General features: G+C 43.0%; 54 protein-coding genes, 2 pseudogenes, 1 riboswitch and 1 other annotated feature (2 of these 58 cut by a window edge). Of the genes and pseudogenes, 24 read left to right on the forward strand and 32 right to left on the reverse strand.

Annotated features, from left to right (window positions below; all coding sequences use genetic code 11):
- From purB to mnmA, 3 genes are all read right to left on the reverse strand, one after another.
- Positions 1-244, reverse strand: partial view of an adenylosuccinate lyase gene (gene purB / locus OCU56_RS04900; RefSeq protein ID WP_261874416.1) — the 5' end (the start) only. It extends 1,127 nt beyond the left edge of the window; 244 of the gene's 1,371 nt are visible here — the first part of the coding sequence; the start codon lies at positions 242-244; the stop codon falls past the left edge of the window.
- Positions 245-386: 142 nt separating this feature from the next.
- The gene (gene hflD, locus OCU56_RS04905) at positions 387-1,004 is read right to left on the reverse strand and encodes a high frequency lysogenization protein HflD (RefSeq protein WP_261874417.1); all 618 of its coding nucleotides are present in this window, start codon (positions 1,002-1,004) and stop codon (positions 387-389) included.
- Positions 1,005-1,021: 17 nt separating this feature from the next.
- A complete protein-coding gene (gene mnmA / locus OCU56_RS04910) occupies positions 1,022-2,152 on the reverse strand; it encodes a tRNA 2-thiouridine(34) synthase MnmA (RefSeq protein WP_261874418.1) in 1,131 nt (376 codons plus the stop codon).
- A 164-nt stretch (positions 2,153-2,316) separates the two neighbouring features.
- On the opposite strand from mnmA, the gene OCU56_RS04915 reads away from it, so the two are divergent.
- Complete coding sequence (locus tag OCU56_RS04915; RefSeq protein ID WP_390904855.1) at positions 2,317-2,580, forward strand: hypothetical protein; 264 nt, start codon at positions 2,317-2,319, stop codon at positions 2,578-2,580.
- A gap of 111 nt (positions 2,581-2,691) precedes the next feature.
- Here the strand turns inward: OCU56_RS04915 and OCU56_RS04920 are convergent, their stop codons facing one another.
- Positions 2,692-3,372 (reverse strand): pseudouridine synthase, encoded by a 681-nt coding sequence (locus OCU56_RS04920; RefSeq protein ID WP_261874420.1) that lies wholly within the window; start codon positions 3,370-3,372, stop codon positions 2,692-2,694.
- Positions 3,373-3,677: 305 nt separating this feature from the next.
- On the opposite strand from OCU56_RS04920, the gene OCU56_RS04925 reads away from it, so the two are divergent.
- Complete coding sequence (locus OCU56_RS04925) at positions 3,678-5,906, forward strand: NADP-dependent isocitrate dehydrogenase (protein WP_261874421.1); 2,229 nt, start codon at positions 3,678-3,680, stop codon at positions 5,904-5,906.
- Between the two features lie 505 nt (positions 5,907-6,411).
- Here the strand turns inward: OCU56_RS04925 and OCU56_RS04930 are convergent.
- Complete coding sequence (locus OCU56_RS04930) at positions 6,412-7,182, reverse strand: glutathione S-transferase family protein (protein ID WP_261874422.1); 771 nt, start codon at positions 7,180-7,182, stop codon at positions 6,412-6,414.
- Between the two features lie 48 nt (positions 7,183-7,230).
- A pseudogene (locus tag OCU56_RS04935) lies at positions 7,231-7,495 on the reverse strand (DUF3861 family protein).
- Positions 7,496-7,635: 140 nt separating this feature from the next.
- On the opposite strand from OCU56_RS04935, the pseudogene OCU56_RS04940 reads away from it, so the two are divergent.
- Positions 7,636-7,938: pseudogene (locus tag OCU56_RS04940) on the forward strand (MarR family winged helix-turn-helix transcriptional regulator); the annotation flags it as partial.
- Between the two features lie 263 nt (positions 7,939-8,201).
- Here OCU56_RS04940 and ltrA read toward each other — a convergent pair.
- Entirely contained in the window at positions 8,202-9,674 is a 1,473-nt protein-coding gene (gene ltrA / locus OCU56_RS04945) for a group II intron reverse transcriptase/maturase (protein WP_261873931.1), read from the reverse strand.
- A gap of 234 nt (positions 9,675-9,908) precedes the next feature.
- Positions 9,909-10,052, reverse strand: a complete 144-nt coding sequence (locus OCU56_RS04950) for a hypothetical protein (protein WP_261873930.1) — start codon at positions 10,050-10,052, stop codon at positions 9,909-9,911.
- Positions 10,053-10,387: 335 nt separating this feature from the next.
- On the opposite strand from OCU56_RS04950, the gene OCU56_RS04955 reads away from it, so the two are divergent.
- Positions 10,388-12,613: an AAA family ATPase gene (locus OCU56_RS04955; RefSeq protein ID WP_261874423.1), complete on the forward strand. Its 2,226-nt coding sequence runs from the start codon at positions 10,388-10,390 to the stop codon at positions 12,611-12,613.
- Between the two features lie 450 nt (positions 12,614-13,063).
- On the opposite strand, the gene OCU56_RS04960 is transcribed toward OCU56_RS04955, so the two are convergent.
- Positions 13,064-14,488: a basic amino acid/polyamine antiporter gene (locus tag OCU56_RS04960; protein WP_261874424.1), complete on the reverse strand. Its 1,425-nt coding sequence runs from the start codon at positions 14,486-14,488 to the stop codon at positions 13,064-13,066.
- Positions 14,489-14,779: 291 nt separating this feature from the next.
- On the opposite strand from OCU56_RS04960, the gene OCU56_RS04965 reads away from it, so the two are divergent.
- A complete protein-coding gene (locus OCU56_RS04965) occupies positions 14,780-15,583 on the forward strand; it encodes an esterase/lipase family protein (RefSeq protein ID WP_261874425.1) in 804 nt (267 codons plus the stop codon).
- Positions 15,584-15,668: 85 nt separating this feature from the next.
- On the opposite strand, the gene OCU56_RS04970 is transcribed toward OCU56_RS04965, so the two are convergent.
- Positions 15,669-16,325 (reverse strand): NAD(P)H-dependent oxidoreductase, encoded by a 657-nt coding sequence (locus OCU56_RS04970; protein WP_261874426.1) that lies wholly within the window; start codon positions 16,323-16,325, stop codon positions 15,669-15,671.
- A gap of 297 nt (positions 16,326-16,622) precedes the next feature.
- Here OCU56_RS04970 and OCU56_RS04975 point away from each other — a divergent pair, with 297 nt between their 5' ends.
- Positions 16,623-16,853, forward strand: coding sequence for a glutaredoxin family protein (locus OCU56_RS04975; RefSeq protein ID WP_261874427.1), 231 nt, complete (start codon positions 16,623-16,625; stop codon positions 16,851-16,853).
- Positions 16,854-17,081: 228 nt separating this feature from the next.
- Here the strand turns inward: OCU56_RS04975 and cspD are convergent, their stop codons facing one another.
- Entirely contained in the window at positions 17,082-17,303 is a 222-nt protein-coding gene (gene cspD, locus OCU56_RS04980; RefSeq protein ID WP_261874428.1) for a cold shock domain-containing protein CspD, read from the reverse strand.
- Between the two features lie 442 nt (positions 17,304-17,745).
- On the opposite strand from cspD, the gene clpS reads away from it, so the two are divergent.
- Both clpS and clpA read left to right on the forward strand, forming a co-directional pair.
- A complete protein-coding gene (gene clpS, locus OCU56_RS04985) occupies positions 17,746-18,066 on the forward strand; it encodes an ATP-dependent Clp protease adapter ClpS (RefSeq protein WP_261874429.1) in 321 nt (106 codons plus the stop codon).
- A gap of 56 nt (positions 18,067-18,122) precedes the next feature.
- Positions 18,123-20,393, forward strand: coding sequence for an ATP-dependent Clp protease ATP-binding subunit ClpA (clpA, locus tag OCU56_RS04990; RefSeq protein ID WP_261874430.1), 2,271 nt, complete (start codon positions 18,123-18,125; stop codon positions 20,391-20,393).
- Positions 20,394-20,622: 229 nt separating this feature from the next.
- Here clpA and infA read toward each other — a convergent pair whose 3' ends face one another.
- From infA to aat, 3 genes are all read right to left on the reverse strand, one after another.
- Positions 20,623-20,841: a translation initiation factor IF-1 gene (gene infA / locus OCU56_RS04995; protein ID WP_001040192.1), complete on the reverse strand. Its 219-nt coding sequence runs from the start codon at positions 20,839-20,841 to the stop codon at positions 20,623-20,625.
- 70 nt (positions 20,842-20,911) lie between these two features.
- Complete coding sequence (locus OCU56_RS05000) at positions 20,912-21,610, reverse strand: arginyltransferase (protein ID WP_261874431.1); 699 nt, start codon at positions 21,608-21,610, stop codon at positions 20,912-20,914.
- A 52-nt stretch (positions 21,611-21,662) separates the two neighbouring features.
- The gene (aat, locus tag OCU56_RS05005) at positions 21,663-22,370 is read right to left on the reverse strand and encodes a leucyl/phenylalanyl-tRNA--protein transferase (protein ID WP_261874432.1); all 708 of its coding nucleotides are present in this window, start codon (positions 22,368-22,370) and stop codon (positions 21,663-21,665) included.
- A 6-nt stretch (positions 22,371-22,376) separates the two neighbouring features.
- On the opposite strand from aat, the gene OCU56_RS05010 reads away from it, so the two are divergent.
- Both OCU56_RS05010 and aroA read left to right on the forward strand, forming a co-directional pair.
- Positions 22,377-22,832: an outer membrane lipoprotein gene (locus tag OCU56_RS05010; protein ID WP_261874433.1), complete on the forward strand. Its 456-nt coding sequence runs from the start codon at positions 22,377-22,379 to the stop codon at positions 22,830-22,832.
- A 117-nt stretch (positions 22,833-22,949) separates the two neighbouring features.
- Positions 22,950-24,227 carry a 3-phosphoshikimate 1-carboxyvinyltransferase gene (gene aroA / locus OCU56_RS05015; protein ID WP_261874434.1) on the forward strand — a complete coding sequence of 426 codons (1,278 nt, stop codon included), beginning with the start codon at positions 22,950-22,952 and terminating at the stop codon, positions 24,225-24,227.
- A 190-nt stretch (positions 24,228-24,417) separates the two neighbouring features.
- On the opposite strand, the gene OCU56_RS05020 is transcribed toward aroA, so the two are convergent.
- Both OCU56_RS05020 and OCU56_RS05025 read right to left on the reverse strand, forming a co-directional pair.
- Positions 24,418-25,224: a glucosaminidase domain-containing protein gene (locus tag OCU56_RS05020; RefSeq protein ID WP_261874435.1), complete on the reverse strand. Its 807-nt coding sequence runs from the start codon at positions 25,222-25,224 to the stop codon at positions 24,418-24,420.
- 168 nt (positions 25,225-25,392) lie between these two features.
- On the reverse strand, positions 25,393-25,638 hold the full coding sequence (locus OCU56_RS05025) for a YciN family protein (protein WP_261874436.1): 246 nt from the start codon (positions 25,636-25,638) through the stop codon (positions 25,393-25,395).
- Between the two features lie 243 nt (positions 25,639-25,881).
- Between OCU56_RS05025 and topA the strand changes: the two genes are divergently transcribed.
- Both topA and OCU56_RS05035 read left to right on the forward strand, forming a co-directional pair.
- On the forward strand, positions 25,882-28,518 hold the full coding sequence (topA, locus tag OCU56_RS05030) for a type I DNA topoisomerase (RefSeq protein WP_261874437.1): 2,637 nt from the start codon (positions 25,882-25,884) through the stop codon (positions 28,516-28,518).
- Positions 28,519-28,700: 182 nt separating this feature from the next.
- A complete protein-coding gene (locus OCU56_RS05035; RefSeq protein ID WP_261874438.1) occupies positions 28,701-30,005 on the forward strand; it encodes an inosine/guanosine kinase in 1,305 nt (434 codons plus the stop codon).
- A 397-nt stretch (positions 30,006-30,402) separates the two neighbouring features.
- Here the strand turns inward: OCU56_RS05035 and OCU56_RS05040 are convergent, their stop codons facing one another.
- Positions 30,403-30,819, reverse strand: a complete 417-nt coding sequence (locus tag OCU56_RS05040; protein WP_261874439.1) for an H-NS family histone-like protein — start codon at positions 30,817-30,819, stop codon at positions 30,403-30,405.
- A gap of 462 nt (positions 30,820-31,281) precedes the next feature.
- A riboswitch (Lysine riboswitch) is annotated at positions 31,282-31,466 on the forward strand.
- A 90-nt stretch (positions 31,467-31,556) separates the two neighbouring features.
- On the opposite strand from OCU56_RS05040, the gene OCU56_RS05045 reads away from it, so the two are divergent.
- From OCU56_RS05045 to hisIE, 9 genes are all read left to right on the forward strand, one after another.
- Positions 31,557-33,149 carry a Na+/H+ antiporter NhaC family protein gene (locus OCU56_RS05045; protein WP_261874440.1) on the forward strand — a complete coding sequence of 531 codons (1,593 nt, stop codon included), beginning with the start codon at positions 31,557-31,559 and terminating at the stop codon, positions 33,147-33,149.
- 132 nt (positions 33,150-33,281) lie between these two features.
- Positions 33,282-33,410 (forward strand) — a sequence feature (His leader region).
- A 49-nt stretch (positions 33,411-33,459) separates the two neighbouring features.
- Positions 33,460-34,356, forward strand: a complete 897-nt coding sequence (gene hisG / locus OCU56_RS05050; RefSeq protein ID WP_261874441.1) for an ATP phosphoribosyltransferase — start codon at positions 33,460-33,462, stop codon at positions 34,354-34,356.
- A 3-nt stretch (positions 34,357-34,359) separates the two neighbouring features.
- Positions 34,360-35,655 carry a histidinol dehydrogenase gene (hisD, locus tag OCU56_RS05055; RefSeq protein WP_261874442.1) on the forward strand — a complete coding sequence of 432 codons (1,296 nt, stop codon included), beginning with the start codon at positions 34,360-34,362 and terminating at the stop codon, positions 35,653-35,655.
- 31 nt (positions 35,656-35,686) lie between these two features.
- Positions 35,687-36,739 (forward strand): histidinol-phosphate transaminase, encoded by a 1,053-nt coding sequence (hisC, locus tag OCU56_RS05060; RefSeq protein ID WP_261874443.1) that lies wholly within the window; start codon positions 35,687-35,689, stop codon positions 36,737-36,739.
- A gap of 26 nt (positions 36,740-36,765) precedes the next feature.
- Positions 36,766-37,839, forward strand: a complete 1,074-nt coding sequence (gene hisB, locus OCU56_RS05065) for a bifunctional histidinol-phosphatase/imidazoleglycerol-phosphate dehydratase HisB (RefSeq protein ID WP_261874444.1) — start codon at positions 36,766-36,768, stop codon at positions 37,837-37,839.
- Between the two features lie 3 nt (positions 37,840-37,842).
- Positions 37,843-38,469, forward strand: coding sequence for an imidazole glycerol phosphate synthase subunit HisH (hisH, locus tag OCU56_RS05070; RefSeq protein ID WP_261874445.1), 627 nt, complete (start codon positions 37,843-37,845; stop codon positions 38,467-38,469).
- Between the two features lie 30 nt (positions 38,470-38,499).
- A complete protein-coding gene (gene hisA / locus OCU56_RS05075; RefSeq protein WP_261874446.1) occupies positions 38,500-39,237 on the forward strand; it encodes a 1-(5-phosphoribosyl)-5-[(5-phosphoribosylamino)methylideneamino]imidazole-4-carboxamide isomerase in 738 nt (245 codons plus the stop codon).
- 37 nt (positions 39,238-39,274) lie between these two features.
- Complete coding sequence (hisF, locus tag OCU56_RS05080; protein WP_261874447.1) at positions 39,275-40,048, forward strand: imidazole glycerol phosphate synthase subunit HisF; 774 nt, start codon at positions 39,275-39,277, stop codon at positions 40,046-40,048.
- Positions 40,045-40,680: a bifunctional phosphoribosyl-AMP cyclohydrolase/phosphoribosyl-ATP diphosphatase HisIE gene (gene hisIE, locus OCU56_RS05085; RefSeq protein WP_261874448.1), complete on the forward strand. Its 636-nt coding sequence runs from the start codon at positions 40,045-40,047 to the stop codon at positions 40,678-40,680. Before hisF ends, hisIE begins: the two co-directional genes overlap by 4 nt.
- Positions 40,681-40,751: 71 nt before the next feature.
- On the opposite strand, the gene OCU56_RS05090 is transcribed toward hisIE, so the two are convergent.
- From OCU56_RS05090 to OCU56_RS05115, 6 genes are all read right to left on the reverse strand, one after another.
- On the reverse strand, positions 40,752-41,558 hold the full coding sequence (locus tag OCU56_RS05090; RefSeq protein ID WP_261874449.1) for a RecX family transcriptional regulator: 807 nt from the start codon (positions 41,556-41,558) through the stop codon (positions 40,752-40,754).
- A 205-nt stretch (positions 41,559-41,763) separates the two neighbouring features.
- Positions 41,764-42,252 (reverse strand): hypothetical protein, encoded by a 489-nt coding sequence (locus tag OCU56_RS05095; RefSeq protein WP_261874450.1) that lies wholly within the window; start codon positions 42,250-42,252, stop codon positions 41,764-41,766.
- 89 nt (positions 42,253-42,341) lie between these two features.
- A complete protein-coding gene (locus OCU56_RS05100) occupies positions 42,342-42,836 on the reverse strand; it encodes a YchJ family protein (RefSeq protein ID WP_261874451.1) in 495 nt (164 codons plus the stop codon).
- 96 nt (positions 42,837-42,932) lie between these two features.
- Positions 42,933-43,637: an EAL and HDOD domain-containing protein gene (locus OCU56_RS05105; RefSeq protein WP_261874452.1), complete on the reverse strand. Its 705-nt coding sequence runs from the start codon at positions 43,635-43,637 to the stop codon at positions 42,933-42,935.
- A gap of 109 nt (positions 43,638-43,746) precedes the next feature.
- Entirely contained in the window at positions 43,747-44,466 is a 720-nt protein-coding gene (gene lpxH, locus OCU56_RS05110; RefSeq protein ID WP_261874453.1) for a UDP-2,3-diacylglucosamine diphosphatase, read from the reverse strand.
- 61 nt (positions 44,467-44,527) lie between these two features.
- Positions 44,528-45,022, reverse strand: a complete 495-nt coding sequence (locus OCU56_RS05115; protein ID WP_261874454.1) for a peptidylprolyl isomerase — start codon at positions 45,020-45,022, stop codon at positions 44,528-44,530.
- Positions 45,023-45,180: 158 nt separating this feature from the next.
- Here OCU56_RS05115 and cysS point away from each other — a divergent pair, with 158 nt between their 5' ends.
- A complete protein-coding gene (cysS, locus tag OCU56_RS05120) occupies positions 45,181-46,560 on the forward strand; it encodes a cysteine--tRNA ligase (RefSeq protein WP_261874455.1) in 1,380 nt (459 codons plus the stop codon).
- Positions 46,561-46,642: 82 nt separating this feature from the next.
- Positions 46,643-47,221, forward strand: coding sequence for a thymidine kinase (locus OCU56_RS05125; protein WP_261874456.1), 579 nt, complete (start codon positions 46,643-46,645; stop codon positions 47,219-47,221).
- A 130-nt stretch (positions 47,222-47,351) separates the two neighbouring features.
- On the opposite strand, the gene OCU56_RS05130 is transcribed toward OCU56_RS05125, so the two are convergent.
- From OCU56_RS05130 to cmoB, 4 genes are all read right to left on the reverse strand, one after another.
- On the reverse strand, positions 47,352-48,323 hold the full coding sequence (locus tag OCU56_RS05130) for an alpha-L-glutamate ligase-like protein (protein ID WP_261874457.1): 972 nt from the start codon (positions 48,321-48,323) through the stop codon (positions 47,352-47,354).
- A gap of 4 nt (positions 48,324-48,327) precedes the next feature.
- A complete protein-coding gene (locus tag OCU56_RS05135; RefSeq protein ID WP_261874458.1) occupies positions 48,328-49,833 on the reverse strand; it encodes an inactive transglutaminase family protein in 1,506 nt (501 codons plus the stop codon).
- Positions 49,834-49,863: 30 nt separating this feature from the next.
- On the reverse strand, positions 49,864-50,616 hold the full coding sequence (locus tag OCU56_RS05140; RefSeq protein ID WP_261874459.1) for a putative ATP-dependent zinc protease: 753 nt from the start codon (positions 50,614-50,616) through the stop codon (positions 49,864-49,866).
- Between the two features lie 131 nt (positions 50,617-50,747).
- Positions 50,748-51,722, reverse strand: coding sequence for a tRNA 5-methoxyuridine(34)/uridine 5-oxyacetic acid(34) synthase CmoB (gene cmoB / locus OCU56_RS05145; RefSeq protein WP_261874460.1), 975 nt, complete (start codon positions 51,720-51,722; stop codon positions 50,748-50,750).
- Positions 51,723-52,024: 302 nt separating this feature from the next.
- On the opposite strand from cmoB, the gene OCU56_RS05150 reads away from it, so the two are divergent.
- Positions 52,025-52,930 carry a manganese-dependent inorganic pyrophosphatase gene (locus tag OCU56_RS05150; protein WP_261874461.1) on the forward strand — a complete coding sequence of 302 codons (906 nt, stop codon included), beginning with the start codon at positions 52,025-52,027 and terminating at the stop codon, positions 52,928-52,930.
- Between the two features lie 267 nt (positions 52,931-53,197).
- Here the strand turns inward: OCU56_RS05150 and OCU56_RS05155 are convergent, their stop codons facing one another.
- The 5 genes in view from OCU56_RS05155 to OCU56_RS05175 are tightly spaced (each overlapping or abutting the next) and all read right to left on the reverse strand, a layout consistent with a single transcriptional unit that may run on beyond the window.
- Positions 53,198-53,986, reverse strand: a complete 789-nt coding sequence (locus OCU56_RS05155; RefSeq protein WP_261874462.1) for a peptide ABC transporter ATP-binding protein — start codon at positions 53,984-53,986, stop codon at positions 53,198-53,200.
- On the reverse strand, positions 53,983-54,978 hold the full coding sequence (locus OCU56_RS05160) for a peptide ABC transporter ATP-binding protein (protein WP_261874463.1): 996 nt from the start codon (positions 54,976-54,978) through the stop codon (positions 53,983-53,985). The genes OCU56_RS05155 and OCU56_RS05160 overlap by 4 nt, the downstream gene beginning before the upstream one ends.
- On the reverse strand, positions 54,978-55,865 hold the full coding sequence (locus tag OCU56_RS05165) for an ABC transporter permease subunit (protein WP_261874464.1): 888 nt from the start codon (positions 55,863-55,865) through the stop codon (positions 54,978-54,980). The genes OCU56_RS05160 and OCU56_RS05165 overlap by 1 nt, the downstream gene beginning before the upstream one ends.
- Positions 55,852-56,814, reverse strand: a complete 963-nt coding sequence (locus OCU56_RS05170) for an ABC transporter permease (RefSeq protein ID WP_261874465.1) — start codon at positions 56,812-56,814, stop codon at positions 55,852-55,854. The genes OCU56_RS05165 and OCU56_RS05170 overlap by 14 nt, the downstream gene beginning before the upstream one ends.
- On the reverse strand, positions 56,814-57,671 hold the 3' portion of the coding sequence (locus tag OCU56_RS05175) for an ABC transporter substrate-binding protein (RefSeq protein ID WP_261874775.1). 780 nt of this gene lie beyond the right edge of the window; only the last 858 of its 1,638 coding nucleotides appear in the window; its start codon lies off the right edge, out of view; its stop codon occupies positions 56,814-56,816. Before OCU56_RS05175 ends, OCU56_RS05170 begins: the two co-directional genes overlap by 1 nt.

Genomic DNA, 57,671 nt, shown 5'->3' on the forward strand with positions numbered 1-57,671 from the left:
TGCGTTGTGCATCTTCAGCGCTGAAATTAGCGGCTAGATTATCAAGAAATTGGTTTGCTTCAGCGCTAAACGCAGGAACTTCTGCGATTGCGTCAGTGGCAGCAAGCTTTTGTAGCCAGCGGACTTCAACGATAGTGCGGTACTTTAGCAAGCCATACTCACTAAAGATGCTACGTAGTGCAGTTGTTTTACTTCCGTAACGGCCGTCTACTGGTGAAACAGCAGTCAGTGCTGACAGTTCCATGTTGTTCTCCTGAGTTGAGTTTCTTAAATTTTGTGAGGTTTATACCAGTAACAAGAAGAATTGTCACTACTATTGCGCAAACGATTGCGTTAATTTAGTCTGACGCAAAAAAAATCGCTCGCAACAAGGGGCGAGCGATAGATTAAATTCGTGCTAAAAGGATTTCAGCTTGGGCGATCATCTTCTTGCGCCCAAACACTAAATGACGGCGCTTACCACCAACCTGACGCCACAAAACGGCGCTGCGAATACCGGAAAGGAGCAAGGCTCTCACTTTGCTTTGAACTGCGGGTTGCTGCAACATCGCGGGATTACCGGTCACTTGAATACGCGGTCCAATAGGACTAATTACATCTAAATAGACACTGGCGAGGTTAGTGATCATTTGTTCGTCAAAAAGGTCAAAGTGTTCTGTTTGGCGTTCTATTTGCTGAATTCGATTGCCCAATTGCCCCATGGCATCTTGACGTTGACTCAATTTACGCTCTAGGGCCATAAGGCTGATAATATAGCGAGTGAGCTCATTGCCGGTGGCGGAACTATCAAGGCCTTTTGTTAAGCACTCTAGTCCTAACTTTAGATCTCGTTCATGGCCAAATACGCCAATGGTATCGGCTGGGCTAGTATTGACGATAGCAGCAATAGAGGTTTCAAAAGCAGCAGAATGACAATGCCCGTCTTTTGCCACCTGTTGGACTAAAGCGACAGCTTGGCAGATGCCAGCAAAGGCGATGGTACGGTCATAGTTTGTATGTGCCACTTAAGAACTCCTTTATCTTATACTTTGATTCGTTTTTCGATGATACCGCCACCGAGACAGATGTCGTCTTTATAAAAGACCGCAGATTGCCCTGGAGTGACCGCCACTTGTGGTTGTTCGAAAATCACTTTGATGTTGTCGTCATCCACAGGAATAATGGTACATGGAATATCGCTTTGGCGATATCTTGTTTTTACCGTACAACTCATAGGTTGGCGAATTGGCGTACGATCAACCCAGTGTAATTGCGAAGCCATTAACCCTTCAGATTTTAATAAAGGATGGTCCGCTCCTTGTACAGCAATTAACACATTGCGTTTCAGATCTTTCTCTGCAACATACCATGGGTCTTCATTACCACCACCGCCTTTTTGGCCGCCAATGTGTAGACCTTTACGCTGGCCAAGAGTGTGGTACATCAACCCCATATGTTCACCAATTTCTTGGCCTTCAGGTGTTTCGATTTTACCCGGTTGAGCCGGTAAATAGCGAGAAAGAAAGTCGGTAAACTTGCGTTCGCCAATAAAACAAATACCGGTAGAGTCTTTCTTCTTAGCCGTGATCAGTTGTTGCTCTTCAGCAATTCTGCGCACTTCTGGTTTTTCAATATCCCCTACAGGGAATAAACTGCGTGCCACTTGCTCATGGCTTAGAGTATATAGGAAGTAGCTTTGATCTTTATTGCCATCCAATCCACGTAGCATATGCGGTTTATCACCGGCTTCAATTTCAGCTGGCGTTGGGAATGTACGGCGCACATAGTGGCCCATGGCAATGTAATCGGCATCTAAGACTTCATCGGCGAATTCTAAGAAGGCTTTAAATTTTATTTCTTTGTTACAAAGAATATCAGGGTTTGGTGTGCGCCCTGATTTATATTCTTGCAAAAAGTATTCAAAAACATTGTCCCAGTACTCGGCAGCAAAGTTAATGGTGTGCAGGTGAATGCCTAACTTATCACAGACCGCTTGTGCGTCAGCAAGATCTTCCGCTGCAGTACAATACTCTTCGTTATCATCTTCTTCCCAGTTCTTCATAAACAGGCCTTCCACTTGGTAGCCTTGTTGTTGAAGTAAATATGCAGAGACGGAAGAATCTACACCACCGGACATGCCGACGATGACTTTCTTTTGGCTGTTGTCAGACATTCTAAAATACCACTAGATAAACACGGTCGCAGATTCTAACAGAAACAAAGCCACTGTGACAGTTCGCAAGCGTAATTGCACTTTTAAATTGAATGAAAAATGTAACGATTATCTGTCATACTAGAGGCGATTATTTTCTTACCTTGATGAAAGGCGTAATGAATATGCAAGACCAACAAGAAGTACAAGATCAGCTGCTAGAAATTGTTGAAAACCAGATTGAATCAGGTAACCCTAAAAAAGTAAAAGAGACCTTGATGCGTTTGATGATGACCGGCAATAGCCGTGATGATGCTATCGCTATGATGGGGTGTGCGGTGGCCATTGAAATGTTTGATGTGGTCAATAATGGTGCTAAGTTCAATGAGAAGCGTTATGCAGAGCATCTTGAACGTTTACCGGATCTCGGATTTATGGAAGGGGAGTAATCCCTCATTATTTTCCCCTTCCTTTCATTGTATGGTCACCCTCAGAGTAGCGCTTGTTAATTGACCTCTGTTCATGAGCGTTCAGGGTGAGCATTCCTCTGTCTAATACGGTCAGTTGGCGAATTTCCACTGACCGTTTGCCAGATCCCCAAGGCTGTACTGACCGATGGAGTAACGGATCAGACGCAGCGTAGGGAAACCAATATTGGCTGTCATGCGTCGAACTTGTCGGTTGCGTCCTTCGATAATGGTAATGGAGAGCCAAGTGGTGGGGATGGCGGCGCGAAATCTTACCGGAGGATTGCGCGGCCATACTTGAGGTTCTGGCATAATCTGCACCGTTGCTGGCAAAGTGTTGCCATCTTTAAGTTGCACCCCATGGCGAAGTTTATCTAAATCCTCTTCCGTTGGCGCACCTTCCACTTGCACCCAGTAGGTTTTGGGCGACTTAGAATTTGGCTGGGTGAGTTTTGCTTGCAAAATACCGTCATTAGTCAGCAGTAACAGTCCTTCACTGTCACGGTCGAGGCGTCCTGCCGCATACACCTCTTTAACATCAATAAAATCGGCTAAGGTTTGTCGTCCGTCGCCATCGGTAAACTGGCTTAATACATCAAAGGGTTTATTAAATAACACGATTTTACGGTCGGCCAATGAAACGCGCTTTACCCTTGGGGACGTTTTTTTGCGTTGGTCACTTTTACCCTTAGTATGGCGGTACTTTGACTTAGGCTTTGCCGAATTACCAGAAGGAGAGGGCGTGGTCTTAGAACGGCGATTATCGCTAGACATGTTAACTACCTTGCAATTTTGTAAACAAATTGTGTGAGTTGATTCTCACTAAACAACATTTGATTTATGATACGCGCAGCAAACGCGCTAAGGCAATGATAACACGATTGCGATCACTACTATTTATTTGATAGTTTAGAGATAACGTCTTGTATGATTAATGGCGTTGTAGGTTAATTACAGCCTAAATAGATACAAACCAAGACACTGCATTGTTACTGATTCGCATGATGCGAATGCAATATTCTTGACGGACACCAGGTTGATAACAGCCAGTGAACAAATAATAACGATAGGGAAATTTCATGTCTGCACAAAAGCCCACCATTATTTACACCATCACCGATGAAGCACCCGCATTGGCAACGTACTCATTCTTGCCAATGGTACAAGCATTTACTGCATCTTCAGATATCGCAGTAGAAACTCGTGATATTTCATTGGCAGGGCGTATTATTGCCAACTTTGCGGAATATTTAAAGCCAGAGCAGCGCATTGGTGACGCTCTGTCTGAGTTAGGTGAATTGGCGAAAACACCTGAAGCCAACATTATTAAATTGCCAAATATCTCCGCATCCATCCCTCAATTAAAAGCGGTCATTAAAGAACTTCAAGAAAAAGGCTATGCGTTACCAAACTATCCTGAAGAAGCAACAACGGATGAAGAAAAAGCCATTCAGTCTATTTATGACAAAATTAAAGGCAGTGCCGTAAATCCTGTATTGCGTGAAGGCAACTCGGACCGTCGAGCGCCTGCTTCTGTGAAAAACTATGCGAAGAAAAACCCACATTCAATGGGGGCATGGTCTAAAGAATCTAAGTCTCACGTGGCCAGTATGGGCGGCGATGACTTTTTTGGTAGCGAGAAATCCGTCACTCTCGATGGTGCAACGGAAGTGCGCATTGAGCTTCGTGCTGACGATGGCACGGTAAGCCCTCTTAAAGCTCCTTTTGCTTTGCAAGATAAAGAAATTATTGATAGCTCGGTATTGAGCAAAAAAGCATTGCTGTCATTCTTCGAAAAAGAAATTGAATTGGCGAAGCAACAAGACGTATTGCTGTCATTGCACCTGAAAGCCACCATGATGAAGGTATCGGATCCGGTTATCTTTGGTTATGCGGTTAAGGTGTACTACAAAGAGGTCTTTGATAAGCACGGCTCATTATTTGAAGAGCTAGGTGTGGATGTGAATAATGGCCTAGGTGATGTATACGCCAAGATTGATGCCTTACCCGAGGCACAAAAAGCACAGGTTATTGCTGATCTTAATGCCGTATATGAAACGCGCCCAGAGTTGGCTATGGTGGATTCAGACCGTGGCATTACCAACCTGCATGTCCCTTCAGATGTGATTGTCGATGCGTCTATGCCTGCCATGATCCGTACTTCAGGTCAAATGTGGGGTCCTGATGGTAAGCCTAAAGATACCAAAGCGATGATTCCTGACCGTTGTTATGCAGGTGTGTATCAAGCGGTTATCGATTTCTGTAAAGAGAACGGTGCGTTTGATCCTACCACTATGGGTAGCGTGCCAAACGTGGGCCTTATGGCGCAGAAAGCGGAAGAGTACGGCTCTCACGATAAAACCTTTGTCTTATCTCAAGGGGGAAGTGTGTGTGTGGTGGATGCCAATGACAATGTGCTTCTTGAGCAAACTGTTGAAGAAGGGGATATTTTCCGCATGTGTCAGGTGAAAGACGCACCTATCCAAGATTGGGTTAAATTGGCGGTAAACCGCGCTCGTCTTTCAAATACTCCTGCCATTTTCTGGTTAGATTCTAACCGTGCTCACGATAGAGAATTAATTAAAAAGGTCGACCAGTACCTACCTGAACATGATACTGAAGGTTTAGATATTCGTGTATTGTCACCGGTTGAAGCAACGTTAGTGACTTTAGAGCGCATTGCACAAGGTGCGGACACCATTTCGGTAACGGGTAACGTTTTACGTGATTATCTGACGGATCTATTCCCAATTTTAGAGTTGGGCACGTCGGCAAAAATGCTGTCGATTGTTCCTTTAATGAACGGCGGTGGCTTGTTTGAAACTGGCGCGGGTGGCTCTGCGCCAAAACACGTACAACAAGTGGAAAAAGAGAACCACTTACGTTGGGATTCATTAGGTGAGTTCTTAGCTTTGGCAGCATCACTAGAGCACTTGAGCGAAATGACTGGCAATGAGAAAGCCCGCGTATTGGCTCAAACTTTAGATGCTGCAACCGGGCAGTTCTTGGATGAAAATAAATCGCCATCACGTCGCGTGGGTGAACTGGATAACCGTGGTAGTCATTATTACCTAGCACGTTTTTGGGCCGAAGCCCTAGCTCAGCAAAATCAGAGCTCGGAACTGGCTAGCCAGTTCGCTCCAGTGGCTGCAGATTTGGCTGCTAATGAAAATCGCATTGTGACTGAGTTGAATGAAGCGCAAGGGGTAGCAGGGGTAATGGGTGGCTATTACTTACCAGTAGATGCTTTAGCTAAGCAATTGATGCGTCCTAGTGCAACATTAAATCAGATTATTGATAACGCATAACTGGTTTGTATAAATAAAAAACTGAGCTTTGAAGTGGGCTGATAAGTTATGGAGGATCTGAGTGATACTCAGATCCTCTTTTTTATATTTAAAGCTCAATAAGTTAAAGGTTTAGATATTTACCTAAAACCGTAGCATGATGTTATACCAATCGTACTAAATAACTGGTCATTCTAGCTTGTTAAAATACTCGATAACTGCGTTAGAATTTTTGATTGTAGAATAACTACTTATCGAAAAATTCTGCCTTGTTTTCGAGCATTTTTCCTGCGCTATTTCTGAACACTTACTTAGTGTGATTGGTATTAAATAAAACTTTAAAAACAACCACTTACTCTATGATCTAAAAAGCTATCTATCATTATTAGAATGATTGATAAATAGTTGGGTTTATGGACAAAGCCTTCCATTAGCAACCTATGGCTTCAGGTTTATTTTATGCAGATTTTTTGCGTGATATGTAAAGCACGGTAAACGCAAGACACACTTTTGTCCCCATTCCGCGTTACGATTTCTTTGGCATCCAAGCAATAACGCCATTTTTGAAGCTTGGACGTTGGATTATGGCATTCTTCCACTTCTCTAGATTTGGGTAGTTTTCAAATGGGTATTTAGCCGCTTTAAGGATTACCAACTGAGGGATCCAGGTGATGTCAGCCAGTGAAAAGCGGTCTCCTACTAACCAATCGTTGTCCTTTAAGCGTTCATTCATTTTGCTGAAGCAATCATCAATAACAGTTGTTGCCTTAGACAGATCTTCATCAGCAAATCCTTCATCTGAATTGAAACGTTCATGGAATTCAAGCAACTTGAGGTCTGCAGTCTGGTTTTGACGATATTCATCCATCTGTTCGGCAGATCTTTTCATGTTTCCACTTAAACGTCCTAAAGTGCCATACATGTAAGTTTTGATCGAAAGGTGATTATCCCTAGCAAGATACATCCAGAAATACATCTCTTGCTCGTCACTTTCAGTTTCAGGTCGCAGAGAACCAGGAGAGTACTTTTTATCCAAATAATCAATGATATCAGCAGAATCAATGATGACAATACCATCATCAACTAGGGTAGGGACTACACCGTTAGGGTTAATGCCAAAGTACTCTTTGGTCAAGTTCTCACCCTTCATTAAGTTGAGTAGGTGACTCGTCCAATCCAGTCCTTTCTCTTCAAGTGCAATTCTTACTCGCATCGCACAGTTAGACATACCTGCATGATAAAGGTGCAATCCCTTAAAGCTCTCAACTGACTTATTTGTTGGTTTGATAATTCCCATCTTTCGTGCCTAGCCAATGTTGAATAATTTAATTTAACAGTATGATAGTTATTTGTTTTTCATGGTTTTTTTTAAATTCACCATAAAATCATTTGAAATGAGGCATGAAGTCGACAAACAGAGAGTGCTTTCGGTTCTGCATCATCACAGGTCCCAAAAGACGCAGCGCGACACTAACCTGGGTTGAATGTTGCTCGTCTAGTCCGATGTCCTGCTTAAGTTTTTCAACAATATCGAACATATTCTCACGGTCTTGTATTTCAAACTCCAGAGTTCTTGGTTTTGCTTCATCGGTTGAGTTTACATTTTCAATAGTTACACGATAGGTGTTGTTTTTTTAAGTAGCGATTTCATTTGTATCTCCGCTCTTGATATCTTGTTAAGTAGGTTGATAATATCAACCATAGTTATCTTGATTGATAATGTCAACTACATTTTTGCAGGAGATTTAATGTGTCTAATTCTAGATCCTTAGAAAGCGTGTTTCATTTGGTTCATATGTTGAAGCGAGAGATGTATAAACAGATTGGCAGTCTGGACTTGAACATTGCGCCTATGCATATACGGGTATTGAAGATTATGGGTAAGAAACCCGTATGCACAGCGATTGATATTGCTCACTTTCTGGATCGGGATAAAGCTCAGGTAACACGTCTTCTCAACTCTCTTATCGATATGGAACTGATTAAAAAAGTACCCAGTCTTGAAGATAAACGCAGTCAGCGTTTGCTTATTTCTGAAAAAGGAGCGGACATACCAGCGATAACTACAAGTATCGCAAACTCAGCAGCGTAACTCGTTGCTGAGTTATAGCACTAAGTAGAAAAGGGGCATTTCTGAGTTACGAATTGTCCGCTGGGAAGTTTTTGGACATAAACGTGCTAGCGATTTTCGCGGTAGCACGTCTTTGTCGGGTGGACGACACTTGTTACCAAGTGCCGTCTCCCTAAGAACCGTACGTGCAACTTTCACTGCATACGGCTCAAGCCTCCACTAAGGCATCATTGATACCCAGCAACTTATAACGCAGTCGGGACAGGCTCTTTCCAAGAGTTACGAGCTAGCCTTTTGGGTTTTCTCTTAGCCAAGTATTCTTGGTACTGAGGGTCAAAAGGGGTCGCTGCATTCCTGATTTTTACGTGTCGCTCTATAGGCACTTTAGCTATTTGGAACAAATTTAAGTGACAGTCCATGTTCATAATTTTCTGCCAACCGTGAAATTGCCACTGGCCTTTACGATTAAGAAAATACTTATGAACAACCCAGTCTTTGGACTTGGTTGGATGACGCCTAACTGCCCAGTGCCATAGCGCTTGGAATAGTTTGTGGCCGACATACCCGAATACTTGTTTAGCAACACAATGGCGATAGTAGTTCGCCCATCCTCTAAGTTTCGGATTTATCAACTTGATAAGATCGTTAACAGGGATGGTTGCGTGCTTTTTAATAAGTTCACGTAGATTTCTCAAGAATAACAGCGTGTTGGATTTGCTCGGTTTAATGAGTAATTTCCCTTTGTACTTCCTGTGATTGAAGCCCAGAAAGTCAAAGCCATCATCAATATGAGTGATCTTCGTTTTCTCTTCGGAGAGGGTTAACCCTCTTTCTGCCAAAAAGTCAGCAATCAACGGTTTGATGTCGTTCACTAGCACTTCCTTTGAAGAGCAAGTGACCACGAAATCATCCGCGTAACCGATAAAGTTGGCTCTAGCCCCCTGTTTCAGGGCTGTAGATTTTATTTGTTGTTCTATCCCCGCGAGAGTCATTAGCATCAAGGTTGGAGAAATTATTCCACCTTGAGGTGTACCTTCATCGGTATCGTAGAACAGTCCCTTATCCACATAGCCAGATTTTAACCATTGCTCTAACATACGTTTATCTACCGTGATATTGTTCATAAGCCATTGATGCCCGATTTTGTCGAAGCAAGCTTTAATATCTCCCTCAAGGACCCATTTCGCTGATTGCTTTAGAGCCAAACATTTGAAGCACTGACTGACGGCGTCAGCCGTGCTGCGATTTGGCCTAAAACCATAGCTATTGAGGTCGGCAAACGTTTCGGACACAGGCTCTAGTGCTAGAAGGTGGAGGGCTTGTTGCGCTCTATCAATCATGCATGGAATACCCAATGGCCTGAGCTTGCCGTTCTTTTTGGGAATGTAGATACGTTTGAGTGGTTTTGCAGAGTAAGCCTTGCGACTCAGTTGATTGACTGCTTTCATACGGCGTGCATCTGTGTTCCAGGTGACACCGTCTATTCCAGGCGTTTTACTGCCTTTATTCTGAGAGACTCGCTTAACCGCAACAAGTTTGGCTGAGCGAGAATGAGTCAAGAGCCACTGTAAGGACTTCACCTTACCGTATTTCTTTTCTCTCGTTGCTTTTGCGATACGCATTTGAAGCTTCAATACGTGTGCTTCAACGGATTTCCAATCGATGGACTGCCATTGAGCGCCGTCAGAAGATGCACTAATCTCTTTCGAGATCATCATTTGCTTTTCTCCTTGAATAAAGTTCTTCAAATTATCTCGCAATGGGAGACCAGTCGGAAGTGGGCTCACTTTTGTGATCAGACACAGGTCTGTATCTACATCATTACAATGTAGCTTTCGCTTTTTCCGACCTCCTATACCTGCATCACTATCGGCCACAAAGGCTTTCCCAAAGGGAGTGATTCAGGCTTACCCTGTTCCGTATGTTACGTAAAATGTCAGTTTAGATGCCCACTATAGTGCGGAGAGTACAGCGACCACGAAAGAGTACTGTCCAACCTCTTTCCAACTCTCATTGCCTTTTGGCCACAGCGTATTAACCACTTCCGCTGCTTCATCACATAACGCACCTTGAATGGATTCACATACGTTCATCATACTGACTACCTAGCACTTACCCGAATTGTGGTTTTCAGGAGGAACGTCCTCTTACGATTCTTTTCCCACTCGGCCAGACGGCCAAGTTTCGTTACATTGTCCGAGCCGCTGCTTTATTCAGGCTCGTAGGTTCATCTGGTGATACAGACGGTTCACTCATAAAGCGGTGAACAACGCTTCATACGACTTCAGGTCGCACGGACAGAAATGTTTTAGTAGTCGTCGGCAATTCGACAAAAACGCATAACTTGATGTATCGGAAACTGTCTAAAGATCCAAAATGTCACACAATGAAACTGGTACAATATCCCTATCATATTAGTCGGGATAACTTGATGTTTAAGAGCATAAAATCAATAAAGAACTTCGGTATCTTCAAAAACACCAAAATGAATGGTGGTCAACCATTTCTACAGTTTAACCTGATATATGGGTTTAACTATTCGGGAAAGACGACGCTCTCACGTATCTTCAGAGCTATGCAGCAAGGATACGTTCATGAAGACTTTGCTACAGCAAATTTTACGGTTGAACGTTATGAACAGGCGTCTGTATCAACTGCTGCGTTAATGCCTATAGCAAACCTCCGTGTCTTTAATTCTGATTACATCAAAGACAACGTTAATTTTGTAGATTCAAGCGTGAACCCAGTGCTCATAGTCGGTGAACGAAATATTGAATTGGAGGATGAGCTTGAACAGCTTGAAGAAGTTTTAATCCCCGCAGAACAAGAAGCGTGGGAGCTACTAAAAGGTTTGGCTGAAAACAAAGATAAAGAAAAAAATCAACGCCTTCAAAATGTTGCTAAGTTGGTAAACACTTTAAGTGTTCTTGGTAATTCTAAATTTGACATCCGCGGTGTAAGAACATTGTTATCACAGGTTTCGTCAGAAGACCTCAAGACTGACAAAGAACGGTTACAACTTGAAGAAACAGCCCGCTTACAAAAATCAGATCTCATCAGTAATCCTACTATTAGTGTACCAAACACGTCAGCCTTACTAGACCAAGTTCAGACAATTTTAGCTGAATCGGTTACCCGCACGACTATTGAAGAGTTAGAAGCCAACTTAGGGCTGCGTAGGTGGGTCGAAGATGGTATCAAGCATCATGGTGAAGCAACAACTTGCCAATTCTGTAAAAGTCCATTGGAACAAGTTAGGCTAGATCAGCTAAATGCTTATTTTTCCGATTCTTACAAAGCGCTTTCCGCAAAAATCAACGCTGCTATCAAACAAGTAGCAACTATCAAACTAACGTATTCTGTCCCTAAAACAACGAGCCTATACTCTGATTTAATTATCAACTTCGAACAGTTAATGGAGAAGATCCCTCAGCTTGAAGAGCAGGTTGAACAGGTAAAAAAACGCCTACTAGAGGTGTTAGAAGATAAACGTAACCGTATGGAAGAAGTTGTACCGTTTTCGCAATCAGATTACCTATTGCCCATCACCTCAGATCTACTTGACCAACTCAAGACTCCAATAGGTGAACACAACAGACGGTCAAGAGAACATAGTAAAGAACAAACAGCAGCCCGAGATGCAATTAAACGGCATTTTGTTTATGTAGAAACTATGGAATATAACCATGTTAAAGCCAGCGAAGAGGTTATTGAATTACAAAAACAACAAGGAGAATCAGAAGGTGAATTACGTCGCCTAAATGCTCGTGTAATGGAAATCAAAGCAGCCCTTCGAAACGTTAAACAAGGAGCTGACAACCTAAATGATAACCTTCGACTTTATTTTGGTAAGACAGATATTGAAATTCAACCTGTTGGTGAAACCTACCAGTTCATGCGTGAAGGGAGGCCAGCAAAACATCTATCTGATGGAGAGCGCACTGCTATCGCCTTTGCCTATTTCATCACTGAGCTAGACGATGAATCCTTGAAAGACACGAAACCGATTGTGTACTTGGATGATCCGATCTGTAGTTTAGATTCGAACCATATCTACAATGTTCTTGGTATTATCAAAGACAAGTTGAATCATGAAAAAGTTGAGCAGTTGTTCATATCAACACATAATTTCGAGTTTTTCAATTTAGTGAAGACATGGTTTGATTATTACAAAATGGTGAAACGTGGAGATGACGTTAAGCCTAAACGTGCTGAGTTTTATTTGGTCAATCGCAAGCAGAATGCATCAACAGTGGAACAGTTACCTAAAAATCTAAAAGACCACAAATCTGAATACGCTTACTTGATAGCAAAAATCAAAGAAGCAGTCCGAAATCCTGAGCAATTTGATGCGGTATCAGTTCAAGCATACGTACGAAAGATATTAGAAGTCTATTTTACGTTCAGGTTCAATAAACCATTCCGAGCTAATAACAACAGTTTCTTAGAGAAGCACTTATTGAAAGATATAGAGAATGCTTCCACTAAAGCGACAACGCTTTATGAATTCATCAATGAAAGAAGTCATGCACAATCTATATCCTTTGGCGTTGAGTTGCCTGATGCCTTACAAGCACAATTACAGGGGGTTTGGCACATTATTGATGAGGCAATTCGTACAAATGATAAACCACACTACGAAGCATATTACGTTTAGTTAGTACCCATACCTATCTTTAGAAAGCCACTAACCGAAATGTTGGTGGCTTTGAAATAAGGAATTTTCTCATTCCTGTAAACACGCCAAATGCATGAGCCAAATTTGGTCACATTAAGGTTTACCGAAGTAAGGTTCTGTGGGTTGCTAGCACGTTTCGGGGCAAAAACGGTTTAGAGCAACCTGTCAGTTCTAGTCATATCGAGGAATCAAAGCTGAAAGATGGCATTCAGACTCATTGGCTGAATTATTTGTAATTATAAAATTCGATCTTAAGGCATAAGCTATTGTAATTATTGCGTTATTTCATATCACCCTACGATATTTCTCGTTTCTACCTAAGGATAAGAGATTGAAATTAAAGGAATAAAAAAGGGATCTGAGTCAAACTCAGATCCCCCATAACTTATCAGCCTAGCTTTGAAGCTCGGTTTTTTTATGATTGAATCATTACGCGTGAAGCTGTCCAGTAAACATTAAGTAGATAGACAGTATCGCTAGTGCGATAAGCACACGTTCAATCCAAGTGTCCATTTTAGAGTAAACTTGCTCGCCAGATTTGATACGGGCAGCATGTTGAAATTTGAAAAATGGAATACCTATGGTGTACAAAATCGTCGCCATAAGTTGGTATTGAAGTCCCGCGGCAGTAATAAGCCAAGCACAAAAGATAGCTGCGATAACTGCAATTGCGACATAAGCATAGTTGCGTTTCTCAAGGCCCAACTGTTTATGGTTTAGAGACAATTTTAATAAATATAGACAGCTCAGAAGGTAACAAGGCAACACCATTACAGAGGCAATGTTGATGGCGGCTAAATACACATTGTGATAAGAGACCACAAGTAACACACAAAGCTGCATCAATAAAGTGGATACAGTAAGTGCGGTAACAGGTGCTTCATTTTTATTGGTACGAGCAAAAAACTTAGGGAATTCTCCCGCTTTACCTGCTTCAAAAGGAACTTCAGCCACTAACATCGTCCATGCGATAAGCGCACCAAATACCGATACCAACACACAAAGGTTGACGATAAGGCCACCTTTAGGACCAATTGCTGCTTCTAAGAGAGAGGCCGCTGATGGGTTAGACAGTTGTGCCAGTTCTTGTTGCGGTAAAATGCCATAGGCTAGAATGGATATAAGGGTATACATAGTGATAGCCACTAAGAAGCCAATCAGGGTCGCTTTACCCACATCGGATTTCTTTTTAGCACGTCCAGAAAGAACAACCGCCCCTTCAATACCCACAAAACACCAAAGAGTCACCATCATAGTGCTTTGAATTTGCGATACAAGTGAACCTAGATGTTGTTGTTTTCCCCATACATCAACAGATAAACCCGAAGGTTCAAAGCAGTACATAAGAATAGCTAGGATGAGTACAAGGCCAAATAACTTACCAACGGTAGAAACAAGGTTAATAAAAGAGGAGCTGCCTGTCCCACGTAATGCGATAGTGTTCATACCCCAAAGTAGGGCTGAGCATAAAATAACGGTTTCGATGCCGTGTTGTAATAGTACAGGGAAGAATAACCCTAGGGAGTCATTAAGCATTACAGCAAGTGCAACGTTACCCATACAGGTCATTAACCAATAGCCCCACGCAGAGTGGAAGCCAATGTAGTCACCAAATCCCGCTTTACCGTAAGAAAAAATACCAGAATTTAACTCAGGTTTATGTTTGGCAAGGATTCTGAATGTTTGCACAAGGAATAACATGCCAACACCAGTAATGAGCCAAGAGAGAGCAACAGCCCCAATAGACGCACTTTCGGCCATATTTTGTGGAATACTGAATATCCCACTACCTATCATTGAGCCAAATACGATAGCAACTAGCCCCATCAATCCCACAGAATTCTTACTACTCATGCTTTATACTAATCTCCAGTCCGGCAAGGGTTAGTGCCTTGCCAAGATATGACGTAAATGTCAGAAATGTGTGCTCTGTATCGTAAAATCAGTACAGCTTACGATAAAAAGTGACGATTATACTGATAGGGCATATGAATAAGTAGCATAAATCTTTGTGGAATATTAAAACTATTATTTCAATGCTGATCGGTTTATGGTTACGAAAGTGTGGGTGGGTCAATGGAAGTGATTCATTTAAAACCGTTTTTGCCTCTAAGTGTGGCATGGTTTATAGGGAGGCATATATCTATGCACCATAGCGTATTTATGCGACGTTACTTATGTTTACGATATAGCTTGATGCTAGGCATGATGACACTGTTTGGTTGCAGTCAGTCTGAGCCATCTGTAGAGAGTGCTAATGAAACCTCTCATCAAAAGCAGCAAGTGATTTTAGTACATGGTTTGGCACGCAGTGCCGCATCAATGGAAAAGATGGCACAGAGGATAAGCCTACACGGCTATCAAGTGTGTGTCGTTGATTACCCCACATTAGGCCAAGATATTGAGCAAACGCTACAACGCAGTGCGTTACAGATTGATCACTGCGTGTATCAATTTGATCGACAACTGTCTGACCGTGCGGGAAGTAAAATACACTTTGTTGGACACTCTCTAGGTGGTTTGGTCATTAGGGACTACTTAGCGAAAAAACCGGCCATGACTTACTCCCCTCATTTTGGCGAAGTGGTGTTTGTGGGGACGCCAAATCAGGGCAGTGATGTGGCTGATTTTTTTTCTAGTGTTTGGTTACTGCCACTGGCTGGTGGCACCGCTGCCTCTCTTACTACAGGGCCTAAGAGTTTACCAAATCGTTTACCTAAACCCAGTTATCCTTTTGGGGTGATTGCCGGTACAAACAGTTACCCGATCCTTAAGCATATGTTTAAGGAGTCAAATGATGGATTGGTGTCGGTAGAGTCGACGCAATTAGAAGGCATGCAGGACTTTATTACTGTGGATGTAAAACATGACCGTTTAAGAAGTGACCCGCAAGTAACGGATTTAATCTTACGCTATTTAAGTGAGCAGCGTTTTACACTTACGCTCTAGTCTAGAAAAGGGGCTAGGGTAGACAAAAAAGCGAACCTGTGAGAGTTCGCCTTTTATTTTAGTCTTTTACTTGCAGTATGTGCGATTACAGTACAGTGAGTACGTCATTTAATGCTAAACGAGACTTAGGTAAGTTTGCATTATAATCTTCTTCTTTATGGTGGTAGCCAAATGCTACAGCCACATCACAAATATAACCGTCTAACTCATCGGCAAAAATTTCGCCAATCAGTTGGCTGTCAACGCCTTCCATAGTGGTAGAGTCAATGCCTAGGCGTGCTAGAGTGTGTAAGGTATTACCAAGGGCAATATAGGTTTGCGATTTGGTCCATTTAGACGTGTCGCCAGTTTCATCGGTGTTCATTTCTACAAAGGCAAATGCGCCAAACGCAGAGTCACGTTGCTCTTTTTTGGTACGACCATCTTCAATGCCTTTATCCACCACTTTTGCATAATCCTCTTTTGAGTAGCGAGGATTGTAAGCAAATAAGATAATATGCGAAGCAGATTTTACGTGTGGTTGGTTAAACTGAAATTTATTGGCATAGGTATCATGCATACGTTGCTTGGCTTCATCACTTTCAATTACGATAAACTTCCAAGGTTGAGAGTTAATAGACGACGCTGAAAGTCGAATCGCTTCGTAAATGATGTCCAACTCTTGTTGTGGAACTCGTTTCGAAGCATCGTAACGTTTGGCTGTGTATCGGTTTTGTAAATCAGAAATGATTGGATGAGTCATAAGTATCGTCCTTCAATGGTGAGATAAACAGTAAATCTTCACTGCCATAGAGTGCCTTAGGTGTTGATTAAATTTAGCCTATTTCAATATTTTTGTTGAATAAATAGTGTTTTTCACAATTCAGTTTTGATTTTTATTTGAAAGTGAAGGCGGGTAAAATAATTGACACAGATCAAGTGGTGATGCAAGCTATTGAATTTTAAGGGTATGTATCTATTTAAATATCTTATTGGTAGCAAGGTGTTTGCCTGAAAGTTAAATATCGGTTTATTTGTTTTAATTTTTAAAGGAGACGAGATGAAAAGAGTGGTGTTGTATATCAAGGATAAATGTCCCCACTGTAAAGACGCGCAACGTTACCTAGACTCTAAGGGTTACAAGTACCGTCTGACTAATGCAAAAATGCAAAGGGGGCGCAAAGAGCTTGATGCCATTGGAGCTCGTTCATTACCCGTGCTGAAAATTGGCGATCAATATATGGTGGGTTGGAACGCGAAAAACTTTGAGCGTATGTATAAAGAGGGATGAGAGTAAACCGGTGAGAGTGCCGCCATGGTATAAACGCACTTTCCTAACGGGCAAAGACAAGTCAGGCGTTACATTCTGTCGTCTAAACCTTAAGCATGGCTAGGAGGTCTTATTACAGTAGATGATAAAGTATGACGAACAATGCGCATGAAGAATGTTAGGCACTTTTTTACAGTAAAATGTGCCTAAAATGAAGGGGTCAATAAATTAAGCAATCAAAGTAGTGGATTACTTTGCGGAGTCTGTTTCTATTGGCACTACCGCGCTAGCATGAGATCCTTTAGGGCCTTTCTCTACTTCATAGGTGACAGCTTGTCCCGCTTTTAATGTTCGATAGCCATCCATTTGAATGGTTGAGTAATGAGCGAAAATATCACCTTCTTCACCTTCCGGGCAGATAAATCCAAACCCTTTGGCGTTATTAAACCACTTAACAGTACCTGTTGCCATGCTTTACATCCTTATACATTTAATGCTTGTTGTGCGCTGTGTTCGTGACAGTTGCACGATAAATTTATGCTAACTGCTGAAAATGAGCTAACGACACCAATAGCCTAGTAAACGCGCTTTAAATTTTCATTCGAACATTAGAATAATGTAGACAAAGAATCGTGTTCGTCAATATCTTTGCAAAATTAGCGCAACAGAATATTAACGCCTGTTCGATAATTACACAACAGCCAGACACTTATATTGCGCTGTATGGCAGGTTTAGTGAAAGTGACAGAGGTAATGTTGGGCTTTTTTAATGCGAATCTTGTTTGATAAATAGCCATCTTGATATTGATAGCAATGTTTTATTTGCAGGGATACAATTGCTCTATTAGTCTCTAAGTAACAATAAAAAATTGTTGCCATAAGAGTGATTGTTTTTTCCACAAAAGACGTAAAAATGAACGATAATTTTGAATGGGTGACTCCAGATTTAGATTTACTGGAGAAAGAAAAAACCGAAGTAAAACCACCACCTATGTATCACGTTATGTTAAATAATGATGATTACACCCCGATGGATTTTGTTATTGAGATCCTTGAGCGTTTTTTTGGTATGGATGCCGATAGAGCGACTCAAACCATGCTTCAGGTGCATTATGAGGGGAAAGCACGTTGTGGCACGTTCACAGCTGAAGTTGCAGAAACAAAGGTTGCTCAAGTGACAGTGTACGCTAAAGAGCAACAACACCCTTTGTTGTGCACTATGGAAAGAGCATAACCACATAAGGTCAATTTTGGCTAAGTGGTTGTTTTTGACGTTTTGGGGAGGCATGTATGCTAAACAAGGAATTAGAAACGAGTTTAAATGGCGCTTTTTCTCAAGCGCGAGATAAACGACATGAGTTTATGACAGTAGAGCATTTGCTGTTAGCGCTGCTGGATAATCAATCAGCTCAAGAGGCACTTAAAGCGTGTGGTGCTAAGCTTGAAACCATTAAGCAAGAGCTGGATATCTTTATTGAGCAAACCACACCACTGATTTCGACTGATGATGCAACCAGAGAAACTCAACCCACATTGAGCTTTCAAAGGGTGTTGCAACGAGCGGTATTTCATGTGCAATCGTCAGGCCGAAATGAAGTTTCTGGTGCCAATGTGCTGGTGGCCATCTTTAGTGAGCAAGAGTCCCACGCCGCTTATTTACTCAAGAAAAACGATATCAGCCGTTTAGATATTGTTAACTTCATTTCTCATGGCATTAGTAAAACCACCAAAGATGACCCATCAGAACTGTTTGGTAGCAGCAGTGCAGAGACTAGCGAAGAAGTCACTCAAGAAGATCAATTAGAAAACTTTGCCACCAACCTAAACATTGTGGCTCGAAACGGCAACATAGATCCCCTGATTGGTCGTGACCAGGAGCTGGAAAGAACCATTCAAGTATTGTGTCGTCGCCGTAAAAACAACCCCTTGCTAGTGGGTGAAGCCGGCGTCGGTAAAACGGCCATTGCAGAAGGGTTAGCATGGCGCATTGTCGAGAAGGATGTGCCTGATGTCATTGCAAATTCGGTGATTTACTCACTGGACATTGGTTCTTTATTAGCGGGTACTAAGTATCGTGGTGATTTTGAAAAGCGCTTTAAAAACATTCTAAAGCAACTTGAAAAAGAAGACGATGCTATTTTATTTATCGATGAAATCCACACCATCATTGGTGCAGGCGCAGCATCAGGAGGTCAGGTCGATGCTGCAAACTTGATCAAACCACTACTCAGTAGCGGTAAGTTGCGTTGCATTGGTTCCACCACCTATCAAGAGTACAGCACCATTTTTGAAAAAGAACGAGCTCTGTCTCGTCGCTTCCAAAAAATTGATGTAGTTGAACCCTCTTTAGATGATACCACTAAGATCTTAATGGGTCTTAAATCTAAGTATGAAGAACATCATGAGGTGCGTTATACCAATAAAGCATTGCGTGCGGCAGTGGAGCTTTCTGCTAAATATATTAATGAACGTCACCTGCCTGATAAGGCTATTGATGTTATTGATGAAGCAGGAGCTAAAAGTCGCTTAGTACCAGTGAGTCGTCGTAAGAAAACGGTCGGTGTGGGTGATATTGAGGCTATGGTGGCTAAAATGGCGCGCATCCCAGAGAAGTCCGTGTCATCTTCCGATAAAGATATTTTGCAAAATCTGCATAAGAAAATGAAGATGCTGGTGTTCGGTCAAGACCAAGCTATCGATGTGTTAACGGAATCCATTAAGCTGTCGCGCGCAGGGCTCAGTGCGGAAAATAAACCGGTAGGTTCATTTTTGTTTGCAGGTCCAACAGGGGTAGGTAAAACCGAGGTGACCGCTCAGTTGGCGAAACTGCTAGGCATTGATTTGCTGCGCTTTGATATGTCTGAGTACGGTGAACGTCACTCTATTAGCCGTTTAATTGGCGCGCCTCCCGGCTATGTAGGCTACGATCAAGGTGGCTTATTGACTGACGCTGTAATCAAGCAGCCACACTCAGTGGTATTGTTGGACGAAATTGAAAAAGCGCATCCAGACATTTTTAATCTGTTGTTGCAAGTTATGGATAACGGTACTTTGACGGATAATAACGGCCGAAAAGCGGATTTCCGCAACGTTATTTTAGTGATGACAACAAATGCCGGTGTGGTTGAAACTGAGAAACAATCCATGGGCTTGATTCAACAAGATCATGCCCCTGATGCCATGGCGATTATTAAACGGGTGTTTACCCCAGAGTTTCGTAACCGCTTAGATAACATTATTTGGTTTAATAATTTAGACGAAGTGGTGATTCAGCAAGTTGTCGATAAGTTTATTGTTGAGCTGCAAGCGCAATTGGACTCCAGAGGAGTATCTCTAGAGGTGGCGGATCGTGCAAGGCATTGGTTAGCCATTAAAGGCTATGATAGAGCTATGGGCGCAAGACCTATGTCTCGGGTGATTCAAGAGCAGTTGAAGAAACCTTTAGCCAATGAATTGTTATTTGGGGCACTGGTGAACGGAGGCTCAGTTTCGGTGGATTTAGTGAATGATGAGTTGCAATTTCATTATGCTAATGCCGAAGAAGAGGCACTGCATCATTAATTGATAGCGGACTCATTTATTGATGGGCTTAACGTTTATCGTGACTTAGCCCACTATAGTTTTAAAGTTCAGCTTATACTATATATGGCTCCTCTCTTACTGTTATTGTTTGTTTTATCATCGATCAATATGGCTCATTTGAAGCCGACTAGGTAGAGAGGGGCCATTCCATTAGGCAATAAAAAACGGAGCAAAAGCTCCGTTTTTTTATGCGTAGTTAATAGAGATATTAACGAGCACGGAAGACGATGCGGCCTTTGCTTAGGTCGTATGGAGTCATCTCTACCGTCACTTTGTCACCAGTAAGGATACGGATGTAGTTTTTGCGCATCTTACCAGAGATGTGTGCAGTCACAACGTGACCGTTTTCTAGTTCTACACGGAACATAGTGTTTGGCAGAGTGTCCAGGACAGTGCCTTGCATCTCAATTACGTCTTCTTTAGCCATTTAATCCTCGATCAGAATAAGGGTAATCTTGGTAACCTAATTTAGTTACCTATTCACATTGGGCGATATTCTACCCTTGCCACCGTTGATTTACTAGCTTTTGATGCGAATCAAATCGGACTTTATAGTTCATTGCTGGACAATCGTCGATTTGATAGCCCAAATAGAGCCATTTTTTACCCTGAGATCGGGTATATTGGATTTGACGCAATACCGACAGGGTGCCCAGTGACATCGGGTGTTCCGGGTCATAAAAAGTGTAAAAAGCACTGTTGGCATTGCCCAGTTGATCGGTCACCGCAATGGACAGCAGTTTTTGCTCATCAAAGATGTGTAAAAATGAACTCGGAATAGTGCTTGAGTGAATGAACTTGGTAAAATCGTCCTTATTAGGGGGGAACATACTGCCATTAGCATGTCGAGCCTCGATGTACCTCTTGTAGATATCAAACCAACGCTCATCAATACTATCGGTCACTTTGTAGCTATATTGCGCGGCTTTATTGAGTAAACGTTTTTGACTTTTTGATGGCGTAAACTGTTCTACATCAATTCGAATCGCCACACATTTTTGGCATCCATCACAATGTGGTCGATAAATCGTATCACCACTGCGCCTAAAGCCATTTGCCAGTAATAATTCGTAGCCGTTAATATTAAGAAGTTCACTATCAAGGGCAACGGCCACTCGCTCTTGGCGGTCGGCTAGATAACTGCATGGGTGGCTTTTAGTAAAACCCACTCGAATATGCTGTAACTCTGGATTCATTGCTTGGGTGTTTCCCTTTGTACTTGGCTCGCACTGCAACAGTGTGGTCAGATTAAGTCATGGACAGATATTGTGGTTCGTAGCACGTTTCTGGCATCTCTGTATCTCGGTACGCAAGAAGATGCTCATGAAATGTTTCTTTGGGCAACTCTATCGCTCCCAATGATGCTAAATGGGGGTTCATTATTTGGCAATCAATTAATCGCCCCCCATGTTGCATAAAGTGTAGACAAAAATGCCATAAAGCCACCTTGGACGCGTTGGTTTTTATACTGACCATGGACTCCCCGCAAAAGACCTGCCCAACGCTCACCCCGTACAGTCCACCAATCAGTTGATCTTGATCCCACACTTCAACAGAATGACAGTGGCCGGCTTTTGCTAATGTTTGATAGGCAATGAGCATCTCATCGGTTATCCAGGTTTCCTCATCGGGTCGTGTACTGGCACAGAGCTCGATAAGTTGCTCAGTGGCGCGGTTAATGGAAACACGGTATTGATGCTTTTTGTGAAACTTCACTAAGCTTTTTGAGGGCTTATAGGTATGGGGTAGAAAGACCGCACGCGGCGAGGGGCTCCACCATAAAATGGGCTCAGCTACGCCATACCATGGAAAAATGCCTTGTTTATAGGCGTTACGCAATCGTGCCACGGACAGATCGCCGCCAAAGGCTAATAGTCCGTTAGGTTCAGTCAATGCTAAACTTGGATCAGGAAATAGTGTATTACTAGAACTGAGTTCTGGAAGATATAAGGTCATTATAAAATGAGAATACTGATTATTTTTTTACTCTTGTGTCCATTATTAGCACAAGCCGCTTATCAAAGAAACACCGCACGCCCAGTAAATGAGGTGGTGTATGGTCAAGTGCAGACGGTACGTTATATTACACAGCAACAAATTGTCGAGTCCAAAGCGAAAGGGTGGCAGACCTTATTGGGGGCTGTCGTCGGTGGCGTTATAGGGAATCAATTTGGTGACGGCACAGGCCGAGAGGTTGCTACGGCGGTAGGGGCGGTAGCAGGGGGCGGTTTAGTGCAGCACTATGGCCATCAACAGTATCGTGTTGAACATAAATTAGTCGAGTTATTAATAGAAACCGATGATCATCGCTTGATTGATGTCATTCAAGATATTGATAGAAACATGCTGTTTTCTCATGGGGACACAGTACGAATTTTGTATTTTGATAATGGCGTGCGAGTGGATTTACAACAATAAGGCACAATTATTTAGATTTGTACTCATTGAGTCTGTTTTTTTTTGTGCAATTTAGATAATCTGAAATTAATTTCAAATCAACATTGAGCATCAACTGCTTTCAAGGAAAAGAAGTCAATGGAAAGCTTAACCCTACAACCGATCTCTAAAGTCAGTGGCGTAGTCAATTTACCGGGCTCTAAAAGTGTGTCAAATCGCGCCCTTTTATTGGCGGCATTAGCTAAAGGCACCACTCGCTTAACCAATCTGCTCGACAGTGATGATATTCGTCATATGTTGAATGCATTACAGCAACTGGGAGTGAAATACACGCTATCTCAAGATAAAACTGCGTGTGAAGTAGAAGGATTAGGGGGAGTATTTAATCCACCGCAAGCATTAGAGCTATTTTTAGGTAACGCCGGAACCGCTATGCGCCCACTCGCAGCGGCCCTTTGTGCAAGCCAAGGTGAGTTTGTATTAACGGGTGAGCCACGCATGAAAGAGCGCCCTATTGGACACTTAGTGACGGCATTGCGTGAAGCCGGAGCGCAAGTGAGTTACCTTGAAAGTGAGGGCTTTCCACCATTAAAAATTCAAGGTACGGGCCTAACGTCTGGTGAAGTGACCATTGATGGCTCAATTTCAAGCCAGTTTTTAACCGCGTTTTTGATGAGTGCTCCGTTAGCGGATGGTGATATCACCATTCATATTGATGGGGATCTGGTCTCTAAACCGTACATTGATATTACATTACACATCATGCAGCAATTTGGGGTGAGTGTAGAAAATTACGATTACCAAAAATTTGTGGTTCGTGCAGGGCAAAGCTATGTAGCACCTGGAGACTTCTTAGTGGAAGGTGATGCATCATCGGCGTCTTACTTCCTTGCCGCCGCTGCCGTAGGTGGCGAAATTAAAGTGACAGGCATAGGTAAAGACAGCATTCAAGGTGATATTCAGTTTGCAGATGCTTTACAAGCTATGGGCGCTGAAATCGAGTGGGGCAGTGATTATATTATTGCTCGTAAAGGCCAACTTAAAGCCATTGATTTAGATTTTAACCACATTCCTGACGCGGCAATGACCATAGCCACCGCCGCATTGTTTGCTGAAGGGACAACCGTCATACGTAATGTGTATAACTGGCGTGTGAAAGAGACCGATCGTTTAAGCGCGATGGCCACTGAGTTACGAAAAGTAGGCGCCGTGGTTGAAGAGGGTGAGGACTACATCAAGGTTACCCCAGCACAACAGCTTAAACATGCTCAAATTGATACCTATGATGACCATAGAATGGCCATGTGTTTCTCGATTGTCGCTTTTGGCACCTCGGTGACGATTAACGATCCCAACTGCACATCGAAAACCTTCCCGGGCTACTTCGATAAATTGCAAAGTTTAGTGTGTGCTTAATCGCTATCGCAGTTAATCACCGATTAGCGTAGTGGTATTTATTAATCAACAATTCTAACGCAGTTATCGAGTATTTTAACAAGCTAGAATGACCCGTTATTGAGTACGATTGTTATTACCTCGGCTACAGTCAAAAAAAATCCCCAAACGAAACGCTTGGGGATTTTTTTATGGAATAAACGATTGACGATTATTTTGCGTCAGGCACGCTTTGTAAAAGCGCTTTGTTGTGACGAAGCATAGCAAGAATGTCGTTAATATAATCATCAGCACGCTCTGAATAACTGCCTAGGCCATGAATTAGTTGCTCGGCAGTAGGCGTTTTATGTTGCGCTCTAATGTTGGCACGAAGCTGACGAAAACTGGCGTAAGCTTGGTTGGTGTTTAGATTATCAACATAGGCAACCACAGAGTCTCCTGCAGAGGCAAATTTAGCCACTTCATGCGTTTTACCCTGTTGACGGTGACTCGGCACTACACCGCAGCCTTTAGTAAAGCACCATTGACCAAAAAGGTTGTTCGCTTGTTTAGCAAAGCGTGACGTACCCCAGCCACTTTCATTCGCCGCTTGAATCAAGACTAATTGCTCAGGAATGACATCCACATGCATTAATAAAGTATTCACTTCTTTAAGGTTAAATTGCTTGGCTTCTACACGATATTGTTTGGCTAGTTGTGCGAAAGTATCGCGCTGCGAATCCGATAAAGCTTTACCACTGGCGAGTGTTTTTTGTAGTGCTAGCGCTGTTTGTCGTTGCTGTTTTACAAAAGCATTTTTCTTTTGAACATAAGGCTTTATAAACGCGAAAAAGGCGCTTTTCTTTTCCTTAACGTCAGTGATAGCAGCAAAGTCAGGAAGAGTCACGGCTTTAAAGTGTAAAGTGCTGTTTTGATTGTGGCCAACAAACAAATGATAATAGGTAGATGCCGCCAATATGAGGAAAAAACTTCCTATTATAATCGCGCCATTTGTGGGTATGTATTTACGTAAGCTCACCGCAATTCCTTGTTTGGATATATTCAAAAGTGTGAAGTGGGTCATTGTATGTGAGCGGTAAGCTCAATAATACTTGCGTAACCTTATGTTCCGCGTTTTATATGGTGTTGGCAAGATAGCAATGAGGGGTGAGGCAAGTCAAGAGCCCCAATATGGAGCTCTGGAGGATTATTTTAGGGTAAATTCTTTTGATAGATGATGGGCGAGATATTTGAACATGTTAAATACCGCGGTGGTGTTTGGCGTAGGCAAACCATTTTCATCGAGGAAATAGTCACCTTTAAAGATAAGGACTTGGTCTTTTTCTTCCACTGAGGTAGCGCGCATTCCCTCTATATAGTCGGCATGATCTTGGATGATGTTGTTCGCAATCAGTAATAGTTCGAACTCTGAAATTGTTTTCTTATCACTCATTATAGTACCTGTATGTCATGTGAAATTTGCCGCTAAGTGTAACGCTAACTTAAGTTAAAACAAAAGCAGATTTATGCAAAATAGCCTATGGTTTATCGTCAGAACATTGTTTATTAAGCACACAAATAGCATTAAAAGCGAAAAAATGGGTTGATTTTGTCATTTGTTCGCTCGATAGTAAAAAAAGAATCAGAATTGGTGTTCGTACTTTACGAACCAAAATATAGGACAGAACGTTCAATTATGGGTAAGTCTCTCGTTATAGTGGAGTCACCAGCTAAGGCAAAAACGATCAATAAATACCTTGGTAAAGACTTCATTGTTAAATCTAGTGTTGGTCACGTCCGTGATCTACCTACTGCTGGTCAATCCAGCGGTAAAAAGGCTACGCCTATATCCACGAAAGGATTGAGCGCAGAAGAAAAAGAACGCATTAAGAAAGCAAAGGCGAAAAAGTCGCTGATTAAGAAAATGGGGATCGACCCCTATAATAACTGGGAAGCGAATTATCAAATCTTGCCAGGTAAAGAGAAGGTCGTAGCAGAACTGCAAAAATTGGCAAAAGACGCTGACTACGTCTATCTCGCAACCGATTTGGACCGCGAAGGAGAAGCTATCGCATGGCACCTTCGTGAGATCATCGGTGGCGATGAACAGCGATATAAGCGTGTGGTCTTTAACGAAATCACTAAAAATGCCATTCAGCAGGCCTTTGAAACCCCAGGTGAACTGAATATTGATGGTGTGAATGCCCAACAAGCGCGTCGCTTTATGGACCGTGTAGTGGGATTCATGGTGTCGCCATTATTATGGAAAAAAGTCGCTCGCGGATTATCTGCAGGGCGAGTGCAGTCGGTGGCAACCAAGCTAGTTGTTGAGCGTGAGCGTGAAATTAAAGCGTTTATTCCAGAAGAGTTCTGGGACATTCATGCCAATACGTTAACGCAAAGTGCAGCCGATTTTCGTCTCAATGTGGCACAAAGAAATGGCACGGCCTTTAAACCAACTAACGAAGCGGATACCAAAGCGGCATTGAGCTTGTTAGAAAAGGCGCAATACGAAGTTTGTAAACGAGAAGATCGTCCAACGAAGAGTAAGCCTTCAGCCCCTTATATCACGTCCACCTTGCAACAAGCCGCCAGTACTCGACTGGGTTACGGCGTTAAGAAAACCATGATGTTGGCACAGCGTTTGTATGAAGCGGGTTACATTACCTATATGCGTACAGACTCAACCAATTTGAGCAGTGAAGCAGTAGAAAATCTACGCAGTTTCATCAGCAGCGAATACGGTGATAACTACTTACCGCCAAAACCATTGGTTTACGGCAGTAAAGAGGGGGCTCAAGAGGCGCACGAAGCCATACGTCCTTCAAGTGTTGATGTGCAAGAGCCAGAGTTAGTGGGTGTGGATAAAGACGCTCACAAGTTGTACGCCCTTATTTGGAATCAATTTGTTGCCTGTCAAATGACACCAGCGCAATACGATTCTACTACCATTAGTGTGAAAGCCGCTGAATTTACCCTAAAAGCGAAAGGTCGTATCTTGAAGTTCGATGGTTGGACTCGCGTACAACGCCCTATGGGTAAAAACGAAGATCAGATCCTGCCAGAAGTGCAATTAGGCGATATTCTATCTTTAAAAGATTTAGAACCTAAGCAACACTTTACCAAACCAACGGCGCGCTTTACCGAAGCGGCTTTGGTGAAAGAGCTCGAAAAACGTGGTATTGGTCGCCCATCGACTTATGCTTCTATTATTTCGACGATTCAAGACCGTGGTTATGTAAAAGTGGATCAACGTCGCTTTTATGCAGAAAAAATGGGTGAGATTGTTTCTGACCGTTTAGATAACAGCTTTGTTGATTTGATGAACTACGACTTTACTGCACGAATGGAGCAAAAGCTCGATCAAATTGCAGAAGGCGAGGCAACATGGACGCAAGTTCTAGATAGTTTCTTCAAAGACTTTTCAACGGAGCTGGCAACAGCAGAACTCGATTCAGATCAAGGGGGTATGGAACAAAACCATATCGTAATGACCGACATTGAATGTCCAACCTGTTCTCGCCCTATGGGGATTAGAACGGCCTCAACTGGGGTATTCTTAGGTTGTTCGGGTTATGCGCTTCCTCCTAAAGAACGCTGTAAAACCACCATTAACCTTGGTGATGAAGACGGAATTATTAACGTCTTAGAAGAAGACCCAGAAACGGCTGCATTGCGCGCTAAGCGTCGCTGCCCTATTTGTGAAACGGCGATGGACGCCTATCTCATTGATGATAAGCGCAAACTTCACGTATGTGGTAATAACCCTAACTGTGAAGGCCACGTGGTTGAGAATGGCGAGTTTAAGGTCAAGGGCTATGATGGCCCTGTGGTTGAGTGTGATAAATGTGGCGCTGATATGGTGTTGAAAAACGGCCGTTTTGGTAAGTACATGGATTGCACCAACGAAGAGTGTAAAAATACGCGTAAGATTTTGCGCAATGGGGAAGTCGCGCCACCAAAAGAAGATCCTGTGCATTTACCTGAGCTTCCATGTACTCAGTCAGATGCTTATTTTGTGTTGCGAGATGGTGCTTCTGGTTTGTTTATGGCAGCCAGTAACTTCCCTAAATCTCGTGAAACACGCGCACCTCTTGTGCAAGAGATAGCCCGCTTTAAAGACCGTATTTCACCTAAGTTCCAATACTTAGCGGATGCACCAGCACAGGACCCTGATGGGCGTCCTACTGTGGTTCGTTTTAGCCGTAAGAGTAAAGAGAATTACGTTCGCTCAGAAATTGATGGCAAACCATCTGGATGGACGGGTTTGTATATTGATGGCAAATGGGAAATTACCGATAAACGTAAGAAACCCAAAGCAAAAAGTGAATAGCTAATTTTACTATAATGATGAGAGTCAACGGCATATTTACCGTTGACTCTTTTTTTTGCCTGATATTTAAGCATTCGCACACATATGCATCTAAGGTAACCGTTTGCTTTTACTCTGTGTATTGAAGGCGATATTGGTAACGTCTACAATTTACAACCTATTTTCACAAACATAGAAACCCCATGAAATTTCCAGGCCAACGTAAATCTAAGCATTATTTTCCCGTTAATACTCTTGACCCTTTAGTACCTAAAACTCGCCCAGAGTCGGGTTCAAACAGCACTTATGTAGTGGGTATTGACCAGACCTTAGTGGATATAGAAGCAAAGGTCTCGGATGATTTCATCGCTAAGTTTAACTTAAGTAAAGGGCACTCATTAGTGGTGGATGATCGCACTGCAGAGTTGCTTTATGAAGAGTTAAAATCTCAGCAACTCATTAGTAATGAATACGCGGGTGGAACGATAGGTAATACATTACACAACTACTCTGTCCTTGCAGATGATAAATCCATCTTATTGGGTGTCATGAGTGCGGATATCAAGATTGGTAGTTATGGCTTTCGTTATTTATGTAATACCTCAAGTCGTATGGATCTTAATCATTTGCAAGGGGTGGATGGTGCCATTGGCCGCTGCTTTACACTTATTTCCGACAGTGGTGAACGAACTTTCGCAATAAGTGAAGGGAAAATGAATCAACTGCATCCGGAGAGCATCCCTGAAGGGATTTTTAAAGATGCCTCAGCCTTAGTATTAACTTCTTACCTTGTACGTTGTAAAGAGGGCGACCCTATGCCTGACGCGACGATGAAGGCCATAGAATACGCTAAACAATATAATGTACCGGTTGTATTAACATTAGGTACTAAATATGTGATTCAACAAGATCCACAATTTTGGGTAGATTTTATTTCAGAAAATGTATCCGTTGTGGCAATGAACGAAGAAGAAGCACTAGCACTGACAGGGTTATCCGATCCCTTATTAGCCGCAGATAAGGTATTAGATTGGGCGGATTTAGTTTTATGTACAGCAGGCCCTGTAGGACTATTTATGGCAGGTTATACCGAAGAGTCCACAAAGCGTGAAACGTCACTGCCATTATTACCTGGAACCATTGCGGAATTTAATCGCTATGAATTCAGTCGTCCTGCCTTAAAGGCGGATTGCCGAACTCCTTTTAAAGTGTATTCACATATCGCGCCATATATGGGCGGACCGGAAAAAATCAAAAACACCAATGGGGCAGGGGATGCAGCGTTATCTGCATTATTGCATGATTTATCAGCTAATCGATTCCATAAACAAAATATTCCTAATTCAAGTAAACATGAATATGAATATTTAACCTATTCTTCTTTTTCTCAAGTATGTAAATACTCAAATCGTGTGAGTTACGAAGTGTTGGCACAACATTCTCCCCGCTTATCTCGTGGTCTACCAGAACGTGAAGACAACTTAGAAGAAGCGTATTGGGAAAGATAATAACAGTGTAATAATACCCACCGTAGTAATTAACTGACCATTCTAGCTTGTTAAAACACATGATAACGGCGTTGTAATTTTTGAGTGTAGAACGACTACTTATCAAAAATAGCGCCTTGTTCTCAAGTGTTTTTCCTGCGCTATTTCTGACCACTTAATTGCTGAGATTGATACTTTTTGTAAGCGAATGACAGTAAATGTTTCTTTTATAATTAAATAATACAACTCGTATTATATTATTATTGAAAAATCATGTTACATCTTTACCCCGTAATAGATAAGGATAAGTCAAGAAGTATACAAATAATGACTGTCTGGTGGTTAAAGTTTAGATAACAAAAAAGCTCCTATAGAGGAGCTTTTTTATGTAACGTAAATCTATAAGTTCAAAACAAAATTAAGCCTTGATTAGGAACTCTTCTAGAGATTTACCCGCATCTAATTGAGCTTGAATTGCTGATGGTGTACGGCCTTGGCCTGTCCATGTTTTATTCACGCCGCTTTCATTAACGTATTCATATTTTGCTGGGCGAGGTGCACGTTTTGTTTTTGAAGCTTTTGAAGAGCTATCACCTGCAACAGCAGCAACAAGTTCTTCGATATCGATACCTTCTTTAAGAAGTTTTTGCGCGTATTCCGCAAGTTTCTTCTCTTTTTCTTCACGAAGGGCACGCTCTTCCGCTTCATTTTCACGGCGCTCTTCAACAACGATAGTTAATTTATCTAACGCTTCTTCTAGTTGCTCTAGTGTTAGCTCACGAGAGAAAGCACGAAGGCTACGAATATTAAGTAGTGTTTTAGTAATCTCTGACATTTTTTATCCTATTAGATTTATGTTAACCAACCAACTGTAAACTGTACCACTTGTGCTACAGAATAAAATGATTATATAAGAGCAATATGAATAGTTAAATATAAAATAAGTAATATTGCAAAAATAATAATTGTTTTAAAATAATATGAGGCGAGTTAGGCCTAGCAGTTCAATACACCCAGATTATTAAATACGGTTTGTTCATCTGCTTGCATTATAAGTACCATATATTATGTTGTGTTATTACATTTTACAGAAGAATAATATATGTAAGTAATTACTCTAAATTGTTAGCACTTTTTGTTATTTTTGCGAAGTATTACAAATTGTAATTGTAGATGGTTTGGTTTTTCATGCTCTGTTGTACCTAGTTTGACTTTCTATTGCATTTCTATTGAATGTTAGTAGAATGCACCGCTCCTAGAACACCTTGTAGCATATGCTGTCTAAAATTGCGATTCAAGGTGGGGTAGAGGCGCAGTTATTAATAGTAGTTAGCAATAGAGTGATGTCGTTGTAATTGTTAATGGAAGGGGTAACTGCCGAAGCAGATGGTGTTATCAAGATCATTTGCTGGGGTTATTTTCGAAAGAAATAACACTGCCATAGTCTATTACGTTATTAAACTATGGAGCGCTACTGTGGAGTCATTTGTCGCCCGATAGATGGCTTGTTCAACATCAAGTCGAATAACAACCTACAGTAGATCTCTTACCGAATTTGGTTATAAGAAGATCATGAATTTAATGGATTTTGCTTCATCTCCTATCTCTTTGCTGCCTCCGTTATTGGCATTGGGGTTAGCTATTATTACTCGTCGTGTGTTGCTTTCGTTAGGCGCAGGTATTGTTATTGGCGGTTTCCTTTTATCTGACAACTCCTTTAGTGGGGCGGCCAGCTACATTTTTAATACCGTATATAGCGTATTTATAGAAGACGGAAGTATCAACTCATGGAACATGAGTATTGTGGGCTTTTTATTGCTGTTAGGCATGATGACTGCATTATTAACCTTATCTGGAGGCACGCGTGCATTCGCACTTTGGGCTCAAGCTCGGGTTAAAAGCAAACGTGGCTCAAAACTGTTGGCGGCTTTTTTAGGCGTATTCATCTTTATTGATGATTATTTTAACAGTATTGCTGTGGGGGCGGTGGCGCGTCCTGTGACCGACCGTTTTTATGTGTCGAGAGCAAAACTGGCTTATATTTTAGATTCTACTGCCGCGCCAATGTGCGTATTGACCCCAGCCTCTAGTTGGGGAGCGTATATTATGACCATCATAGGTGGCATATTAGTGAGCCACAATATGACGGAGTATTCCGCTCTTGGGGCCTATGTACGTTTAATTCCGATGAATTTCTATGCGGTATTTGCTCTATTAATGGTCTTTACGGTTGCTTGGTTTAAAATTGATGTTGGCGCAATGCGTCGTCATGAAATAGAAGCCTCTCAAGGACGCGGTTTTGACAATGAGAATAGCAGCCAAGATGCCCAACATGATGATGAGCTAGATATTGAACAAAGCCCTAATGGTTCAGTCCTCGATCTTATCTTGCCTATTATTACTTTAATAGTGGCGACCGTTTTGGCCATGATGTACACCGGAGGCTTAGCCCTAGCTGACGATGGACAATCGTTTACGGTATTAAGAGCGTTTGAAAATACGGATGTAGGGACGTCGCTCATTTATGGTGGTGTAATTGGGCTTGTGGTTGCGTTAGCAACGGTATGGCGTCAACGTTTACCTTTGTTGAGTGTGAGCCGCGCATTATGGGTTGGCGCTAAATCTATGTTCGGTGCCATACTGATTCTATTGTTTGCCTGGTCCATTGGTAGCGTGATTGGTGACATGAAAACAGGGGCCTACCTCTCTTCAATGGCACAGCAAGCAAACATCAATGCTGGATGGCTGCCAGTTATTCTGTTTTTATTGGCTGGGATGATGGCCTTTTCTACCGGTACCTCTTGGGGAACCTTTGGCATTATGTTACCTATCGCTGGTGATTTGGCTGGTGCAACGGACTTAACCTTGATGTTGCCAATGTTAGGGGCAGTATTAGCCGGCTCTGTATTTGGTGACCACTGTTCTCCAATTTCAGATACAACCATACTTTCGTCAACCGGAGCACGCTGTAATCATATGGATCATGTGACGACACAGTTACCTTATGCAGTGTCAGTAGCTCTGATTTCTTGTGTGGGCTTTATTACCTTGGGAATGACAACATCAACAATGCTTTCTTTTGCTGCCGCCAGTGTCGCCTTTGTGTTGGTGTGCCTTGTGTTGTCTATGTTATCGCGTACTAGGCTGGAAAATCAGAAGATTTAGTCAAGAAAACATTGTGTAAGTTGTTGAAATCAATTTTTTCATCACTAAATGGTTGCAAAGTTTGAACGGCTTGGTTAGTGTGTTTGTACACAAATTAATTAAGCCTTAAAACATGCGCATACTTGAAATCAATCATCACCATCATCACCCTTACTAAACTTTCGGGCGATGTGCGCATACCCGGGAGACAACGCTCTCGGTGGTTAAATCAAGAAACACAGATTTGAACCCTTGGGAGCTAAGCCCCAAGGGTTTTTTTATTTTTATACCATTATTAATCTAGCTGTCTATTAAGCAGAAGGAACTTGCAATGCAAACACAACGTCTAAGAATTGCCATTCAAAAAAAAGGTCGTCTAAGTAAGGAATGCCAAGAACTACTTAAAAAGAGCGGTGTTAAGTTTAATATTATGGGTGAGCGTTTGGTTGCTCATTCTTTGAATACGCCTATCGACCTTCTATTAGTCCGAGACGATGATATCCCAGGTCTTATCATGGATGGTGTGGTTGATTTAGGTTTTATCGGCGAAAATGAACTAGAAGAAGTGCGTCTAGACCGCAAAGCTAAGGGGCAACCTTTTGCCTTTAAATCACTGCGTCGCTTAGATTTTGGTACTTGCCGACTTTCTATTGCTGTTGATAAAGAAATGGACTACACCGGCCCTCAAGACTTAGCGGGTAAACGTATCGCAACCAGTTATCCTCACCTACTGAAAGCGTTTATGGATGAGCAAAACATTGACTTTAGCACTTGTATGCTAGCGGGTTCTGTTGAAGTTGCCCCTCGAGCAGGCTTAGCCGATGGCATTGCGGACTTAGTGTCAACGGGCGCCACACTAGAAGCGAATGGCTTAAAAGAAGCAGAAGTGATTTTCCGTTCTAAAGCAACCTTGATTCAACGTGATGGTGAATTTGACCAAGATAAACTTGAGCTTATTGATAAGCTACTGACACGCATGCAAGGCGTGCAACAAGCGAAAGAATCCAAATACATTATGCTGCACGCTCCTTTAGATCGTCTTGATGAAGTAACTGCGTTACTACCTGGCGCTGAAGACCCAACGGTATTGCCTCTATCAAATGATAAGTCTAAAGCGGCTATTCACTTGGTAAGCTCTGAAAACCTATTCTGGGAAACCATGGAACAATTAAAAGAGTTGGGAGCAAGTTCAATCCTAGTTCTACCTATTGAGAAAATGATGGAGTAAGTGATGAGAACGGTTACTTGGCAATCTTTAAGTGCAGAACAACAAAATGCCGTTCTGCAACGCCCAGCCATAACGGAAGGGGCAAACGTCACAGCCGCAGTCAGTGCCGTTGTGTCCAGTGTAAAAGAGCAAGGGGATAAAGCATTACTTGAACTCACTGAAAAGTTTGATGGTGTTCGCTTGCAAAATATTCGAGTTTCGAAGCAAGAAATAGACCAAGCGGCGGAGCGTTTAACGGATAACATGAAAACGGCGCTTAACCAAGCGTACAAAAACATTGCTAAATTTCACCAAGCACAAAAACCAACGCCTCTTAAAGTGGAAACACAACCTGGGGTAGTATGTGAGCAAGTGACTCGTCCAATTAATAAGGTGGGTTTGTATATTCCTGGAGGTAGCGCTCCGTTACCTTCTACTGTGCTTATGTTAGGTGTGCCTGCGCAAATTGCCGGATGCAACAAGGTGGTATTGTGTTCTCCGCCACCGATTGCCGATGAAATTTTATATGTGGCAAAGCTGTGCAACATTGACGAAGTGTATAACCTAGGGGGCGGGCAAGCGATTGCCGCTATGGCTTATGGCACCGATACGGTTACCAAAGTGGATAAAATCTTTGGCCCTGGTAATGCGTATGTGACCGAAGCTAAACGACAAGTGAGCAATGATTATCGTGGTGCTGGCATTGATATGCCTGCAGGCCCTTCTGAGGTGATGGTTATTGCTGATGAAACCGCAGATGCGGAATTTGTGGCAGCGGATCTTTTGAGTCAAGCCGAGCATGGACCCGATTCACAAGTGGTGTTAGTGACGCCTTCTGTGTTGATTGCGGATCAAGTAACGGACGCGGTACAGCGCCAATTGCAGGAACTTTCTCGTCAATCTATAGCGCAACAAGCTTTAGCCTCTAGCTTGATTATCATCTCAGAATCGGTGACTCAAGCGGTGGCCATTTCTAACTACTATGGGCCTGAGCATTTGGTTGTTCAAACTAAGAACCCTCGTGAATTGTTGCCACTGCTCGATAATGCAGGCTCTATTTTCCTTGGATCTTGGTCTCCAGAATCAGCAGGAGACTATGCGTCAGGCACTAACCATGTTCTTCCTACTTATGGCTATACTCGCACTTACTCAAGCCTCGGACTTGCCGACTTTAGTAAACGTATGACAGTGCAAGAGTTAACGGCTGATGGCTTGAAAAGCCTAGCGCCAACCGTTACTACAATCGCCGACGCTGAAGGCTTAGATGCGCATAAACGCGCCGTGACCATTCGCGTAGAAAAGTTATTGTCGGCGAAGTAAAAGTAGAACAGAAGTAGAGGAAGATGGAAGCATGGAAAAATTAGCTCGTAAACAGGTGCAAGGACTTACTCCTTATTTGTCTGCACGCCGTATTGGTGGTTCAGGGGATGTATGGCTCAATGCCAATGAATCTCCTTTTGATAACGAATATACCGTAGAGGCTTCTCGTTTAAATCGTTACAGTGACTGTCAGCCTCCGCAATTGATTAATGCTTATGCCTCTTATGCTGGCGTGACCGCAGAGCAAGTATTAACCTCTCGCGGTGCAGACGAAGGCATTGAACTGCTTATTCGCGCATTTTGTGAGCCGGGTGAAGATACGATTATCTATTGCCCTCCAACATATGGCATGTATGCCATCAGCGCCGAAACCATAGGTGTGGAGCGAAAAGTCGTACCGTTAACCGATGATTGGCAATTGGATCTGCCGTCTATTGAGCGCAATTTAGACAACACCAAATTGGTATTTGTTTGTTCTCCAAATAACCCAACCGGTAATTTGATCAACCGCGATGACATCATCGCTTTGCTTGACATGACCAAAGATCGAGCGATTGTGGTCATGGATGAAGCGTATATTGATTTTTGTCCTGAAGCGTCAACGGTTGATTTGCTAAAAAGCTACCCTAACCTTGCCGTTTTACGCACTCTGTCAAAGGCATTTGCTTTAGCGGGCTTACGTTGCGGGTTTACTTTGGCAAACCCAGAACTGATACAAGTGCTATTGAAAGTGATTGCCCCATACCCAGTGCCAGTGCCAGTGGCGGACATCGCTTCTCAAGCATTGTCAAAAGCCGGTATTGAGCGCGCCAGTGAGCAAATTGCTACTTTAAACACTCAGCGCGCCTATGTAAATTCTGAGCTTAGCGCTATCTCTGGTGTTACTGTGTATAGCGGCTATGGTAATTACCTCTTGGTACGTTTCCCAGATGGTGACTCCTTGTTTAAAGCGGCTTGGGATGCGGGAATTATATTGCGTGATTCACCGATAAAAGATTGTGTACGTATCAGTATTGGTAGCGATAAAGAGTGCCAAAAAACCGTAGCATTTATTAAGCAACAATTGGCTCCATCTGCAGCCTAGGACGCCGAATTTAAAAAGGAATAATAATGAGCACTCCCCAAAAGATTTTATTTATTGATCGCGATGGCACTTTGATTGTTGAGCCACCTGTCGACTTTCAAGTGGACAGACTAGACAAACTGCAGTTTGAACCACTGGTTATCCCAAGCTTGTTATCGCTACAAGATGCAGGTTACCGTTTGGTGATGGTGACCAACCAAGATGGCTTGGGTACGGACAGTTATCCTAAGGCCGATTTTGACGCCCCTCATGATCTCATGATGCATGTGTTCGAATCTCAAGGTGTTCGTTTTGACGATGTACTTATTTGCCCACACTTTGCAGAAGATAATTGCAGCTGCCGTAAGCCTAAACTGGGTATGGTGAAAGAGTACTTACAATCAGGCAAAGTAGACTTTAAAACCTCTGCAGTGATTGGCGATCGTGCCACAGATCTGCAGTTGGCGGAAAACATGGCGATTCAAGGCATTCAATATCACCCGCAGAATTTAGATTGGACTACCATTGTCAAAATGCTTACCACTCAACCACGTACGGCTCAAGTTGTTCGTACCACCAAAGAAACCGACATACGTGTGGCGGTGAATTTGGATGAAGTTGGTGGCAATGAAATCGCAACGGGTCTAGGGTTTTTCGATCATATGATTGATCAAATCGCCACTCATGGCGGTTTTCAGTTAAAACTTGCAGTGGATGGAGATTTGCATATTGATGATCATCACACTGTTGAAGACACCGCTTTAGCCCTTGGACAAGCCATCAAAGAGGCTCTAGGTGATAAACGTGGTATTGGCCGATTTGGTTTTAGTTTGCCAATGGATGAATGTTTAGCGCAATGTAGCTTGGATCTTTCAGGCCGTGCTTACCTTAAATTTGATGCTAAATTTAGCCGTGAAGAGGTAGGGGGATTCTCGACCGAGATGGCCGTGCACTTTTTCCGCTCTTTAGCCGATGGTATGGCGTGCACCTTGCACCTATCTTCTACGGGTGACAATGATCACCACATTATTGAAAGCTTGTTTAAAGCCTTCGGACGTACTTTGCGCCAAGCGATAAAAGTGGAAGGCACAGAGTTACCTAGTAGCAAAGGCATGTTGTAAGGAGTGAATGTGCAAAATCAATCACAAACCGTCGTCATCATTGATACTGGCTGTGCCAATGTGTCATCAGTACGTTTTGCTATCGAGCGTTTAGGCTTTGATGTCACTGTATCCAAAGATCCACAAGTGGTTTTAGGTGCAGATAAGCTGTTTTTACCCGGTGTAGGAACGGCCAGTGAAGCCATGCGTAACTTAGAGCAACGCAACTTAATTGAACTGGTTAAGCAAGTGACCAAGCCTATGCTAGGTATCTGCTTAGGCATGCAATTGTTGGGTAAACTCTCCGAAGAAAAAGGGCAAAAAGCGGATCAAATCGTGCCTTGCCTTGGGCTTTGTTCTGGAGAAGTACGCAAGTTAGACAGCCAGCAAAATCCATTACCCCACATGGGATGGAATACGGTGTCTGCTAAAGCCGGTCACCCGCTATTTAAAGGCATTGAGTCAGGGGAGTATTTTTACTTTGTGCATAGCTTTGCCATGGCGGTAGGCGATTATACGATCGCCAGTTGCGATTATGGCAGTCGTTTTAGTGCGGCCATACAAAGTGGCAATTATTATGGCGTTCAGTTTCACCCTGAACGCTCATCTAAAGCCGGCTCACAATTGATTAAGAATTTTTTAGAGCTGTAAGGCTCCAACATCAGACTTTAGGGACGAGAAGTGATTATTCCAGCATTAGATTTAATTGAAGGCCAAGTCGTTCGGTTGTACCAAGGTGACTATGGACAGGTTACAGAATATAAAGTGGACCCTGCAGAGCAGTTTAACTTGTACCACCAAGCGGGAGCTAATTGGTTGCACTTAGTAGATTTAACCGGTGCAAAAGACACCAGTGCCCGTCAACTTGATTTGATTGGCAAGCTACTAAAAAGTACCCCAGCGAAAATTCAAATAGGCGGAGGGGTGCGTACAGAACAAGATGTCATCGATCTGCTGGATGCCGGTGCTGAGCGTGTAGTGGTAGGATCTACCGCTGTAAAACAGCCTGAACTGGTTAAAGGTTGGATGGAAAAATATGGCCCAGAACACATCGTTTTGGCCCTAGATGTCAATATCGATAGTGAAGGCCGTCGTAAAGTGGCGGTATCTGGTTGGCAAGAAGATTCGGGTGTGACCATTGAGGCTCTACTCGAGGATTTTCTGACCGTCGGCTTAAAGCATGTGCTGTGCACCGATATTTCTAAAGATGGCACATTAACCGGCTCAAATGTCGATTTGTATGTGGATCTTTGCCGCCTTTACCCGCAAGTGCATTTTCAATCATCAGGTGGCATCGGCAGCTTGAGTGATATTGAAGCACTTAAAGGAAGTGGTGTGCGTGGTGTGATTGTTGGACGTGCTTTGTTAGACGGTAAATTTACCGCACAGCAAGCGTTTGCTAGCTGGCAGTCAGCATAGTCACTGGATTTTAGCTTTTAAAAGGATAAAGGGCATTATGTTAGCGAAGCGAATAATTCCTTGTTTAGATGTGAGAGATGGACAAGTTGTAAAAGGGGTCCAGTTCCGAAATCACGAGATTATCGGTGATATTGTCCCTTTAGCGCAACGTTATGCCGAAGAAGGGGCGGATGAATTAGTTTTTTATGATATTACCGCGTCCAGTGATGGCCGAGTAGTGGATAAAAGCTGGGTGGCCCGTGTTGCAGAGGTCATCGACATTCCGTTCTGTGTGGCTGGTGGCATTAAATCCGCCGCCGATGCATCACGTATTTTAGAATTTGGTGCCGATAAGGTTTCTATTAACTCTCCGGCACTGGCAAACCCTGAGCTGATCACGCATTTAGCCGACAAATTCGGTGTGCAGTGTATCGTAGTGGGTATTGACTCCTATTTTGATAAGGAGACAGGCCAGTATCAGGTGTATCAATTTACCGGTGATGAGTCTCGAACCAAAGCCACACAGTGGCAAACCAAAGATTGGGTACAAGAAGTACAACGTCGTGGTGCTGGTGAGATCGTTCTAAATATGATGAACCAAGATGGGGTTCGCAATGGCTACGATGTCACTCAGCTTAATATGGTGCGTGAAGTGTGTAAGGTACCTTTGATCGCTTCTGGCGGCGCAGGTGCGATGGAGCACTTTGCACAAGCATTTAACGAAACCAATGTGGATGGTGCGCTAGCCGCTTCTGTATTTCACAAGCAGATCATCAATATTGGTAAACTAAAACAATACCTTAAGACCCAGGCAGTAGAGGTGAGAATATGAGTTTTACAGCAAGTGAACTAACAACGTTAGCTGAACGAATTGATTGGGATAAGGTTGATGGTTTAGTTCCTGCTATCGTGCAGGATTTCACGTCTAGCCAAGTGTTAATGATGGGTTACATGACCCCTGACGCACTGCATAAAACGGGAGAAACAGGGCTGGTTACCTTTTACTCTCGTACTAAAGAGCGTTTATGGACCAAAGGGGAGACCTCAGGTAATGTCCTTAAGCTGAAGAACATTTCGCTAGATTGCGACAATGATACTTTGTTAGTTAAAGTCTTACCGACTGGCGCAACCTGCCATACTGGAACAACAACCTGTTGGGATGCGGATGCTCAAGAAGAATCACAAATGGTATGGCTTAACCAACTTGAGACCTTGCTGGGTGAACGCAAATCCGCTGATCCCGATTCGTCTTACACCGCCAGTTTGTATGCTCGTGGCACCAAACGTATTTCGCAAAAAGTGGGCGAAGAAGGCGTTGAAGTCGCGCTTGCGGCGACGTCGGGCGATAAGGCTGAATTAGTCTGTGAATCGGCAGATCTTATTTATCACCTGTTGGTATTGCTTCAAGACCAAGGTTTATCACTGAGCGATGTAGTGAATAAACTAAAAGAGCGTCATAAATAATGATGTTTTGACATGTTCAAGCAAGCCACTTTTGAATAAAGTGGCTTTTTTTTTGAAAAAGAGGGTGGGTATTACGCTTCACTTAAGGCAAATTTAATTTCTTCAGACGAGAAGCCTTTTCGCGATAGCATGGCATAGGCTTTGCTGCGCTGTTTAAAATCGTTCAGGTCGTATGCTTTTTTTTGCAGTTGCTCAAGGCAACTTGCATAAAAATCAATGTCACCCTCGGTAATGGCTTGACTGACATACCGCTCAAGATCAGTAATATCTACTTTTCTCAATGTTAATTCTTGGCGGATCACGGTTAATCCTTTGCCTTTTCGCGCGTATTTAAGCAGTTCTTTTTTCAGGTCTACTTTATCTGCTTTAATTTCTAAAGATGAACGAAGGGAGCCTACAGCAGGGTGCTGCTCAATAGCGGTATTAATTTGTGAGAAAGTAAATCCCCGCTTAACTAAGGTGTTAATTAACTTTTCACGGCTTATTGTAAATTGCTGATATTGCGCATTAACTCTATCGATAACCAACTGTTGCTCATCAATATTGTATTGCTGCTTTACCTGCTCAATGGCCGTTAATACTGTTGCCACACTGAGGCCTTTCTTCTTGAGTTTTTCGATAATGTATTTTGACCCATATTCATTATTAAATGACTGCTGGGCAAATCCATGGGCAAAATCAGCATCAGACTTTAAATAACCATAGTGGTGCAGAGTGTCTAAGGTTTGTGTTATCCATTGTTGATTATCCGTTTTGGCGCGTAATTTAATTAATAATTCACTTTCTGTCATATCTCTTTGGGCTAAGTGCCACATGGCAGAGTTCATCACGCTTTCTTGTCGTGTTGCTTGTTTGATACCGTTAGGGTGTGCAGTCATGAGGGGTGGCCATAATAAATACCGGTTGATACTAGCATAGTTTAGTTGAATGGCTAAAAGCCAAGAGCTGTGCGGATTAAACGGTGGAAGAATGAAGTGGATGGATGAGTCTATGAGGGGGTTATCGCTATCTAGGCATTAATGTAAACCTAAGGTAAAGGCGTCGCTTCACCTTAGGTATCAGCAAGCAGAAAATAACGTACTGTTATTTTTCTTTAGCAACATAATAGATGGTGGCCATAGTACCAAACACTAGGGCAAGTCCCGTAGGGATGGCGAGAATGGCGATAGTTTCATGAGCGGCAGACTTTCCTATCATAGGTGTCACAAACGCCATGAGTGTCCATACAAATACACCGTAACCTGCAGCGCCTAAGCCTGTTATTGTACTGACAATGGTTTTCTTTCTATCGGATATGCTACAAAATCCTAACGCAAAAATGGTGGCTAATGATGCTGTTCCCATTGCCGCGGAGTGCAAGTGAGCGCGTTTGATGTAGTCTTTTGCTTTTGAAAAAGCGGTGTCTTTATCTTTTTCAGTAGTAAAGTTACTGGCATGAACGACATACACTTGTTCATGGAAATAGGCTTTCATACTGCTGTTGGCTGCACCAAAAATACAGCCTAAGCCATAACCGAATAGTATGGTAAGTAGGCTAAGTAAAACACCAATCTTTATAGGTTTTATCTTCATGTTATACCCCGATTAAATAATTACTGATAATGTTACCAGCATCGGAATGAATGTAGTGGACGCAAGATTATATTTCAAATATCCGTCGGTTACATACCGCAACACTTTTTGAATTTTTTACCACTGCCACAATGGCAAGGATCATTACGTTGTAGTGTGCTTTTGGGCACGGCTAAGGGGTAGTCGAACATCTCTCCATCAATATAAAACCATTGCTCACCCTCTTTAATAAAACGTGACTTTTCGCTAAAGCTATACTGGCGTTTATCTTCAATAAAATAGGCGTTGAAAGTGACAAACCCTTCCTTGTCATGAGCGCCTAGTTCTGTACTGACCACTTCAAGTTTCACCCACTCCCCATGGACGGATTCGGCAATGGCTTGGGCGTCATTTTGCGCGTGACAACTCGGGTGATAAGTGTGGATTACAAACTCCACCAAATTCAATTCATGTGCGCAATAACGTGCGCGCATCAGCTGCAGTGGGGATTGGGCTTGGCTTGGCTGCAAATGAATGGGTTGGCAACAATCCTGATAGCGTTTTTTGCTATGACAGCGGCATAAAGAAGTGGCAAGTGTATTCATGGTAACGATCATCATGGGAAATTTAGAGCAATTATACCACCATCACCTGAGATTATTGATCTCAGGGGTTAAGATAATTGACAAGAGGTTATGCTATTAGACCAGCGCATCTTGTTTGGCGTGTGTCATCCCTTTAGGCGGGTTCATCGTCATATGGCTGAGGTGTTGATAAAGCTCAAGGTATAGCTGAGGATAGCTTTCATCATTAATGTGTTTTTCGAGCATTTCAGGCTGGCCAAGAAAGTAACCTTGAAATAAGTGAAAACCCGCACTGAGTGCTTGTTGATATTGAGCGTGGTTCTCAATTTTTTCAGCGAGGAACTGAATATTCAAGTGTTGGTGGGCTTGGATAAAGGCTTGAGAGTCGGATAGGGACAATTGCTGAATATCTATTTTAATAATAGAAATATAGGACAACACCGGCTCCCACTCACTCGTTGGCATAAAGTCATCAAGAGCAATTTGATAGCCGCGTTTATGCAGTATTTTCAGGGCATTAATGAGCTCTGGGCTAGGTACATCGGCTTCTAATACCTCAATAACGACATCCTGTGCGGGTAAGCATAGGGGCAAACCTGCAATCAGAGTAGTGTGCGGGAAATTAATAAAGCTTTTGCCATAATTCAACATTTCCCCTGACGACTCAATGAGCAGATCAGCAAGTATCGACTTAGTGGCATGTTCACCATCTACATCTATTGGGTATTTATTAACATGACTTTTTCGATACAGTAGCTCATAAGCTACTGTAACACCGTGACGGTCACTGATTGGTTGCCGAGCAATAAAAGAGCTATACACAAATACATCTATAATTTATGAGACTACGCGCAAGATAATAACTTTACTTTGAAATGTTTAAACCGCTTTTTATCAAAAAAGCTTACCACTTCACAAATATGAATGAGAATCATAATTCTTTAGTGTGTAAGTTAATGTTTTCTTTGGTTATTTCCAATATTGATGCGTGTGTGAACCAGTCACCAAGAACAATACGTTGCTGCTTTTTTTGTTGGTCAATATCATGAATGGCAGGGCGATGAGTGTGGCCATGAATCAGTAGGCTTGCTGAGTGTCGTTGCATCGCGTCTAAAACGGCTTGTTGATTCACATCCATAATATCGTACGATTTATGTTGTTTCTCATCATTGGCGTTATTTTGTACTTTTTTGACTAACTTTCTGCGCAGGGCTAGGGGGATATGGTTATACACCCACTGCAGCCATTTCATATGAACTTTTTTACGGAAATTTTGATATTTAATATCGTCGGTACATAGAGTGTCACCATGCATGATGAGTGTCGGTGTGCCGTACAGATCAATTAAGGTTTCATCCCCGAGTAAAATAGCGTGACTTTTTTTCTGAAATTGTTTACCCACTAAAAAATCTCGGTTGCCTTGCACAAAGTAACAAGGGGTACCAGAGCTCACCAAGGTTTTGATTTCGGAAATTACGGTGTTATTGAGTGGCGAATCGTCGTCGTCACCAACCCAAAACTCAAATAAATCACCTAAAATATACACCGCATCAGCTCCAGGAGCTTGCTGGCGCATAAAGCGTATAAACGCGTCCGTCATATCATTACGTGAGGGAGTAAGGTGCAGATCAGAGATAAATAGTGTGCGCATTAAGAGAGGTTCCGTTAGATAAGAAAACCGCCTTAGCGAAACTAAGGCGGTTTATAAAGTCTTACTCAGTAATTGTAGTACCGGTAATAATTACTTCTTCTAAAGGAACGTCTTGGTGCATACCCATGCTACCAGTGCTCACACCTTTAATTTTGTTAACGACATCCATGCCTTCAGTCACTTTACCAAATACACAGTAGCCCCAACCGTTCATGTCTTCTGATTTGAAGTCCAAGAAGGTATTGTTGTTAATATTGATAAAGAACTGTGAGCTAGCTGAATGCGGTTCCATAGTACGAGCCATTGCGATAGTGCCAACGGCATTGCTTAGGCCATTATTAGCTTCATTTTTAATGGTATCGCGCGTTGGTTTTTCGCGTAGTCCAGACGTCATGCCACCGCCTTGAATCATAAAACCATCAATAACACGGTGAAATAAAGTGTTGTCGTAAAAACCATCTTGGCAATATTGAGTAAAGTTTGCTGCCGTAACTGGCGCAAGTTCGTGGTTCAATTCTAGCGTGATGTCACCGTGATTGGTGTGAAGGGTGATCATAAGAGCGTCCTTAACGTTATTTTAGTGGAGTGATCGCCTCAAATTCTAACCAAACTCACAGCACAATCAACCGCTAACCGAGTTTTATGTTACTTAAGTTGTTATGTGTTGGTATACTAACCACATTATTATCACCAGTAGAAGTTAAAGCTGAACAAATGCTCAAGATATACAATACACTGACACGTCAAAAAGAAGAATTTAAACCTATCACGGCCGGAAAAGTAGGCATGTACGTATGTGGGGTGACTATTTATGACCTTTGTCATATTGGCCATGGTCGTACCTTTGTTTCTTTTGATGTTGTATCACGTTATCTAAGATATCTTGGCTACGACCTTAATTTTGTACGAAATATCACTGATATTGACGACAAAATTATTAAACGTGCGGCTGAAAATGGTGAAAGCTGTGAAGCGCTAACTGAGCGCCTGATCGCAGACATGCACGCCGACTTTGATGCGTTAAATATGAAGCGTCCGGATGTAGAGCCTCGCGCTACCGATTTTATTGATGAAATCATCGCTTTAGTTGAAAAACTCATTGAACGCGGTTTTGCCTACGTTGCTAGCAATGGTGATGTGATGTTTGAAGTGAGCAAGTTTGATGAGTATGGACGCCTTTCAAAACAAGACTTGCAACAACTCCAAGCGGGTGCTCGTGTTGATATAGAAACAGCAAAACGCAGCCCATTAGATTTCGTACTGTGGAAAATGTCTAAACCAGGCGAGCCTACATGGGCGTCTCCATGGGGAGAAGGCCGTCCAGGTTGGCATATTGAATGTTCAGCGATGAATTCGTCCATTCTAGGTGACCATTTTGATATTCACGGTGGGGGTTCTGATTTGCAATTCCCACACCATGAGAATGAAATTGCCCAATCGTGCTGTGCCCACGGCACTCAGTATGTCAATACTTGGATGCACAGTGGTATGGTCATGGTGGATCAAGAGAAAATGTCCAAATCATTAGGCAATTTCTTTACCATTCGCGATGTTTTAGGTCACTTTGATTCTGAGACGGTTCGTTACTTCCTCATGTCAGGACACTATCGCAGTCAATTAAACTATAGCCTTGATAACCTTACTCAAGCTCGCTCCTCACTCGAGCGTTTATACACCGCTTTGCGTGGTCTGGATGCCAATGCTAGCCCTGCTGGTGGCGAGGAGTACGTATCTCGTTTTACCACTGCGATGAATGATGACTTCAATACCCCAGAAGCTTACGCGGTATTATTTGATATGGCCCGTGAAGTGAACCGTTTAAAAGGGGCTGATATTGCAAAAGCCAGCCAACTTGGCGCACTAATGCGTGAATTGGCCGAAGTGATTGGTATTTTGTATCAGCAGCCAGAAGCCTTTTTACAAGGTGGACAAGCGGATGATGAAGTGGCAGAGATTGAAGCCTTAATAAAACTGCGTAACGACTCTCGCGCCTCTAAAGATTGGGCGAACGCAGATTTAGCCCGAGATAAGCTTAATGAACTGGGTATTATCTTAGAAGACGGTCCTCAAGGCACAACTTGGCGTCGTAAATAGTCCACAGGCAACATATTTACGAGGGCTGATTTTTATCGGCCCTTTTCTTTATCTACGCAAAAGAATATTAAAGGGTTTTTACGTGGCTCAGATGTATTTCTACTACTCCGCAATGAACGCGGGTAAATCCACAACACTTTTACAGTCCTCTTTTAACTATCAAGAAAGAGGCATGAACCCGCTCATTTTTACCGCCGCTCTAGATAATCGTTATGGGGAAGGTAAAGTGACATCGAGAATAGGCTTGCAGGCTGAAGCTTTGCTGTTTGATGTGGACACGGATCTGTATAGTACAGTCAGCGAGCTGAACCAGCACACCACGCACCACTGCATACTGGTAGATGAAAGCCAGTTTTTATCAAAGCAACAGGTCTATCAACTGACTGAGATAGTGGATAAATTAAATATCCCGGTACTTTGCTACGGATTGCGCACTGACTTTTTAGGTGAGCTTTTTGAAGGCAGTCGTCATCTGTTGGCGTGGGCGGATAAATTGGTGGAATTAAAAACCATCTGCCATTGTGGCCGAAAAGCCAATATGGTGATCCGCACTGACGAACACGGACAACCTATCGCGGAAGGTGGGCAAGTGGTTATTGGTGGTAATGATCGTTATGTCTCCGTATGTCGTGTCCATTATAAAGAAGCATTAGGGCGTTAATACAGTCAGTCGCAAGCCTTGCAGAAATAAACGGGACCTAATTGATATTAGGTCCCGTTTTCGTTGACTATCCCTAGTATAAGTTCGAGCACTTAATTACTCAGGGTTATGCCTGATTTAATCTAGGAAACTAGGTAGGCTCAAAGGTGACCCCAAATTGTTTGGCCGCATACGCTACACGCTCCGCCGGTTTAGGGTATTCAGCGGTTTCCCCAAGGTTTTCAATATGATTCAGTCTCGGCAAGAGGCCAGCACCATTGGCAATTTGTATTGCCAATCCAGGGCGGGCGTTTAACTCTAACACCATAGGACCTTCTTCTCGGTCAAGCACCATATCCGTTCCCATGTAGCCTAAACCGGTCATTTCCCATGCACTGGATGCTAAGGTTAATAGTCGCTCCCAATGGGGGACTTGAAGCTGCAGAAGATCTTTTCCAGTATCAGGGTGGTGAGTGACGGGTAAATCATATTGCACCGCTTTAACGGCCCTGCCGGTGGCTATATCGACCCCAACGCCCACGGCACCTTGGTGTAAATTGGCTTTACCGTCGGAGCTGGATGTGGATAAACGCATCATCGCCATAACGGGATAGCCCTTAAACACAATAATGCGTACATCGGGAACCCCTTCATAGCTGTACCCTTCAAAGCAGTCATCAAATTTGATGAGGTTTTCCACTACAGCCACATCGTTCTTTCCACCAAGAGAGAATAATCCGGCAAGGGTATTACTAATATGACGTTCAACATCTTGCTCATTAACCGTATCCCCTGAGGGCTTAGTATAAATGCCATCTTTATGGGAGATGATCACTAAGATGCCTTTACCGCCACTGCCTTGAGCTGGCTTGATACAAAAGCCGGGCCAATTTTTGACCATCTTATGAATACGTTTTACTTCTGCCTGTTGGGCAATGACACCGATAAGTGCAGGTGTCGTTGCTCCATGCAATTCAGCAATTTTTTTCGTTTTTAACTTATCATCAACCAGTGGAAACTTGCTGCGGTCATTGTATTTACCAATGTAACTGTGATTACGTTGGTTCATACCCATAATGCCTTTTGCGCGAATTTTACCCGGGGATGTAAATTGGCTAAACATAGGCTTAGTCCTCCGCCAGTGGCTTAAAGCGACGTAACTCAGTTAAGCGATAGCCTGTGTAGTTACCTAACATTAAGATAGCGGCTAGGATGATGAGTTGCACCCCAATGAAGTTAAAGGTCAGGTGCTGGATATAACCATTGGTCATCGCTAGGTAAACCAATACGGCCGTTAACAATGAGCCCCCCCCTTGTAATACCACCTCTTTGGCGCCTTCCTCTTCCCACAGAATTGACATGCGCTCTATGGTCCAGGAAAGGATAATCATTGGGAAGAAGGTAATAGAGAGTCCTTCAACTAAGCCGATGTTAAAGGCGACAATGGTGAATACTGAAATAATGAGAATAACGGTGATAATGACCGCGGATATCCGTGCCACTAACAAGAGATTGAGCTTAGAGAGATAGCTACGAATAACCAGACCCGTCCCGACAATTAACAAGAAGCCCACAATCCCGGTAATTAACTGAGTTTGCACAAAGGCCACCGCAATTAATACGGGCATGAAAGTACCGGAGGTTTTCAGACCGATAATAATCCGCAAAAACACCACAATAAGCGCACCAATGGGGATGAGCATGATGGTTTTAAACATCGACTGCTCTTCAAGAGGTAGGCTATGGATAGAGAAATTCAGCAGATCGTCGGCATTCACTTTACTGGCCGTTGCCGCTCTTGGTGTAATGTCTTGGGCTATCATAGAAAACAGTACTTGGCTGTTTTTGCCACCGGTGACATCAAGCAACGAGACATTGGATTGATCCCAAATTAGGGTGTTTTTGCTCATTCCTTGCACGCCTGTTTCGGCATCAAATAGCATCCAGTCTTTGCCGTTCCACACTTCCACCATAGGGTTGATTGATTGGCGTCTACGCCCATCTTCTAATTTAATCACCCCCACCGTTTTATTGTGCACATTAGCAAAAGAGAGTAGGGCTGACAGCGCTTCTTGTTTAGTAAATTGGTTGAGCAGCAAAGCAGCATTTTGGCTGTTGGCGTCGTTTAACTTACGGATGATTTCACGACTTAAGGTTTCATCATCGGCACTGCGTTTTGTCGCCTCTTCGACGATGGCTTGGGCGGCGGCTTGTTGTGGGCCATCAAAAGTAGGGACTTCTATGGGCTGCTCAGGGGCGGCCGAAGCAACTTTAGCTTGTGGGTCGACTAAAAACTGCGCTTTGTAATAAATGGTTTGAGGTCCCTCGGCATAGCGGATGGTCCACTCCGCACGGCGGCCAATATCGGAATCCACATAGGCGACACCATAGCCAGGTGAGGAGGTAGATTCGTCAATTAATGTGTAGCCATTTTGTGTACCAGGAGCGGCTAATGAGACAGTAACAGGCTCTCCTTGTGCGACTAACTCAACGCGGGCTTCAATATCCCAAAGCTCACGAGTTTCTCCGGGAGTCCAAGGCACTCCGTAAGAATCGTGACGCATGAAGGATAGGGTAGCCCCGGCAATGACTAGCAGGGCAATGAAAATGTAAAACGGCACTCGTGAAGTCATAACAATCCTTATTATTTAGGCGACCTAGTGTCACTGTTGTTTTTCTGTTTGAATAAATTCTTTACTCACATCAACTAACGCAATGTCTTTAATGAACTCTCGTCCCAATAACACTGGATGCGTCATATGAGAGCGATCAGCTAATGTAAACTGCGCTTTTTCTCGTACATCCCCTAAGCTGATCCAAAGTTCAATGACGGCTCTACGATGGGTTTTAGTGGTGTTAGATTGACGCACTTTTGCGTATCGAATAACGGGTGCTTCAATCCAAGTCGGTTCAGCATCCTTTGCTTTATTGGTAGACAAGTTAAACTTAACCCATCTTTCACTATTGCGTTCAAATTCTTGGATATTTATGGCATTCAATGATGAAGTTGCAGCCCCTGTATCAATTCTGGCTTCAAATAATTGATTTATTTGCTCAAATTTGACTGTCTCTATGGAGCCTAAGATAAGCAATTGATTATTGAGCACTGGCTTTTGTTCTGGGGCGGGTTTCTCTTGAGGTTTAGGTGCCAAAAACACACGAGCATTATGTTTAGCCAAGTTATCCATACGCTTGGACATGACGGCTAACTGCTGTTGTAGCTGCTCCATATGGCGAGTTTGTTTATCTATGGAGGCATCTAAACCATCAAGTTTCTGAGACAAATGGTCTTCAGACGACTGAATGGCGAGCATAGAGTCATTGCGATATTGCCGAGTTTCCTCTTGTATTGCTTTAGAGGGTGCACATCCGGATAAAAGTATCGCTGTGGATACAGCGACAATATGCTTGAGCATGTTAAACCTATTAATTTTGGTAATGGGAATAGCATCTGGGGAGACATAAACCAGATCCGCAATAATAAGTGTAGAACACTTATCCTATTTTTCTGTGTTTAATCAAAAAAACATCGTGATTTTTCAATGTTTTAACGTGGTTTTTTTGCCACTAAAATAGCTCGTCTAGGCGCAGGGTAACCTTCGATAGTTTTGGTGGGATCTTCGGGATCAAGATATTCCGGTAGCGAGTTATGCTTCATCCATTGTGTTGTGCGTTGTTCGCCCACAGAGGTGATGTTTTCATCCACTATGCTGACATCCACTAAGCCACATTTCTCCATCCATACTTTGAGTGCCTTAGCAGAAGGGAAAAAGTACACATTGCGCATTTGAGCATAACGGTCCGCTGGGACCAGTACGGCATTTTCGTCCCCTTCAATGACTAAGGTTTCGAGGATCAATTCACCGCCGGGTAACAGCTGATTTTTAAGTTGTAAAATATGATCTAGCGGAGAGCGTCTATGGTAAAGCACCCCCATGCTGAACACAGTATCAAAGGCTTCCAGTTTGGGCAGTTGCTCTATGCCCAGAGGAAGTAGATGAATACGTTGGTCGTTATTCATCAGTTTTCGCACGGCTTCAAACTGTACTAAGAACAGATGTGATGGATCGATGCCTACACATAAGCGAGCGTCAGCACCGAGCATGCGCCACATATGGTAACCGTTACCACAACCTACATCTAATACCGAGCGACCTTTTAACGGGGTAATATGCGGCAGTAGTCGATCCCATTTCCAGTCAGAGCGCCATTCGGTGTCAATATGAATGTCGTGCAGAGTAAAAGGGCCTTTACGCCATGGATGGAAGGTTTTTAGAAGACTTTCTAGCTTCTTCTTTTCCCCATCAATCAGTGGCTGTTTATTGGAAACACTCACTTCATATTGCAGTTGAATATTGTCCGCAGACAATAGCGGGATTTTATTGAGAGCACGTAACCAACGGTCAAAATCGCCATGTTCAGCACTTTGCCAGTCAGCAAGTTGCTTTGGTAGCGTTTCTAACCACGGTTGTAGGCGTGTGTCTTGAGCGATTAATTGATAAAAGTTGGCAAAATTAAACATGCTTTTCAACCTGTTGCAGAACATTGTAATAGCGGGCAAAAGATACACTGCATCGATAAGAATTGATAGTTTTTCCCAGCGATTCATGTCAATTCTAAGTCAAATAGACGCGCGAAATATATTTGTTGATGAGGATGGCAGGGCGTCTGTTGCATATGTTGAGAAAAGTCCATATAAATGTTTCTTTGTAACATCAATCTAACTCTTGTAGATAACTAGAAACTTGCAATCGATTGGGTATAATGTTCGCACTTTAACGTCTTATATAAGACGTAACATTGGATAACATTATAGGAACAGTAATGATTTTAGTTGTTGGTCATAAAAACCCAGATAGCGATAGTATTTGTTCAGCATTGGTTGCTACCGAACTTCTTAAGGCACGTGGCCTAGACGCTAAGCCAATTCGTCAAGGCGAAATCAACCGTGAAACTCAACACATCCTAAATGTGGCAGGTCTAGAGCAACCTGAGTTTTGTGATTCTGTGGCGGGAGAGAAAGTGTGGTTGGTGGATTACAGCGATCTAGCTCAAGCCCCTGATGACGTTAATCAAGCTGAAATTCTGGGTATTGTGGATCACCACCGCCTTGGTGATGTAATGACTGTGAACCCACTTGAAGCATGGATCTGGCCTGTTGGCTGTACTTGTACTGTGCTTTTCAACATGTTCAAGATTGAAGGCGCTGAAATTACGGCACCTATAGCGAAACTAATGATGTCAGCTATCCTTTCTGACACCGTGGGCTTTGCTTCTCCAACCTGTACACAAAAAGATAAAGACGCAGTGCAAGAGTTGGCGAAAATTGCGGGTGTTGATGATGTCGATGCTTTCATCAAAGCGCTGCTCATTGCAAAAACCGATATTGAAGGTCTCACTCCAGCGCAATTGGTTGAAAAAGATCTTAAAGCTTACCCATTTAATGGTCGTGACGTTGTTGTGGGGCAAATTGAGTTGGCAACACTTGAGCAAGTTGACGGTCAAATTGAAGCATTAGAGCAAGATTTAGTTCGTCGTTGTGAAGAGCAAGGCTTAGCCTTTGCCGCGGTTATGTTAACGGACATTACCACAGCAACAACACGCCTTATTTATAAAGGTGAGTGGGCAACTAAGTTAGACAAACATGCCGACAACGGTGTGTTGATGATGGAAAATACGCTAAGCCGTAAGAAACAAGGCTGGCCTTGGTTGCAAGCTGAACTGGTATAAGTTCTCGCAATACAAAAAAGCAGAGTCTATAGGCTCTGCTTTTTTTATGTCAATCATCTAAATAGAGGTGAGTGATACCAATCATACCAATCACACTAAGTAAGTGATCAGAAATAGCGCAGGAAAAATGCTCGAAAACAAGGCAGAATTTTTCGATAAGTAGTTATTCTACAATCAAAAATTCTAACGCAGTTATCGAGTATTTTAACAAGCTAGAATGATCAGTTATTTAGTACGATTGGTATCACTACAATTAATGGTATGACCCTATTTGGAATAATTAGGGGCTTTGAAAAAGTGGTTATCCACCAATTTTTGCGTAATTGCATGTTCAGGGTTGGACAGCACGGCTTGAGTTTCTCCCGCCTCCACAACCTCTCCGTTTGCCATCACCATCACTTTATCTGAGATGTGTTTGACGATACCAATTTGCTGAGACACGTAAATAAATGAGAGTCCCATTTCATCTTGCAGTTCTAGTAACAGATTGATGATTTGCGAACGCATCGCCATATCTAAACCGTTTAAGGCTTCATCGGCAATAATGATAGAAGGTTGCAATATTAAGGCTCGGGCAATACATACCCTTTGCTTTTGCCCTGCTGCCAGCATTTGCGGATAAAAATACGCGTGCTCTGCAAGTAAGCCAACGCGTTTTAAGGTGCTGATCACCCGTTTTTTGCGCGCCTCTGGGGTCATGGCCGTGTTTCTTTTCAGTGGTCCTTCTAAAATCTGGCCAATTTGAATGCGTGGATTGAGCGAGGAGTTAGGGTCTTGAAAAATCACTCGGATCAATTTGCATCGCGTTGAGTAATCTTTGTGCTCCAGTTTTTCTCCATTGACGAAAATCTCCCCCGAACTGGGTTCGATAACCCCAGCCAGCATTTTAGCCAGAGTGGACTTGCCTGATGAATTTTGCCCAATAAGAGCTAAAGTTTCACCGGGTTCTAAAGTAAAGCTTACCGGTTTTACCGCATCAATGTATTGTTTTCTAAATAGGCCATAGCGATTAGCAAAGGTTTTACCTAGGTTTCGCACCTCTAATAACGAACTCATTCAGCCACCTTAGTATTAAGAGGGAAGTGACAATTGTATTTATGGCCTTTCTCTTTCTTAGATAAAGGCGCTTTTACGCACTTGTGTTGAGCGTATGGGCAACGGGGACCAAGACGGCAACCAATGGGCAGATGCTGCAACGGTGGAATGCTACCGGGTAAAGATTGCAATTTTTGCTTATGAGGTAGAGTGCCACTGAAGTCTGGAGAGGCTTCAAGTAAGGCTTGAGTGTACGGATGTTTTGGCGCCGCCATGAGTTTTTCTATGGGTGCAGACTCCACGCTTTGGCCACAATACATCACGGTGATTTTTTTCGCCCATTGGGTAATGGCGGTCAAATCATGGCCAATAAGAATGATGGTCGTATTATTGAGTTGATTCATACGACTGAGCAGTTTTAATATCTGCGTTTGAGTGATGGGATCGAGATCGTTAGTGGGTTCATCGGCGACTAAAATTTTTGGTTTGGCGGCAATGGCCATGGCAATCATGACTTTTTGACACTCACCATCGGTTAACTCATAAGGATAACTGCGCAGTATGCGCGAATGGTGTTTAATCCCCACTTTATGCAGTAAGGCGATGGAGGTTTTTTTGCGCCAGCCCCATCGTTGCCAAAATTTCCCTTCAAAGGTGCGAGAGGGAATCGATTCTGCCAATTGCTGACCCACTCTTTCACTTGGGTCTAGGCAAGTGGATGGCTCTTGAAAAATCATCGCGATTTCACGAGCGATGACCTTGCGTCTTTCCTTTGGCTTTAATGTCAGTAAGTCAATGTCACCTAAACGCATTCGGTCGGCGGTAATCTTCCAGCTGTCTTTGGCTAAGCCGACAATGGCTTTTGCCAGTAGGCTTTTACCTGAGCCAGATTCGCCCACTAAACCGCGTATCTCCCCTTCATTGATGGTTAAACTCATACGGTCAACCGCTTTAACAATGCCTTGCGGGGTTTCTATTTCAATGGTGACATGTCTAAAATCCAAAACAGGCATTATTCGACTCCTGCATTTAAGGCATCACGAATGCCTTCGCCAACGAGGTTAATAGTGATCACGCTATACATAATGCTCAGACCGGGTAACACCACCGTCCACGGCGCAAGATAAATAAGCTCAACAGAATCGCCTATAATCGCTCCCCACTCAGGGCTAGGGGCTTGGGCACCTAATCCTAAAAAGCCAAGGGCGGTAATATCTAGCAGGGCAACGGTTAACGCAAGTGTAAACTCAGCCGCAATGGGAGCCAACACATTAGGTAAAATAGAGACAGTGAGTAAATACCACTTATCCGCACCATCGAGCTTAGCAGACATGATGTAGTCTTTTTCCACTTCAGCGTGGATGACTTGATAAACACTGCGAATAAACCTTGGAATTAACGCCAAGCAGATGGCCATCATCACAGAGGTGATACCTGTGCCTAAAAAGGCAACAAAAATCAACGCCAGTAACAGAGATGGAATCGACATTACTGTATCGAGTAAATGGTTTAAGGTACTGGAAATCAACCCTTTAGTCATTCCGGCAAGGGCGCCAATAATGCAACCAATGAAGGCTGCGATCAAGGTGATGCTTACTGCAGAACCTATGGTGATTTGTGAGCCAATCAATAGGCGGGAAAGTATGTCTCGGCCTAAATCATCGGTACCAAGAAAGTAGTCGATACTGCCTTCTCTAGCCCATGATGGTGGTTGCAGTAAAACGGACGACTGCATGACAGGATCGTGAGGGGCGATAAAAGGCGCGATCACTGTGATAATGATGATAAACCCAAGGTTCCACAAACCAAACATCGCCAAATTATTGCTTCTAAAATGACGCCAGAAGCGTTCCCTTTGTGTGGGTATGCTCTCTTCGAGATAGACGCTACTGTTTAGCATACCATTCCTTCCTTGCCAGTGGGTTAATAAGAGTTCCTAACATTTCTGAAAGGATTTGGGTGCTTAAAACAAAGGTTGCCACGACCATCACTCCTGCTTGTACTGCCACATAATCATGGTGACTAACGGCATCCAACAACCAGCGACCAATACCAGGCCAGTTAAATATGGTCTCGGTAATGATAGCGAAGGTAATCATGCTCGATAATTGCACCCCAATTTGTGGGATTATAGGGGGAATGGCGTTGCGTAGCACATGATGAAAAATAATTTCTACTTTAGACAAGCCTTTAATACGCGCAACGCGAATGTAGTTTTTGCCAATGACATCCGCCACAGAGGCACGCATTAAGCGAATAAAGTGCGTGGTGGGTGGCAAGGCCAATACCAAAGCCGGCAATATCAAATGCATGACCACACTGGTAAATGCCGCTTCTCGATTGGGGCTGTTACTTAGCCAAGCATCAACCATAGCGAACCCAGTAATATGTGGGATGTCATAGAGTAAGTTGTAGCGACCAGAAATGGGTAACCACTCAAGGCGTAATGAAAATAACATCACCAGTAGCAGAGCAACCCAGAATAACGGCGCGGAATTCCCCGCCATATAAAAGAAAGAGATCAGTCTATCCGACCATTTGTTTTGTCTGACACCCGCCAAGGTTCCAAGGGGCAAGCCGATACAAAGGGCTAAAATGAACGCAAAAAAGCACAGTTCTAGTGTGGCACTAAACACGACTTTTACTTCATTGAATATAGGCTGGCCTTGGGCGGTAACACCAAAGTTTAAATGAGAAATCTCTTGCAGATATTGCAACCAACCGGGCCAAAAATCGGAAATGGCCCAAGGCGACGTTGGGTCGAGTCTCAGTATGCTGTAACCGACGAACGTTAGAATCAATAAAGTAATGCTAAACAAGAATAAGCGTCGCATCGTATAAATAAACATTATTGGGCCCTCTCAACGTTTTCGAAGCTCAGCTTATTAAATGGATTAGTATTAAACCCCTTTAAAGAGCGATGCTTAACCCTAAATTGCATTCCATGGGCAATGGGAAGAATCGGCACTTCCTCGTCAAGTAAGTGCTGAACTTGATGATACAAATTTACCCGATAACGCTTTTGAGTGGTTTCTTTAGCAAGATCGATCAAGGAATCGAAATCGGAATTACACCAAGAGGCGATGTTATCTGCTGTTCGTCCTACACCGCAGGAGAGTAGGGGACGGAATACGTTGTCAGGATCGCTGGTATCCGCACTCCAACCGGTAAGAATCATATCCGCCTCTTTGATGCTTTGAAATGTGGTGCGAGATAAGCGTTCATCGTGATGAATGGATAAGGTTACTCCAATGTCAGCAAAGTTGGCTTGTATTAATTCAGCCACTTTTCTTGGGCTTGGGTTATAAGCGGTCGGCTCAAGTGACACCCATAACGAGAGTTTAAGTCCATTGCCGTAACCGGCCTCACGCAATAAGGCGCGAGCGTAATTTCGATCATAGCGTACTTGGGAGGAGCTTTGTTGATACGCCCAAGACTCAGGAGGCAGCAAGGAGTAAGCGGGCGTGCCATAGCCATAATAGACCGAATCAATGACGGCATTACGGTTAATGGCCAAATTTAACGCTTTGCGCACCCGCGAATCATTGAGCGCAGGATTTAAGGTCCGCAGTGCAATGAAAGAAACATTCATGCTTGGGTAAGCTTGCAACTCTAAATCGGGATGCACTTGAATGGTAGGAATTTGACTGGAGCGAGGTGAAAACAACACATCACATTCGCCACGTAATAATTTGGCCAAGGAGCC

Origin of the sequence: Vibrio rarus (genome assembly GCF_024347075.1) — a bacterium.
Classification (GTDB): domain Bacteria; phylum Pseudomonadota; class Gammaproteobacteria; order Enterobacterales; family Vibrionaceae; genus Vibrio; species Vibrio rarus.

Excerpts from the sequence above, each read along its gene's own strand:
- mnmA (WP_261874418.1), bottom strand. The coding sequence starts at position 2,152 with ATGTCTGACAACAGCCAAAAGAAAGTCATCGTCGGCATGTCCGGTGGT.
- OCU56_RS04915 (WP_390904855.1), top strand. The coding sequence starts at position 2,317 with ATGCAAGACCAACAAGAAGTACAAGATCAGCTGCTAGAAATTGTTGAA.
- OCU56_RS04920 (WP_261874420.1), bottom strand. The coding sequence starts at position 3,372 with ATGTCTAGCGATAATCGCCGTTCTAAGACCACGCCCTCTCCTTCTGGT.
- OCU56_RS04925 (WP_261874421.1), top strand. The coding sequence starts at position 3,678 with ATGTCTGCACAAAAGCCCACCATTATTTACACCATCACCGATGAAGCA.
- OCU56_RS04930 (WP_261874422.1), bottom strand. The coding sequence starts at position 7,182 with ATGGGAATTATCAAACCAACAAATAAGTCAGTTGAGAGCTTTAAGGGA.
- ltrA (WP_261873931.1), bottom strand. The coding sequence starts at position 9,674 with ATGATGATCTCGAAAGAGATTAGTGCATCTTCTGACGGCGCTCAATGG.
- OCU56_RS04950 (WP_261873930.1), bottom strand. The coding sequence starts at position 10,052 with ATGATGAACGTATGTGAATCCATTCAAGGTGCGTTATGTGATGAAGCA.
- OCU56_RS04955 (WP_261874423.1), top strand. The coding sequence starts at position 10,388 with ATGTTTAAGAGCATAAAATCAATAAAGAACTTCGGTATCTTCAAAAAC.
- OCU56_RS04960 (WP_261874424.1), bottom strand. The coding sequence starts at position 14,488 with ATGAGTAGTAAGAATTCTGTGGGATTGATGGGGCTAGTTGCTATCGTA.
- OCU56_RS04965 (WP_261874425.1), top strand. The coding sequence starts at position 14,780 with ATGCACCATAGCGTATTTATGCGACGTTACTTATGTTTACGATATAGC.
- OCU56_RS04970 (WP_261874426.1), bottom strand. The coding sequence starts at position 16,325 with ATGACTCATCCAATCATTTCTGATTTACAAAACCGATACACAGCCAAA.
- OCU56_RS04975 (WP_261874427.1), top strand. The coding sequence starts at position 16,623 with ATGAAAAGAGTGGTGTTGTATATCAAGGATAAATGTCCCCACTGTAAA.
- cspD (WP_261874428.1), bottom strand. The coding sequence starts at position 17,303 with ATGGCAACAGGTACTGTTAAGTGGTTTAATAACGCCAAAGGGTTTGGA.
- clpS (WP_261874429.1), top strand. The coding sequence starts at position 17,746 with ATGAACGATAATTTTGAATGGGTGACTCCAGATTTAGATTTACTGGAG.
- clpA (WP_261874430.1), top strand. The coding sequence starts at position 18,123 with ATGCTAAACAAGGAATTAGAAACGAGTTTAAATGGCGCTTTTTCTCAA.
- infA (WP_001040192.1), bottom strand. The coding sequence starts at position 20,841 with ATGGCTAAAGAAGACGTAATTGAGATGCAAGGCACTGTCCTGGACACT.
- OCU56_RS05000 (WP_261874431.1), bottom strand. The coding sequence starts at position 21,610 with ATGAATCCAGAGTTACAGCATATTCGAGTGGGTTTTACTAAAAGCCAC.
- aat (WP_261874432.1), bottom strand. The coding sequence starts at position 22,370 with ATGACCTTATATCTTCCAGAACTCAGTTCTAGTAATACACTATTTCCT.
- OCU56_RS05010 (WP_261874433.1), top strand. The coding sequence starts at position 22,377 with ATGAGAATACTGATTATTTTTTTACTCTTGTGTCCATTATTAGCACAA.
- aroA (WP_261874434.1), top strand. The coding sequence starts at position 22,950 with ATGGAAAGCTTAACCCTACAACCGATCTCTAAAGTCAGTGGCGTAGTC.
- OCU56_RS05025 (WP_261874436.1), bottom strand. The coding sequence starts at position 25,638 with ATGAGTGATAAGAAAACAATTTCAGAGTTCGAACTATTACTGATTGCG.
- topA (WP_261874437.1), top strand. The coding sequence starts at position 25,882 with ATGGGTAAGTCTCTCGTTATAGTGGAGTCACCAGCTAAGGCAAAAACG.
- OCU56_RS05035 (WP_261874438.1), top strand. The coding sequence starts at position 28,701 with ATGAAATTTCCAGGCCAACGTAAATCTAAGCATTATTTTCCCGTTAAT.
- OCU56_RS05040 (WP_261874439.1), bottom strand. The coding sequence starts at position 30,819 with ATGTCAGAGATTACTAAAACACTACTTAATATTCGTAGCCTTCGTGCT.
- OCU56_RS05045 (WP_261874440.1), top strand. The coding sequence starts at position 31,557 with ATGAATTTAATGGATTTTGCTTCATCTCCTATCTCTTTGCTGCCTCCG.
- hisG (WP_261874441.1), top strand. The coding sequence starts at position 33,460 with ATGCAAACACAACGTCTAAGAATTGCCATTCAAAAAAAAGGTCGTCTA.
- hisD (WP_261874442.1), top strand. The coding sequence starts at position 34,360 with ATGAGAACGGTTACTTGGCAATCTTTAAGTGCAGAACAACAAAATGCC.
- hisC (WP_261874443.1), top strand. The coding sequence starts at position 35,687 with ATGGAAAAATTAGCTCGTAAACAGGTGCAAGGACTTACTCCTTATTTG.
- hisB (WP_261874444.1), top strand. The coding sequence starts at position 36,766 with ATGAGCACTCCCCAAAAGATTTTATTTATTGATCGCGATGGCACTTTG.
- hisF (WP_261874447.1), top strand. The coding sequence starts at position 39,275 with ATGTTAGCGAAGCGAATAATTCCTTGTTTAGATGTGAGAGATGGACAA.
- hisIE (WP_261874448.1), top strand. The coding sequence starts at position 40,045 with ATGAGTTTTACAGCAAGTGAACTAACAACGTTAGCTGAACGAATTGAT.
- OCU56_RS05090 (WP_261874449.1), bottom strand. The coding sequence starts at position 41,558 with ATGACTGCACACCCTAACGGTATCAAACAAGCAACACGACAAGAAAGC.
- OCU56_RS05095 (WP_261874450.1), bottom strand. The coding sequence starts at position 42,252 with ATGAAGATAAAACCTATAAAGATTGGTGTTTTACTTAGCCTACTTACC.
- OCU56_RS05100 (WP_261874451.1), bottom strand. The coding sequence starts at position 42,836 with ATGAATACACTTGCCACTTCTTTATGCCGCTGTCATAGCAAAAAACGC.
- lpxH (WP_261874453.1), bottom strand. The coding sequence starts at position 44,466 with ATGCGCACACTATTTATCTCTGATCTGCACCTTACTCCCTCACGTAAT.
- OCU56_RS05115 (WP_261874454.1), bottom strand. The coding sequence starts at position 45,022 with ATGATCACCCTTCACACCAATCACGGTGACATCACGCTAGAATTGAAC.
- cysS (WP_261874455.1), top strand. The coding sequence starts at position 45,181 with ATGCTCAAGATATACAATACACTGACACGTCAAAAAGAAGAATTTAAA.
- OCU56_RS05130 (WP_261874457.1), bottom strand. The coding sequence starts at position 48,323 with ATGTTTAGCCAATTTACATCCCCGGGTAAAATTCGCGCAAAAGGCATT.
- OCU56_RS05135 (WP_261874458.1), bottom strand. The coding sequence starts at position 49,833 with ATGACTTCACGAGTGCCGTTTTACATTTTCATTGCCCTGCTAGTCATT.
- OCU56_RS05140 (WP_261874459.1), bottom strand. The coding sequence starts at position 50,616 with ATGCTCAAGCATATTGTCGCTGTATCCACAGCGATACTTTTATCCGGA.
- cmoB (WP_261874460.1), bottom strand. The coding sequence starts at position 51,722 with ATGTTTAATTTTGCCAACTTTTATCAATTAATCGCTCAAGACACACGC.
- OCU56_RS05150 (WP_261874461.1), top strand. The coding sequence starts at position 52,025 with ATGATTTTAGTTGTTGGTCATAAAAACCCAGATAGCGATAGTATTTGT.
- OCU56_RS05155 (WP_261874462.1), bottom strand. The coding sequence starts at position 53,986 with ATGAGTTCGTTATTAGAGGTGCGAAACCTAGGTAAAACCTTTGCTAAT.
- OCU56_RS05160 (WP_261874463.1), bottom strand. The coding sequence starts at position 54,978 with ATGCCTGTTTTGGATTTTAGACATGTCACCATTGAAATAGAAACCCCG.
- OCU56_RS05165 (WP_261874464.1), bottom strand. The coding sequence starts at position 55,865 with ATGCTAAACAGTAGCGTCTATCTCGAAGAGAGCATACCCACACAAAGG.
- OCU56_RS05170 (WP_261874465.1), bottom strand. The coding sequence starts at position 56,814 with ATGTTTATTTATACGATGCGACGCTTATTCTTGTTTAGCATTACTTTA.